Source organism: Limnovirga soli, assembly GCF_013106755.1.
Classification (GTDB): Bacteria; Bacteroidota; Bacteroidia; order Chitinophagales; family Chitinophagaceae; genus Limnovirga; species Limnovirga soli.
Map to the genome: position 1 here is coordinate 1 of NZ_WHPF01000010.1, position 57,671 is coordinate 57,671.

The window sequence follows — 57,671 nt, forward strand, 5'->3', positions numbered from 1 at the left end:
TAACAGTGCTGCTGACAGCAAATTAAATATCGCTGATACAGCTGCAATGTTAAGCGCATATGCCACCACGCAAGGCCTGATTGATTCGCTAACCATATTAAAGGATAGCCTTCAATTAAAATTAAACATTGCCGATACAGCTGCCATGCTTAGCGCTTACGCTAAATTAAACAGCGATATAACAGGAAATGCTGCTAATGTTACAGGAATAGTAGATATTGCAAATGGTGGTACCGGCTCTTCCACAAAAAGCTTCGTTGACCTTTCTACTGGTCAAAGTATTGCTGGTTTAAAAACTTTTGACACAACTATTCTGGTTAATTCCATTACCATTGGTACAGGGCCAGGCAATATTAGTACCAATACAGTTATAGGCAACGGTGCTTTAAATGCGAATACAACCGGCGGTGAAAATGTAGCAACCGGATTTGGCACACTCAGCAATAATACACAAGGTAGTTCTAACACAGCTGCTGGTGTACAAACTATGTATTTCAATTTAACAGGTGAACATAATACCGCATTTGGCCGGGATGCATTAAGATTCAATGCAGCAGGTAGCAATAATATTGCGATTGGTTCACAATCCGGTATTCATTATGATGGCGTAGGTGCTAACCAGGTTACCAGTATTAACAACGCCGTAATTATTGGATATGATGCCGGCCCCAAAAACAATAACGATAGCAATGAAATTGTAATTGGACATAATGCAGTAGGTAATGGGTCCAATACCATCCAATTGGGTAACAGTAACATAACTGATGTAAAAACCTCCGGCACCCTTACAGCTGCTGGTGTTAAAACGCCAACAGGTACTTCGGCTCAGTTTTTAAAAGCCGATGGAAGCATTGATAGCAATAGTTATCTGGTTCGTGAGGTAGCAGATGAGTTTAGTGCAACCGCTGCACAAACGAGTTTTACACTAACACAAAAACCCTCTGCAACCAGTAAGGTTAAAATGTATATTAATGGTATTAGAATAAGCAATACAGCCTATAGTGTGGTAGATGATGTGTTAACGTATAATCCGGCAAATAATGGCTCGTATGCTTTAAGTGTGGCCGATAGAATTCAGTTTGACTATTATTATTAATAAAAATTATTAACCAGGCAATAGCATAAATAAGCAGCTTTACTTGCGTCGCACACTTGTACAACAGAATATAGTGCAGCAATGGAGTACATAAAAATAAGGATACAAAATAGGCAAATCCCAATTAGTAACCAACCGATGAAAGGATTGCGACGCAAGTAAAGCTGCCATAATTGCTACTGCCGGTATTAAAAGAATAGAAATGGTAACATAAAATAATAAGTACAATTGTATAAACTTAATTACTACCTACGCTAAATGAAAACAATTATGAAACTTCTCTTTACTATAACACTGTTAATTGGTCTGCAAATATGCACCAGCGGGCAATCAGTTACACTTTCTACTCCAAGCAGCAGCAGCACTCAGGTAGACAATGCAGTAGTAAGTTATACAGTAAGCGACCCGGCAGGAACAGCACAACAAATACAGATAGTGTTTACACTAACAGGAGGCTATAATTATAATTTAAATGGTTCCAAGGTGTTTACATTAACCATAAAAACCCCTGTCAATGGATCTAACACATTTACACTAAAACCAACTGACCCAACCAATGCGGCGAATCCCTATACTGCTTCCCCGGCAACAGCTATGCCCGAAGGTATTTATAGCGCCTTTTGCCAATATGTAAGGCCAGTATCAGCAGGTGGTACCACATTAAAATCTACCACCAGAACCAATATATTAATTGACGTGCAAACTTTGCCAGCAGTAATTACATTTCCAGCTAATAATGCAGTAGTAAAAAGCCCATTTATAATAAGGGATAGTGTAAATGAAACTTATTTATCGGGCAGCAAAAGCTTAACTTTTGTTGGTACAATAACCAATACCTTAACGCTTGCCAACAGCAAACCAAAAGATACCTTGACTATCAATACCAGTAATATAACAGCTGGGGGCAATATAGTATCGGCAACTTCCTCAACACTACCAGATGGCACTTATAATATGACACTTTCTTATCAGGATAGATTTTCTCATAGTGCCACTACCTCTACCAAAACTATTACCATTGATAATACAACATCAGCGCCCAGAATTGATACTCCATTAAACGGAACAACTGTAAATCAATTCCTGAATTTGAAGTTTACCTTACCAGAAAAAGATTCTGCACAGACCATGAAACTGGTGTTTAATAAATCAGGCACAAGAGATTCGCTTATTTTAAGAAATGCAGTGGTAGGTAGTAACAATTTTACTTTAAATACTAAAAACTTTACTGCTTCTTCCTATGTACTTTCTGCAAGTAGTAATAGTATAGATACAGGCAACTATAATATTGAATTATATTATAAAGATACACTTGGTAATGCCCTTGCAGGAGATACCGCATATAATATTTACATTGATAATTTTACGGCAATACCAATTTTAACGGCACCGGTAAGCAATGTAGCTATTAAAGGTGCTGACAGTTTTAATGTTGCTTTTACCTTGCCCGAAAAGCCATTGGCAAATTCAGTAAAGCTGTTGTTTAGCAAAACAGGCACTACCTGTACCACCACTTTAAATACCAGTGTAGCCGGTGCTGATTCTTTAACCATATATGCGGGTAATATTGCTTTATCATCTAAAGTTGCCGCCACCAATTGTGCCTCCTTAGAGGATGGCACATACACCCTAACATTGCAATACCAGGACTCTGTGGGTAATACAGTTACCAGTTCCGCTGGCATAACAATACTAGTAGATAGCAGAACAGCAAAACCTGTTTTGATATTACCTGGAGACAGCTCTACCATTTCCAATACATTGGCCCTATCCTTTACATTGCCCGAAAATGCATTAAACAACAGGGTAAGTCTTAAACTAAGAGGTTGTAGTGATGTAGACATCATTTTGGAAACAGCTGGCAGTGGTTTACAAACTTTTAGTTTAAATAAAAATGACCTTAACAATAGTCCGGGGGTAATTAGCAGTACCCAAAATAGCATTGCTGCAGGCACCTATACCCTTTTACTAGGCTATCAGGATGAGCATGGGAATAGTTTTATTTATACGGCACAAACAGGAATTATATTTTAAAAGCTTCCTGATTTAGCTAAATAAAAACATCGGTAAATACAACAATGTCAATAAAATAACATGAACCTAATAACTAAATATACTTATCCATTTTTTTACCCTTTTACCCAACAGGTTAAAGCAAAAAAAATGTTGATTAGCCTGCTATTGTTAGTTGTGTTGCAATTAACCACAAGGGGTCAATCGGTTACACTTTCTAGTCCGGCCAGCAGCAGTACGAATGTAACTACAGTATCAACACTTTTTACTATTAGCGACCCTGTAGGTACACCTCAGCAAATACAGGTGGTGTATACATTAACGGGTGGTTATTATTATAACGCAAATAGCCCCCAGGTGTTTACCCTAACAATGACATCCACTAGCCCTTCACCAGGCTCATTTACAGTAAGGCCAACAGATCCTACCAATTCATCCAATACCTATACTGCTTCGCCAACAACAGCCATGCCCGAAGGTTTATATAGCGTTTACTGCCAATATGTAAGGCCGGCAGCAGCTGGTGGCACCACTTTAAGATCTACCACCAGAACCAATGTATATATTGATACCAAAACCTTGCCCCCGGCCATTTTATTTCCTGCAAACAACTTAACTGTAAAAAGCCCTTTTGTAATAAGGGATAGTGTAGCTGAAACATATTTAAGCGGCAGTAAAAGCCTAACTTTTGTAGGCCCAATAACCAATACATTAACACTTGCTGATAGTAAACCAAAAGATACATTAACTATTAACACCAGCAATATATCAGCGGCAGGGAATATAGTATCTGCTACTTCTTCTACACTTCCTGATGGAACCTATACCATGATACTTTCCTATCAGGACAGGTTTTCCAATTCTGCTGCTTCAGCTACACAAACCATCACCATTGACAATACCACATTAGCACCCAGGATTGATACGCCATTAAACGGTACAACAGTAAATCAATTCCTGGATTTCAAATTTAATTTACCAGAAAAAGACTCTGCACAAACCATGAAACTGGTGTTTAATAAATCTGGCTCAAGAGATTCGCTTATTTTAAGAAATTCAGTGGTAGGTAGTAACAATTTTACTTTAAATACTAAAAACTTTACTGCTTCTTCCTATGTACTTTCTGCCAGTAATAATAGCATAGATACAGGCAACTATAATATTGAATTATATTATAAAGATACACTTGGCAATACCCTTGCAGGAGATACCGCATATAATATTTACATTGATAATTTTACGGCAATACCAATTTTAACAGCACCTGTAAGCAATCTAGCTATTAAAGGTGCCGACAGTTTTAATGTAGCTTTTACTTTGCCTGAAAAGCCATTGGCAAATTCAGTAAAGCTGGTGTTTAGCAAAACCGGCACTTCCTGTACCACCACTTTAAATACCAGTGCAGCAGGCGCTGATTCTTTAACCATTCATGCAGATAATATTGCTTTGTCCCCCAAAGTAGCCGCCACCAATTGCGCTTCCTTAGAGGATGGCACATACACGTTAACATTACAATTCCAGGATTCTGTGGGTAATACAGTTGCCAGTTCTACGGGCATAACCTTATTAGTAGACGGGAACACAGCCGAGCCAACACTAATTCTACCAGGCGACAGCAGCGTTAATAATGGCATGATAGATCTTTCATTTACACTACCTGAAAATGCTTTAAACAATACAGCAAGCCTTACATTCGCAGGATGCACCAGCGTACAAGTAAATCTTTTAACCAGTGGCTCCGGTTTACAAACCTTTCAATTAAACGGAAATAATATATCCCAAACGCCTGGGCTTTTATCGAGTTCATTAAGCACCATCCCCAATGGTACTTATTCTTTATTTTTAACCTATTCTGATATTTTTGGCAATCCTGCTGCCAGGGTATTGCAAACCAACATTACAGTAACAGGTGTACTGCCGCCACCAAGCATCACCACAGAAAATATTATTCCGAATTGTAATGATACCACGGCCGATCTAAGTACCGGCATTACCAGCGATACAACCGGATTAACCATCGATTATTACAGCGATTCTTCCCTTACCAGCCCCGTAATCAATCCGGTAACAACAGCAGGTACCTATTTTATTAATGTAACCAATATAAATGGACTCAGTGCTTCGTCAAGTATTACCGTTGATGTATTTACCACTTGTCCGGAAGCTATTAGCATTTCAGGGCAATCCACCAATTCAAAAGCTAAATACCTGAATAAGAACGGAGCTGTAGGTACAAAACATGCAGTAAACAAATATGGGCAAATCATTACAATACCCTAATTAGCAGGTTTTACAATGGTTTTAAAAAAATGCGGCAGGCCAAAAATGGCTTGCCGCATTTTTATTTAACAGGCCGTAGATAATAAAACAGCAAAAGCAGAAAACAATTCAGTCAAAACTTTTGCTTACCTCAAACCACTTCAAATGCGCTAATAACTACAATTTCAATTAAACCTAAAACTTTGTAGCTACTAGCGCCTCAAAAAAGCCTACCTTTAGCCAAATCTGCAGAAGTAATTCAAATTTTTTCCTCAGATCCGCATCTACTTTATCATGCTGCGCATACAGCATATTCCATCATTTAATAACAAAACATGGCAGAAACCTGGAACAAAAAAGAAAGAGAAAAGAAAAAACAACAAAGCAAAAAAGAAAAAGCTGAAAGAAAGCAGGAACGTAAAGAGAATGCCAAAAACACCAGCCTTGATGATATGCTGGCCTATGTTGACGAAAATGGCAACCTCTCTTCTACCCCTCCTGATCCGCGGAAGATGAAGAAGATTAAACTGGAAGACATAGAAATTGGTGTGCCCAAGCATCAGGAACAAGATCCTTCAGAACTTATCAGAAAAGGAACAGTTACCTTCTTTAACGAATCTAAAGGCTACGGCTTTATTAAAGACCACGAATCGCAACAAAGCATTTTCGTGCACATCAATGCGCTTAAACAAGCCATTCAGGAAAATAGTAAAGTAAGCTTCGAAATTGAAATGGGGCCCAAAGGTGCTAATGCCATAAATGTAGAACTGGCATCTTAGTTCTTCATATCCTTACTGCCTTAACTTTTTGCAATACTCCCCTATTAAAACTGGTAGGAGGAGCTTATGAGCCCGGCAATTGCACTACTATAAAGCCCCGCTTGCGTCGCACTCTTGTACACCTGGTTTGCTATTCAGCAACAACGCACTTAGTCTAAAAAACATACTTAACAATATAAAGCAATTACAATAACCTTGATGGTCTTACCACCACAGGGTTCTCTGTAATAGCCGTAACCCTAACAAACTAAACATTGCTTCAAATAAAAATTTTGCTGGCATAAAACTATTGCAGCAAACTTTCTAACCTCAGAAAAGCACAAAAAACGCATATGGAATTTATTGACTACTATACCATCCTGGGCATTCCTAAAAACGCCGCCGCCGATGATATCAAAAAGGCCTATCGCAAACTGGCCCGCAAACTTCACCCCGATCTTAATCCTAACGATAAGGAAGCACACCAGAAATTTCAACAAATCAACGAAGCCAACGAAGTGCTAAGCGACCCCGAAAAAAGAAAAAAATACGACCAATATGGTAAAGACTGGGAACATGCAGATGCATTTGAACAGCAACGCCAATCTGCACAAAACAGGCAGCAATATGCCGGCAGCCAGCAATTCGCCGGCAACGAAAATGGCGATTTCTCTGATTTTTTTGAAACCATATTTGGCAGCGGCAGCCGCAGTAAACCACCCAAATACAGGGGGCAGGATTATAATGCGTCCCTAAACCTTAGCCTTGCCGAAGCCATGCAAACGCACCAGCAAACCATAACCGTAAATGGCAAAAACATACGCATTACCATACCAGCCGGCATTGAAGACGGCCAAATGATAAAACTAAAAGGCCATGGTGCACCCGGTGCAAATGGCGGCCCCGCCGGTGATTTATTTATCAGCTTTTCAATTGCCCAACACCCGGTATTTAAACGCAGCAGCAACGATTTGTTTGCCACTATCCCCATAGACCTTTATACAGCTATACTTGGCGGTGAAACAACCATTGAAACCCTTACCGGGAAAATAAAATTAAAAGTGCAGCCCGAAACACAAAACGGCACCAAAATAAGGCTAAAAGGAAAAGGCTTTCCCCTATATAAAAAAGAGGGCGAAACAGGCGACTTGTATATTACCTATGAAGTAAAATTACCTGTGAACTTAACTGAAGAACAGAAAGCACTTTTTACCACTTTATCAACACTTAAATAGCTTTTTGTATGCAAACAGAAGAAATGATACCCGCCACTGAGTTTTGTATCCACCATAACATTGAGCTATCGTTTATTTATGCTTTACAGCAATCAGGCTTAATAGAAATTACCCGGGTGGAAGAAAATGTGTATTTACCTATTAGTCAGCTGCGTGAAATAGAAAAGCTGGCCTGCTTTTATTATGAAATGGATATAAACCTGGAAGGCCTGGAAACCATCAACCACTTACTGCAAAAAATAACTTACATGCAGCAGCAGATTACTGTATTAACCCATAACCTTGGCCGTTATGAAAATGAATAAATACCTTGCCTTTTATTGCTGCATATAGCGGTATAGTACAAGAGTGCGACGCAAGTAATGCCTGCCATAATATTTATTGCAGGGCTAAATAAATAAGTATTTGCCCTATTTTCACCGTAAATCTGTTTTGCATGTCTTGTATTATTGCCATCGATTTAGGAACTACCCATAGTAAAGCGCTGGTGCTGAATGAAAAGGCAACCGTACTGCATCATTTTAAATTGCCCGTAACATCGATGCAATTACTGCAAGGGCAACACCAACAGGAAGCCGCTGATATTTTTGAACAAGTACTTGAATTACTAACCCAATGTTTACAGGCAGTGCCGGCTGATAACATTTGTTGCATTTGTTTTAGCGCCGCTATGCATAGTCTGTTGGCGGTTGATGAAAATGGCCAGGCACTTACCATGGCATATACCTGGGCCGACACGCAAAGTAAAGCCGTTGCAAACAGGTTGCGTCAAAACGATGTAGCCAAAAATGTGTATGAAATAACAGGCACGCCACTGCATGCAATGAGTCCGCTGGTAAAAATAATTTGGCTTAAAGAAACACAGCCTGAAATGTTCAATGCAGCATATAAATTCATCTCCATAAAAGAATATGTGCTATGGCAGTTGGTTGGAAAATATATTGTTGATGAAGGCATTGCCTCTGCCACCGGTTTATATGATGCCGGTAATAAACAATGGAGTTCAGCTGCCTTAGCACTTGCCGGTATTGATACAGATAGATTATCTGAGGTGGTAAGTACATTTCATATAGAAAAGTTGCAGCTGGCCTTTATGCAAAGGTTAGGTTTGCAAAATACAATTCCGGTAGTTATAGGTGGTAACGACGGATGCCTGGCCAATTTAGGTTGCGGTGCACTTAATGCTACAGCAGCAGCACTAACCATTGGTACCAGCGGGGCTATAAGGGTTACCATACCTGCCGCTACACTGCCTCCACCTTTACATGGATTATTCAGGTATGTACTTACCGATGCATTGCAGGTAACCGGCGGCCCCATTAATAATGGTGGTATTGTTTTACAATGGTTTGCCAAGAATTTCATGAATGGTGAAATACAATCTGCGGCCGACTTTGAGGCATTAATGCAATTGGCATCAACAGCACCTGCAGGTAGTGATGGTCTATTATTTTTGCCTTATTTACTAGGCGAAAGAGCACCTGTTTGGGACGAAACTGCACAGGGTATGTTTTATGGCATTACCCTACAACATACAAAAGCACATTTTGCCAGGGCGGTAATTGAAGGTATTAGTTTTGCACTGCTACAAATATTAACGGCCATCGAAAAAAACAATAGCACTGTAACAAAAATATTTACCAGCGGCATGGCCACACAAAGCAATTGGTGGATGCAATTACTGGCCGATATGTTTGGCAAAACCGTTGTACTAAGCGATTCCACTGATGCCTCTGCCTTAGGCGCAGCATTTATTGCCATGTATGCAATGCAAATGATTCCAGCCATTGAACAGGTAAATGAGTTTATTACCATTTCAAAGCAATTTGAGCCAAATTCAATTAACCATGCTACCTATCAGGAATTATTTAAACAATATTGCACCTTATATCAGCGAATGCAATAGGCAATAAATACCGTGGCAATTTACAAACTAAGTACCCGCTCTATTGTCCAATAACCGGCAATAAGTGCAATTATAACAGACAAAGGAAATACCACCTGTTTTTTATATTGCAGCCTCTTACCAAACGGAATAATAAGCAGCAAAAACACCAGTAGTATCACAGCAATTTGCCCTATCTCTACACCGGCATTAAATGCCAGTACCGAGGTAAAAAAATTATTTCGGGGCAAGCCTACCTCGTTTAGCGCACTGGCAAATCCAAGTCCGTGTACCAGCCCAAATAAAAACACAATAACTACCCGCCAGGGTTTTAATTCATTAAGAATAATATTCTCTATGGCAACAAATACAATGGATAATGCAATCACCGGTTCTATTAACTGACTGGGTGCTACAATAATACTTTTCATACTTAGTGCCAGCGTAATGGTATGCGCCACCGTAAATGCCGAAGCTTGCCATAAAATAGTAGATATTTTATTACTTAACAGGCATAAGCTGGTCACAAAAAGAATATGATCAGTACCCAATGGTATAATATGCATAATACCCATTTTAAAATAAAACCAAACCACATCCTCAGTAGCAGCACGTTCCATGGCAATATTAATGGGGTGGGCACTTATCGCTGTAACGGCCAGCAGACAACAAATACAGGCCAGCCATTTTTTGTAAACACCATTTTGTACGGGAACCATTGTATAAAATATTTATTATGAAACTTTGGTGAATTTGAAGCCAAACACAAGTGCTTAAATAGACATCCGTTGCGTCGCACTCTTGTACTTATGCAACTTAATGCAGCAGAATCAGGGCCTTTAAAACAAACAGTTATGGCAAAAATCAACATTACCCTTTTTACTTCACTTGTTTATAAAGTTTGCAACGTATTAATGCTTTCTGTTTTAAGCATATCAGTAATATTTGGATTGGCCGATAAAGCATTTTGCAAAGTTGCTTTTGCCAACATTTTCTCACCTGTTTTGGCATAGATCAATCCGGCCCTGCATAACAAAACCGGGTTTTTAGAATTTGTTTTAAGCGCATTTTTTATATAGGGCAATGCTTTGGCATACTCGCCTTTATTATAATATACCCAGGCTACACATTCGTTTACATCAATATTATCGGGGCGGCGGTTATATTCCAATAAAGCATGTTTTTCTGCACTTTCGTAATTATCTATTTTAAGGTATGCATAGGCCAGTTCCTTATCTACATAATGCCCGATATTCGCATCGCTGTTGCCACTTTCGGCCTCTTTGCTCATGGCTTGTATTACTTCGTTTCTAAGTGTATGGGCCTCTTTATTTTTACCCATTATTTCGTATACATCGGCCATCGCATCTTTTATAGAAAAATCAGTTACAGATGAATCGGCCTGCTGATAATAGGTAATGGCATTGTTATACTGCTTTTCTGCAACAGCTATTCTGGCTAACCCAGCCAGTGCATACGCATATTCAGGGCGGTTTTGAGCAGCAATGGTGTATTGCATTTTGGCATTTAATAAGTCGCCGGTATTTTCATATAAATGGCCCAGCTGCACCCTGCACCATTCAGTACTTTCATCACCGGGAAAGCCTGCTTCTACGGCCAGTTTCATGGCACTAATGGCGCCGGGATAATCTCCATAAATTTCACGTAGGTATGATGCACGTGAATAAGAGCGGATATCAGGTCGAATTGCCAGCATACTATCGGCATCTGTAACCGCGGCCGCATAATTACCCATTTCTACATTGCCATCTACCATAATACCCCATACAAATGAATTATAAGGGTTCATCGTTTTTGCCTGCTCGGCCATATCAAGCCCTTCAGAAAAATGGTGCTGTGATAAGTATAAGAGCGATTTTAAAGTTAGGGCTTCAAAATTTTTTTCGTCTTGCGCCAGTACATCATTTACATATTTCATGGCGGCTTTATCGTAATAGGCAAAATTGCCGGTAGCCCTTGCTTCCTGTATAAATAAGGTAGATAATTGTATCAGAGATTTAGTATCTGCTGAATTGGCTTTAATTTTTTGCTCCAGTGTATACGCCTGGGCCTTTACTTTTAACCATTCAGGCGAATTGGCAGTAGCACCTTTGCGCGGCAGTAATGAATACTGCTCTGCATAGGATGGTGCTTTTATAGTTGCATATCGGTAATATATTGCCCCCAATGCTATTATAAATATTGCAATGATGGTGATATAGATGGTATTTTTTTTCATGATGTTTGATGATTTAACGATAACCCATTTTTATAAAATCTATAGTAAAGGTGTAGGTATGTGTTTATTTTTTTTAGGTGAGGTAGTTTTAAGAAATGATGCCACAAAGGAGGAACCCTGAACCGAGCGTGGCAAGTGCAGCTGCATACAGTTATAGTGCTTGATACATTATTGCTGTTTAATACAATTATTTAAAGTAAGGCCGCAACATTAGTTGCGGCCTTTATACCTTTTATTGTTTTACAATACGCACACTTTGAGTAGCTGTACCATCAATGGATGTTTTGATAAAATAAATGCCTTTTGCAGTGGAACTTGCGTTCCAGCCTACATTATAAGTACCGGCCAACTGTTTTTGGTTAACCAGGTTTTTAATCAAAGTACCATTTGAGCTATACACACTTATTGAAACTGCTGCGGGCTTAGCCAACCTGTATTTTATGGTTGTAGCTGCAATAAATGGATTTGGAAATGCTGAAGCAATCAGCTGCGGTGCTGATACTTCGCTGCCAGTTATTGCTGCTTGTGCCGGAATTTGATAAGGTGCTGCCTGTGCTGCAGGTGTTGCACAACCACATTTACTATCAACGCCAGACCAAGGCAATGCTTCGTAAGGGAACTTAATTGAAATAGGCGCATCATTGGCATTAACACCTGTGTTATAACCTAATACATTCAATAGTTGTGGAGTAACCAAACTGGTGCCTGTATAATCATCGTAAGGCAAACCAATAGCTGCCAATGCAACACCGGCTACGGCCTGTAATTCTATACGGGTTACATCATCTTCCAAACGGCGGCCATTAGGGAAACCATCCATGTTTGGAATGAATTGAATATTGGTGTTTTGATTATAGTTGGTATCCAGTAAACCAGCAACAGCAGCGCTTATAATACCATCTGCACTAAAAGCAGGGTCATTACGCTGTGTAACAGGTACGGCCATATTAAGCCTTAGCATATCGCCACCATTTGGTAAGAAATTGTTGATGAAAGGCTTACCGGCTGCCAATGGATCGCCATTTTTACCTGTAGCCAACTGGTAAGGCCTTAGGTTAGGAACACCCGTATGAAAAATAGGCCAGATATCAACTGAACGCGGAGAACCCGGAGCAGGCAATAATAGCGTACCAAAAATTGCATCGTCTAAAGCGGTACCTGCAACAGCTGGTGTACCTTTTAGGCTATACAAGCCATCCTGCCCGTTACCAAAGCCGAATGAACCCAATGAATTTTTTTGTACACGTAAGGGCGCTAGTCCAGGTACGGCGCCACCAAACTGGGCATCGTCCATATATAAAGAAAGTTCAGGGTTGTAAAAGAAATTACCAAATTTGCTTAGGTTGGTAAGATCCTCATATGGAGTTAATGAATTCCAAAGATCCTTATAACCAATTGGCACAACGGCTTCGTTGGTTAAAGGCATACCCAATCTTGATACCTGTACCCAATCACCCGAATGTGTTTCGGTACCATCGCCATTTAATACACGCATGCTTTGTCTGCTGGCAGAAGCCCAAACACCAATTACATATTCGCCATCAAGTATATTGGCTGCCTGTCTTACATTTTTATGGTCTTTTTGTAATTCAGCAATATCAATTTGCAGGGCAATAGTAGAAACGTTTTTACAAGCCAATCCATCCGATGGTTTAGAACCTGTAGTACGTGGGGCGTCGCCCAAATCAAAGATACCACCAAGGTCTACAAAGAATGGGTCATCTACCGGACCGCAGAAAACTGTTTCACCGCTGCTGGCAGTAGTAATAGCTGCTTTAGCAAGGGTAGTATAGTTGGCTGCACCAAGACCGGTTGTTGATTGAATAGAGCGTGGCCCGATATTATACGGAGGCACCACCCCACCGGTTTTAACGGTTGTAAAACTTACACCGCCATTGGTGCTTTTTTCCATGGTATAGGTTGTCTTCAGATTTTCTTTACCAAGTCTTATGTTGAAAAAAGTGGTTGGGTCTTCGTTCACCTGTTTAAATGTAAAACGGTAAACAATATCATCGCCGGGTGTGGCAATATTGTTATCAATATGTATTTCGTAGCGGATATTGCTGCCAAACTGATAATAATTTGGGCCGCCAAAAGGTAATTGTGCACCATTGTAGTTGGCTATAATGGTTATTTTATTGGGCTTATCAGGGCTACGGAATGCATACAAATCGGTGTTATCTGCCAGCGGATCGTTGGCAATCATTGGTGCTTCCCGGTGGCTGGACGACATCAATAATAGGGATGCTCCCATTACCGCCGCAACAGGTAGCATACGCCATGTTTTGGTCATGTTTAGTTTCATTTTTTTTGTTTTAAGAATGATAGATAATAAAAGAGAAGCCGGGTGTTTTATTTCCGGTAGATTAACTGCAGTTGTTTAACATACGGGAACAGAAACGATTTAGTTTTCGGGTTGTAAAAAAAGTAGTTGGAATTTTTTTGGTAACCGGCAGTTGGTTATGAATGGAGCTTTACTTGCCACGCTCGGTTCAGGGTTCGGAGCAGTATTGAGCAATGATTGGCGCGAATAAAATACGCAGTACAATAGCTATAATACTACCCGAAATTTATTGTATGTTTTGTGGTGCTAAATATTTGCTGCTATATGGCAGGAACGCACAAGTGTGCGACGCAAGCAGTGATGCTATGTTGAAAATGCCGGGCTAATACAAAAATTTTTTGTACCCAGGGCAACAGACAAATTATATTAAGAATGGTTGGGATCTTTTTTATTAATGGCGTTCCAAATTTGTTTTTTAAGTACCTCTTTTCTGTGGGAAGTTTTTGAAGCGGCATAGTTTTCAAGGCCGGTTTGTAGTTGTTGTAATTGCTGTGCTATTGGTGGGTATTGGGTACACATTTGTTCTACATGTTTCATTTCCTGAGCGGATAAAACACCAAGGCAATAATCCTGTAATATTCCACTTTCTATAAATGCATCAATATTCATTCAATATATTTTTTTAATAGCAGCATTGCTTTACGTGCCCTGGTTTTTATAGTACCCGGGGGCATGTTAAGATATTTGGCTGCCTGATCGTATGTGTAACCGTAAAAGTAAATCAAGTCAATCACTTCGCTGTATTTAGGATCCAGCTTTTTTACAGCAAATCTTAATCCGTCGTCAGCATATTTTTGTTCAGCTAATTGTGCCGGGCAATTATTAGTAAAGAGTACCTCTTCGGGTAAATTTTTTCTCTGGTTATTATATTCTTTCGATCGTACATAATCTATTGCAGTATGGCGGGCAATTTTAATAAGCCAGGTGTAAAAACTGCCCTTTTGCGGGTTATACTGATGTATGTTTTTCCAAATTTTTATAAAGGTTTCCTGCAGCAAATCCTCCGTAACCGAAGTTTGCACCACAATAGTTTTAATGGCAATGAAGATGGCCTGATAAAATTTATCGTAAAGTAAGTTAAAGCCTTTTTCGCTGCCTTGTTTAACCATTGTCACCACATCTTCAACCGGGATATTGGTTTCTTCAATAAGCTCAACATAACTGTAAGCAGCAGGATTATGTGTATACTGTTCAGGTGATTGATTGGCAGATAACATAATGAAAATTTTATTGTTTTAGGTAAAGATGCGAACAGAACAAAAGTATTTTTATGATACCGGCAATGCAATAGCGAAAATCACCATTTTATGATCAATCTATTTTTAATAGCGCTTTCTAAAGGCTAAAGGTATATTTGTAGAAATAGACTATTAATAGCGAAAATCGCTATTTTATCCGCCGCCCAACTTTATGAATAATCCCCAAATTAAAAACACGATAGAGCGTTTGCAAAATGCAGATGTGTTATACAGGCGTATTGTAGCCCTATCTGAAAACTATTTTGAGAATGACGACATTGGTGAGATGGAAAGTTTTAAACGCGAGGCAGAATTATTGCTGCAAGGCGTTAGCGGTAATGATACGGTAATAGGCATTTTTAACCACCATACTTATTGCCCGGTGTTGGAAGTGGGTGCAAAAGAGTTTTGGGGCAACCTGCCCGAAGTACCTCAGCAGGAAAGGATGAGGCAGTTACTGGGATTGCTGGAAAAGCAATACAGTTCATTCACCACTGACTCTGTAAAATGGTTTACAGAAACACTTACAGCCATTCCATTTGAACAACGTATTAATTTACAAATTTTTCATTGTGGTATAAGGTACCGCTTACTAAACGACAAACCAATTTGCCTGTTTTCAAAAGGTCTGCCTTTGCATTATGATGAAAAACGTAATTTTTCTTTTACGTTTAATTATGTACAGAATGTTGCCCATTTACTTAAGAAAGATTTTCCCTATTATTGGGTTAGAGTTTCGCATGGAGCCAATAGTGAGTTTGTGCATGTGTTGCATTCTCAAAATAACGAATACACACATAAAGACCTGCTTAGCACACGTGAAAAGCAAATACTACAGTTAATTGCAGATGATTATGATACTAAGGAAATAGCGGAGCAACTATTTATAAGCGCAACTACAGTTGGTCACCACCGCAGCAATATGATTGAAAAAATTGGTGCAAGAGATTCTACCGCACTTGTACAAATAGCCAAAATGGCCGGCATGATTTAGCGCCCTTCATTTTATGATCAGCAGAGATTTTCTGTCAGCAAAATGCAGATGATATTCCCCATAAAAAATGGTAGCTTTCACCATTGCTATACTCTTTCTTTATTTTTAAGCATGGCAGGCACAAGAAATATGAAACAATTACCACTATTACTTATTTATACAAGGCTGGTACTTGGGCCTCTAATGATTTTGTGTAGTGCGTTAAAAGTTACTCACTATAATATTATTGCCATCAGCATAATTATCATTGGCGTATTGTCTGATATTTTTGACGGCATTATTGCAAGACGTTTACAAATTTCCACCCAACAACTAAGGCGGTTAGATTCAACCGCAGATCAGGTTTTTTTTATGGCAGTAGCCGTAGCTACCTATTTGCAATGCCCTGATTTTTTTAAAGCACATGCGCTGCAAATAGCCATATTACTGGGTTTTGAAGGATTAACCTATATTGTTTGTTTTATAAAATTTAAAAAAGAAATTGCCACCCATTCTATTGGTGCCAAGTTGTGGACATTGGTTTTATGCGCCACATTTATTGAAATTGTTTGGCATTGTCAATCGGCAATTTTCTTTGAAATATGTTTTTGGTTTGGGTTAGTAACCAGGCTGGAAATTATAGCCATCATTCTTACACTTAAGACCTGGACCAACGACGTGCCCACCATTTATCATGCACGGCAATTAAGGTTGGGGAAAGCTATAAAACGGCATAAATTATTTAACGGGTAATTGTAATTATTAGCTGCATTCTGCTGCTGTATTTGTACAAGTGTGCGACGCAAGTAAAGCCCAATAGCTATTCTTAAGCCGGGAACATAAAAATGTTGTTACAAAAAAAAGCGGGGCCTTTTGAGCCCCGCTGTACTTTATAGTAGTATGCTTTTTATTTTACGGTAGTAGCTTCATCTATCATATAGATTAGATTGGCCCTGTGCGCTTTGGTTTCTTCATTGGTAGCAACGGCTGTTGCAAGTTTAGCTTTTAGTTTTTTAAGTGTATTTCTGGCGGCAGCTTTAGCGATATCGTCGTACGAATTATCCGTTAATATAGAAGCCGCACCATCTACAAAAGTAGTTTGCAGGTATTGTCTGTATACATTTACGTTGCCGGTAATATCAGCATCAAAAATGGCTTTGGTAAGATCATTCATCACATCGGCCACGCTATATTGATTACCATATAAACGGGTATTGGTAATACGCTGTAAGGTTGCCGGGTGCAGCAAATGCATTAATGGCGCCACCTGAATATTTAAAATAGCAGCAGTAATTTTATAATCCTCTCCGGTAGCGGGTTGGTTATAACCACGGCGCTGCCATTGCATATAAGGTAATACCTGCGCATCTGTATCAAATGCATTGGGTGCAAAAATGTATTTGGCCAATACATCCATTGCTTTTTTCTGTTGTGCAAGTGGTACCGGCATATATGGCTTAGTTGTAGAATTTTGCTCAGGGAAACTCCTGTCTACATTTACTCCACCAATATAACGGCTAACTGCATTCACCATACTTAAACGCTGGCCATTAAGGGTGCCATAACGTGCCCTTATTTCAACATAAGAATGGCCGGTTTTGGTGTATTTACTTACCAGTTTACCCATTAAGCTGTTAACCAGTTTAAAGCGGTCTTCAGCATAGGCTACTGCATCATTGGTAAAATCGTTAACGTTTACACGAGGGTCCATTCCTTTACCTGGTGCACGCATATCATCAGCATCGTTACCAAATGCCAGTTTAGGATCGTTGCTACGGGAAAGAATGCCAGTAAGCTTAGCTTCTTCTTCATCTGCAGTAAAAGGGGTATATCCGTATTCTATGGCCCATAAATCGTAAGGACCAGCCAAAGTAGTATAGTAGTCGCCTTGTTTACTGCGGTCTAACGATACATTAATGGCCGGATAATCCATAACGGAACCCATAGTACCTATTTTGCGGGTTATTTCCAGATTATTCACTTCTGCAGGAGAAAGCATTTGGCTGGCTTTCATGTTATGGTTAAGTCCGAGGGTGTGCCCCATTTCGTGCATAATTAAATAAGTAAGAAACTCTTTATGCATTTCTTTAATTTCTGCTTCGGGGGCATTGGCAACCTGTAAAAAAGTTAATCCGGTAACATATTGTGCTCTTAACTCATTGGCTAATGTGCAATTGTCGTAAGCATCATTATTTACAATGGAGGGTAATTGCATTTTGTTATTGTCTTCTTTTTTGGCAAAGCCACTGGCGGTAGTACCGTTATATAATTCATCAAAAATAGGCGTGGCACTGCCGCTAAACCATTCTACTGTTATGTCGGCGCCTAATATCTGACCAGTACGTGGATTAACAAAGCTAGGGCCTATCGCACCATAGCTAGGTTGTGCAGATGCTACCCAGCGAATAACATTATAGCGTATATCGGCCGGATCCCATGTGGCGGTATCGGGCATAATGCGCATTTCAATAGCATTCTTAAAGCCGGCTTTTTCAAAGGCGGCATTCCATTTTAAACCCGCATCAATAATCGTTTGGCGGTATTCGTAAGGGGTGGTGTTTTCTACCCAATATACAATTGGTTCTACTGGTTCGCTTAAAGCCGCTGAAGGGTCTTTTTTAACCAGGTTCCAACGGTTAATCATGTCTTTATAAGGTACCGGACTAATACTGGTTTGATCGTTGCGTTGTTGCATAAAATAACCCACACGTGGGTCGTCTCTGCGGGCACGGAAATCGTTTTTAGGCATGGCAATAAAACTATGCTGCATGCGCACCCTTACATAACGGGGGTCTGTTATATCCAAACCACCAGATGCCAATGCATTTGGGTTATCATAGGCTAAATCTACTACCACGTCTGTATTATCCGGGAAAGAGCGTATTTCGGCATATTTTGATTTACCGGGGTTTAAACCACCCAGGTTAAATATAAAGGCCGAAAACTGACTAGGTGCCATCACCGGTTTTACGGGGTCTAATTTATCGCTGATAAACAAGCCATCGCCATTTACCAGATAGCCGGTAGAATCTTCTACCTGAATTTTATCCGCATAAAAAACTGCTTCGGGTTTATCTACATTCGCAGTTTTGCTTACCGGGTTGTTTTTATCATAATAAAAATCGGTATTTACAATAGAAAACTCCAGTTTATCAAAGGCTTTTTTAACCTGCAATACCAGGGTAACCCTATGCATGCTTTGGTTTAAGAAAAGGGAAGTAGGCCCATTGATGGAGAAACTTTGGTAAATAAATTCCTTTTGCAGCTGATCTTTTTTAATATACAGCTGTACACTACCGGTAGCTGTATCCTGATATAAAGTAAAAAAACCATCCAGCTTTTTAGAGCTTTTGGTTTTATCTTCTACCGATGGAGCTTTTTTGGGTGCTGCCTTAACCGAATCGGTAGCCGGTTTTACAACAACTGCATCTGATTTTTTTTGAGCAAAGAGCATAGTGGCTGGTAAAACCATTACCAATAGCAATGCATGCATATTTTTTCTCATAGTATGTAATTTGTTCAGTTGTGGAAGATAAGAGATTAATATATGCAACGCCATTTATATTGATAAAGGGTTTAGAAATAACAAATACGGTAAATGTTTCTGTTGTTTTTTGTGGGCCAGCCAGAAGTAATGCTATTGGGCTTTACTTGCCACGCTCGGTTCAGGGTTCCTCCTTTGTGGCGGCCTATATCAGGTATGTATATTTACCTATTTTAATTAATAAATCCATTGCCTTCTATAACCAAAACAATAAAACTGCTGATGCGCATTACCGCAGTATAAGTGTGCGACGCAAGTAAAGCCGCTGATACGTTAATTAGTCGGGCTAATAAAATGGCTTTCCTGGATTTATTTGCATCAGGCATGATCATAAAAAAAGCCCGTTGATAGTATCAACGGGCTTTTACAATAAGTATACTATTATTCGCTTACTACTTCAAATTCCAGCTCGGTATTATGACCGCTGCCAAAATCGATAGAAGCTTTATATGTACCCAATTCTTTAACATCATCTAAAATGGTGATGCGTTTACGGTCTATTTCGTAACCTTTCTGGTCGCGGATAGCACGTGAAATTTGTAAAGAAGTTACGCTACCAAAGATTTTGCCTGTAGTACCGGTTTTAGCACCAATTTTTACAGCACCTTCTTTAAGTACAGCAATAACTTTGTTAATCTCGGCCAGCATAGCTGCTTCTTTCTTAGCCTTTACTTTTAAATGCTCTTGTAATTGCTTAAGGTTTGAAGGATTAGCTTCAATAGCAAATTTTTGAGGTATTAAATAGTTACGGGCATAACCGTTTTTAACAGTAACCAGTTCGTTTTTGCCGCCCAGGTTATCTACATCCTGAATTAATATTACTTGCATAATGTTTGTTTTAGTTCCCAAGAGCCCAGTAAGTATACTGTCTCCCGAATGCCTTCGGGATTAGGGAATGGTGTACTAATAATGTTTATTTCAATAAATCTGTTACGAACGGTAACAAACTCATTTGACGTGCTTTTTTAATAGCATCAGACACTTTACGCTGATATTTTAAAGAGTTACCGCTTAAACGGCGTGGTAAAATTTTACCTTGCTCGTTAATAAACTTCTTTAAAAACTCAACATCTTTATAGTCGATGTATTTAATGCCGTACTTTTTAAAGCGGCAAAATTTCTTTTTTGGCTTCTCCTGCTTAATGGCAGTGAGGTATTTAATTTCGTTTGCTTTTGCCATGATTTAAGCCTCCACTGATTTTTGGTTACCGGTAGGTTCGCCATTTCTTTTTCTGCTGTTATACTCGACGGCGTATTTATCGAGTCTGGTAGCCATGTGACGCATAATTTGCTCGTCACGTAAAATCTGGATCTGTAACTTCTCATTGAAGCTGGATGGCGCACTGTACTCTAATACCCAGTAGATACCTGTAGTTTTCTTCTGGATAGGGTACGCCAGTGATTTTAATCCCCAAGGTTTGCTGTGCACAATAGATCCACCGTTTTCAGTTACAAAATCGGTGTACTTTTTCTGAGCGGCTTTGAAATCCTCTTCAGAAAGCACAGGGGTAAAAATCACCATCAATTCGTAATTGTTCATTTTCCCTGTTTTTTATTTAAAAATGTTGTTAATCCATCCCCCTTTTGTGGGATTTGGGCGGCGAAGGTAAGTTTATTTCTGGTATTTTATGCAACTAGCAGCTTAATTTTTAGCAACAATTGCCAAGAGGGGAAGATGTTTTCTACTGCTATACATAAATGCCTGTATTTCAATCCATAGAATTAAACTAGCCAGTTAAAAAGTATCCCGTGGCAGAGATACAATTCAATATAAATAATTGTGCTATAAGTTAGATTGTCAGTGCTTAGGGCTTAAAATCGAACAGCGTGGCAGTAAATGCACCCCGCTCCTTTTTCTTAAACAGCACGCCAAAATCTCCTTTATAACGCAATACCTGGGGTACCAGCAAATTTCCTACCCGCGTCATTTCAGCCTCCATATTTACGTGAAAATTATAAGCCCCGGCATTATAACTTAACACATAATTGCGGGCAAGTACCTCCAGGGTTTTATAATCAAACCAGGTGGTCATCTCATCTACCACAATATCATCTTTGCTAAACAAACCCAAATCGGTCTTGGGTTTTATAGAAAACACATAAGCAAAACTGCCCTTATAATCTATAAATGTTAGCCGGTAATCATATAATTTATGTGCCCTGTCATCATACAAATCCAGCTTATCACCAATAAAGGGAATACCAGGTATTTTTTTTCCGGGATTAAAAAAAAGCATTTTCAATTGCTCTTTATGTTTTTGAATACCGCTTTTGCCACTGGTGTTAAAGGCACGTCCGGTTACAATATTGTTTTCGCCACATATTTTGCCCTTGGTTAAAAATATGGATGCATACATTTCGCCGGTTAAATAATTGTAATCCCCTTTTTTATCAAAAAAATCTCCGGTAGTAGTTTCGTTTACTATTTTCATGGTGCGACAGCCGCTATCACGCAACTGGCGGGTTTTGCTACTCCAGCTGGCCTGTATGCCGCCAGCTTTATTTAAAATGCTTATATCATTATAAGCGGTATAATTTATGATGTGCAGGTTGCGAAAAGCTTTATAAAAACTGGTATCGTTTTTTATTCGTTTAAGAATTGATAAGTAATCCAGGTTATTGTGCACAATGGCTTCCGGCAAAATAATTTGTTGGTTCTCAAAAATAATGGCAGTATCCTGGGCGTTGGCAACACCAAATAAGACTAGCCACCCAACTACCAATAACCATTTTATCATTTGGGAAAAACCATTTTATAATCCACTTTAATTTTGCCCTTACTTATATCGGTAAGCTTGCCTTTCAGCATTTTCTTTTTAAGGGGTTTAAGGTAATCTATAAACAATTTACCTTCTATATGGTCGTATTCGTGCTGTATAATACGTGCAGTAATGCCTGTAAAAGTATCGGTATGAGGTACAAAATTTTCATCCAGGTACTCCAGTGTAACTTTTAGGGGGCGCATAACATCTTCCCTTATTTTAGGAATACTCAGGCAGCCTTCATTATAACTCCACTCATTACCTGTAAAGCCGGTAATATGAGCATTAATAAAAACCCCTTTAATACCCGGCTCATCAGGGTATTCGCCTTTTTCATCCTCGTCCTGGCCTTCAAAAATTTGCGCACTATCTAAAATAAACAAACGGATATCCTTGTTTATCTGAGGCGCCGCCAAACCAACCCCATTGCTCGAGTACATGGTTTCCCACATATCTGCCAGCAACTTATCCAGGTTAGGATAATCAGGAGTAATATCCGAACACACTTTTCTTAAAATTTCCGCTCCGTAAGCTACTATTGGTAAAATCATTGCTATATCTGGGTTTTCCCGCAGCCAGGAAAATGTTTTGTGATTAAAATAATGGCGAAGTTAATTTATTAGGCTTTAAATACACAGGTTTAGTAAAAGACTATTGATGCTGCACCAAATACTCCTGCAACATAATGGTTGCGGCAATCTCATCCACATTCTTTTTATTTTGCCTTTCCTTCTTTTTCATTCCCATTTGCAACATCGCCTCTTTTGCCATTTTAGAGGTATATCGCTCATCAACCGTTTCTACCGGTATACCCGGAAATTCTTTTACTAACTTCTTTATAAACTGGTGCACTAATGGAGTAGCATGTGTAGCAGAATCATCCAGGTTTCTGGGGTCGCCAATTAAAATCAGTTCTACAGTTTCCTGCAATACATACTTTTTTAAAAAAGGCATCAGGTCTTTTGTATCAACAGCGGTTAAGCCGCTGGCAATAATTTGCATAGGGTCTGTAACCGCCAAACCGGTTCTTTTTGCTCCATAATCAATACATAAAATTCTTGCCATATGCGCTTTATAATCAGAAAAAGTATTTTAATTTTTTGAGCCCTGCATTCAAACATATTTCAACACCGCTTGCGTCGCACTCTTGTACAATATAACCACATGCAGCATTTATAAAACCAGTAAATCAGCAATTACCAAAACCCCAAATACCACGCTGGCAATACCATTCGCCGTCATAAATGCAATATTTACCTTGCTAAGATCATTGGGCTTTACCAAGGAATGCTGATAAAACAACATACCTGTAAATACAGCAATACCCACCCAATATAACCAGTGAAAACCACCATATACACCGGCGGCTATTACACAAACCGCACTTAACAAATGCAAGACCTTTGACACCCGCAAACCGCCCGACTTACCCAATACTGCGGGTATAGAATAGAGTTGTTGCGATTGGTCAAACTCCACATCCTGAAGGGCATAAATAATGTCAAACCCACTTACCCAAAAAATAACCGCCAGTGAAAAAAGCACGGGCAATACATCAAACTGCCCGGTTATTGCCAGGTAGGCACCAATGGGCGCTAACGATAAACCCAACCCAAGCACCAGGTGACACAACGGTGTAAAGCGCTTGGTATAACTGTAAAACAGCACCACAAACAAAGCCACCGGCGATAAGTAAAAACAGATGCTATTGATAAAAAAAGTTGCTGTTATAAATAATACGCAGTTCAATATTACAAACCTTAAAGCACTACCGGGAGCAATAATACCTTTAGGTATTTCGCGTATGGCGGTGCGTGGGTTTTTTGCATCAAAGCTTCTGTCTAAATAACGGTTAAATGCCATGGCGGCACTACGGGCCGTTACCATACAAATAAGTACCAGTAAAAACTTAATAATAAATTGGTTGGTAGTAATAGTAATCAGCTCTGTATTAAAATGAAGTCCGGGCACCGGAGAAACAGCCTGATCCTTTACAAAAAAATTGGTTTGCATAACTCCTAAAAAAAATCCAATCATAGCAAAAGGCATGGCAAAAATGGTATGGCTAAACTTTACTAAACTCAGGTAATCTTTAATTTTACTCATAATACTTGTTCATTTTATACAGTAAACCCAAAATTAAACTCCAGCAATAATCCTGGGCTCGGCCAGTTTCCAGAATATGATTCCCGCTGCTACCGAAATATTTAGCGAATGTTTCATTCCCAATTGAGGTATTTCAATACAGCCATCGCAAATTTTCAATACTTCGCTATCTACCCCTTCTACTTCGTTTCCAAATACAACAGCAATGGGTTGATCTTGTTGCAAATGAAAGCTTTCTAATGAAATACTCCCCACGGCCTGTTCTACTGCATATACCTTATACCCTTTTTGCTGTAATTGCTGTACAGCTTCTATTGTATGGGTAAAATACAACCAGTCAACCGATTCGGTAGCGCCAAGCGCCGTTTTATGTATATCCCGGTGTGGTGGTTGAGGCGTATAGCCACATAAACAAATGGCTTCCAGCAAAAAAGCATCGGCGGTTCTAAATACGCTACCTACATTGTGCATGCTGCGTATATTATCCAGCACAGCCACCACAGGTGTTTTGGCAGCTTGCTTAAATTCCTGTACCGTTTTACGGCCCAACTCATCCATACTTAGTTTACGCATATGGCAACCCGCTTACAATTCTGTTGATTAATAATGGCGCAAAAGTAACTGATACAATTTTATTGGGGCCTATTTGATGCCCAGTATATAATTTGCAGCCTTTATTGGCGTTTATCATTTGCCCAATATGGCGATGCTGTACAAGTGTGCGACGCAAGTAAAGCCCAATAACGGCAATTTGCCGGGACAATAAAAATTAGCAGTATGATACATTGGACATGCACCCCTTTTAATGCGCTTAGCGTTACAGAATTATATGAAATTATGCATTTACGCTGCGAGGTTTTTGTGGTAGAGCAAAACTGCCCTTATCAGGATGCTGATTATAAAGACCTGAAATGCGATCATCTTTGTGGCTGGGTAGATGGCAACCTGGCAGCTTATGTTAGGCTGGTACCTCCCGGCGTTTCTTATACAGAAATGAGTATTGGCAGGGTAGTAACATCGCCCAAATACCGCAAAAATGGGCTGGGCAGGCAGTTAATGACCAAGGCAATTGAACTTTGCATATTAAATTATGGTGAAAAAAGCATTCGTATAGGAGCACAACAATATTTAACGCAATTCTATGATTCTCTGGGCTTTAGGCAATGTAGCGACATGTATTTGGAGGACAATATTCCACATATAGAAATGCTTTACCATGCGCGGGAACAGAATATTTAAGTATTTTGCACCTAACCAGAAAAATTGAATACATCCATTATTTTGATGATGACCCATAAAAAAACAATACCCATAATATTTTTTTGCAGCCTGCTTGTATTAGCGATGCCTTCTTTTGCCCAGAAATGGAATTATGATGGCTTATCGGATATTACCGGGCTTGCAGAAATTAATGTTAGCGCCGGTGCCAGCAGCTTTTTAGGCGATATTGGCGGCAACAAAGGTGTTGGTGGCTCTTTTGTAAAAGACTTTAACCCTAAAACTGTTCGCCCTTTATTTGGGGCATCTGCAACTTTACACTTAACCAAATGGGCTGCCGTTGAAGCTGGCTTTAATTTTACCCAGGTAAACGGTGCCGATAGTTTAATTAATAATACAGGAGATCAGGAACGCTGGCGCTATTATAGAAATCTCAGCTTCAGGTCGCCAATTGCCGAGGGCTATATTGGTGCTGTTTTTTATCCAACCATGTATTTTGAAAAAAAATTCGAGCTTAGAAGTCTTGTACCATTTGTTGGTGTTGGCATTGGCATTATGCATTATAAACCGCAAACACAATTAAATGGCAGCTGGATAGATTTACAACCCCTAAGTTTGGAAGGGCAGGGCTTTCCGGAATATCCAGACAGGCTGCCTTATAAATTAACCAGCATGTATATTCCGGCAAGTGTGGGGGTAAAATATTATGTAAACAATCAAACCGCTATTTCTACCGGCTTTACCTTTAGATTAACCACTACCGATTATATTGACGATGTGAGTACAACCTATATTGACCCCAGTTTATTCGACCTGCATTTAACACCCGAAAATGCTATATTGGCCAAACAATTATATTCCCGCTCCCTTACCCCATGGAAAGTAAAGCCAGATATTGAAAAAGCGAGCAGTAGTAATAATGACAGCTATTTCAATTTTTTCCTTACCCTAAGTTTCAGGCTAAAGGGCGATGATGGTTACAATGACCCCCGTTAATTTTTTTTTTGAGCCCGGCTTAAGGTTATCTATGTAGCTATACTTGCGTCGCACACTGCAGGGTTCTGCATGCTGCTCAGCCAAATACATTGGTAAATAAAATTCCCGCATTTGCGAAACCTACAAATTATTTATTTATGTAATACTAGCTGCCATGCATTATGTAGTACAAGTGTGCGACGCAAGAAAAGCAGATTTAGGTAACTACTGCCGGGCCAATTGTAATAAAAATGTATATTATGGCTAAAATATTTATATTTTAGAGCGTTATATTCTTTCAATTCTTTTATCTTTAAAAATGTTTATTCAACTCTCTGATTAAAAAAATACCGAATCCGATATCCAGCCTTTTATTTTTACCAATAAAATTAAAATATAGCTGATACATGAGAGCAAGCCCTTTGCCTTACAATGAGTCTGAACGTATTGAAGCATTATACCGCTTAAATATTATTGATACGCCTGCAGAGCAGGATTTTGACGACCTCACTGTAATGGCCTCTAGTTTATGCGATACACCTTATTCATTAATTACTTTTGTAGATAAAGAAAGGCAATGGTTTAAAGCTAAAACCGGAATAAATATTACAGAAACCCACCGCGATATATCTTTTTGCGCTCATGCTTTACACAGCAGTGAAACATTTATTGTAGCCGATACTTTAAAAGATGAAAGGTTTATTGATAACCCATTTGTAGCAAATGAACCTAATATTCGTTTCTATGCAGGCACACCAATTGTTACAGATGATGGCTTTATTTTAGGTACTTTATGCGTATTGGATTCTAAACCAAGAACATTAAGCGATAAACAGATTTTTTATTTACGCACCCTGGCTAATCAGGTTCAAAAATTATTACAATTAAGAAAGATTGTTAACACATCTGCCTATAAATTAAATGTTTACCAAAACGGCACTTCAGACGCTGTTTTTTTGTTAGATAAGCATTTGCACATTCAGGATTTTAATAAAGTAACCAATGAATTTTTATGGCATAATCCTGACAAAATCATAAAAACGGGTGATTCTATCTTAAACTATCTGGAAAAAGAATATATACCGGTTTTTGAGACAAATGTAAAAAAAGCATTGGCGGGTGAGGAAATGCGTTTTGAATGCCGCATACGTCATGAAAATAATTATTTATGGTGGGCTATCACCTTTTTACCAGTATACAACCAGTTTAAGGAAATTACCGGCGTGGTGCATACAGCCACCAAAATAAATGAAAGAAAAAAAGCAGAAATAGTTTTACAGGAAAACGAGCAATTACTGCAAAACATTTTCAAATCATCACCTGTAGCCTTACTTATTTCCAGGTATAGCGATGGGCTGGTGGTAATGGTAAATGAGGCATTAGCCAAAATTGCACTTTCAACGCCAAATCAGCTTATTGGTAAATTAACCAAAGACTTTTATACCAACCCCGAGCAAAGAGAGGATATTATAGAGACCTTAAATACAAAAGGATTTATCAAGAACAGAGAGATTGAACTAACCCGTTCAAATGGGCTTTCATCACCTTGTTTATTATCTTCAGAAATTATTACCTGGAAAGGGGAGAAAATGATTATGTCGGGCTTTGTAGACATCAGCGAAATAAAGTTTACAGAAATGGAGCTGAACAAATCCCTTAACATGGTAACAGAGCAAAATAAAAGATTATTGAATTTTTCTTATATAGTTTCTCACAACCTGCGTTCACACGCCAGCAATATCAAATCTATTGTAAGTTATCTGCAGGAGCCGGGACGGGAGGAAGAGAAAAAAGAAATGATAAAACACCTCAGCAGTGTCTCGCATGCATTAGATGACACCTTGCACAACCTGAATGAAGTGGTATCCATTCACAATAATACCAATCTCATCTTTGAAAACCTGGATATACATACTTATGTAAATAAAGCTATAGAATTAATCAGCCCGCAGATAGAACAAAAGGATGCGGTTATACATAATCTGATTCCAGAAAATACCACCATTAATTATAACCCGGCATATCTTGAAAGTATTATTTATAACTTTTTGTCTAATGCCGTAAAATATGCCAGCCCCGGGAGGCAACCACATATTACCTTAAACACTTACTTCCATAATAATAAATTTGTACTGGAAATTGCAGATAATGGAATTGGTATAGATTTAGCCCGAAATGGAGACAAGCTATTTGGTATGTATAAAACTTTTCACGGGAATGCAGATGCAAAAGGTATTGGTCTTTTTATTACAAAAAATCAGGTTGAATTTATGGGTGGTAAAATTGAAGTTGACAGCACATTAAATAAAGGCACCACTTTCAAAATATATTTTTAATGTATGGCAGAAACTATCTGGATTGTTGATGACGATTTTATTTACTCTTTGCTTATAAAAAAAGATATTGAGCGCCTGCAGCTAAGCAAAAACATACATCAATTCCAAGATGGCGAGAAAGCTATGCAAACCATAGAAAATCACCTCGCAGCATCGCAGCCTTTACCTGATATTATTTTGCTCGACATAAATATGCCGGTAATGGATGGCTGGCAGTTTCTTGACAACTATATTCACAAAAAATATCATCTGCATCTGCATAGCCATGTGTATTTGGTAAGCTCCTCCATTTCTATTCAAGACAAGCAAAAAGCCCTGGGTTATAAGAATATTAAAGGGCATTTAATAAAGCCCATCTCGCAGGATACACTGGTTACTATAACCGGTAGCTTTCGCTAATCGCTTATTTATTGTATACGGGTAATATGGCAATATTTATTTATTGCATTGAAGATGGTTTCTTCAAATTATCAGGATGTGAATTGTTCGACTACATTATGCTACCCCTACATTTTTTGTTACTAAAACCATGATTATTGATACTGCTGCATTTATACTATCTTAACAGCTAAAAATTCATCACACTTTTAAAGGGCAATTTTGGCAAAAACAAATCGCAAACTGGGTTTATATACCAGCACCTCGCTGGTGGTGGGTAATATGATTGGCGCCGGTATATTTTTAATGCCTGCCACACTTGCCACTTATGGAACTGTTGGAATTGCTGGTTGGTTGTGTGCTGCAACCGGCGCTATATTACTGGCAAAAATCTTTAGCAACCTTAGTAAAATAATGCCCTTAGCCAATGGTGGCCCCTATGCTTATAGCCGGGAAGGTTTAGGCAATTTTGCCGGTTTTATTGTAGCCTGGGGTTATTGGATATCTGTATGGTGCACCAACGCTGCCATAGCTGTTTCTCTGGTAAGTGCATTGAGTACATTTTTCCCGGTATTGGCTACCAGTTCAATTGCGGCAATAGGTACAGGACTTTCAGCTATATGGTTACTTACTTACATAAATACCCTGGGTATTATCACCTCAGGTATAGTTCAACTATTTACCACCATTTTAAAAATCATTCCTTTGCTGGCGGTTGGTATTGCGGGTATTTTTTTTATAAACACACATCATTTCCCCGCATTTAACACCAGTAATACCAGCACATTTACAGCCTTAACCAATACTACAGCACTTACGTTCTTTGCATTTCTGGGCATGGAATGTGCCACAATTCCTGCCGCCAATGTGGCAAACCCAACTGTTACTATTCCAAAAGCCACCATGCTGGGTACACTACTTACTACTTTTATCTATATTCTTTGCAGCGTAGTAATGATGGGCATTATACCTGCTGATACACTCAGCCATTCTGTTACACCTTTGGCAGATGCTGCTGTTATTATATACGGACCTTACGCTGCCTATTTTGTAAGTGCTGGTGCTGCCATTGCTGCATTTGGCGCTTTAAATGGCTGGATTTTAATTCAGGGGCAGGTACCTGCAGCTATTGCCACAGATAAATTATTTCCCGCCATTTTTAAACAACAAAATAAAAAAGGGGTTCCGGCTACCGGAATTATTATTGGCAGCATACTTGTATCTGTTGTTATGACAATGAATTATACCAAAAGTCTTGCCGATCAATTCAAATTCCTGATTCTTTTAACTACACTAACCGTACTGGTGCCCTACCTGCTATCAGCTACTGCCTATGTAATTCTTGAGTTAAAACAAAAAAAACACCCCCCAGCCAAAACATTTAAAATAATGCTGCATGGGCTGCTGGCATTTACATTTTCATTGTGGGCGGTGGCCGGCTCTGGAGAAGAAGTGGTGTATTGGGGGTTTATACTACTTATGGCAGGCATCCCCTTTTATGCATGGATTATTATACAACAAAATAAAAAACTATGAATACAACAGCGCATTCAGAATATGCCAGGTTGCAAACAGTTTATATAAAAAGTGCGGCAGCGGCTTTTATCAGTAACGAACATATAGCACAACACTGGCAAACGCTCAACTATCTTTCTCAGCCAGATATAACAAAATCCATTTCCGAGTATAAGGCTTTTGAAAATATTTTCACGTCAAATAATATTGAAGTAAGGTACTTCCCTGAGAATGCAACCGTAAACATGGATTCTATTTATTGTCGCGATGCTTCTATTGCCACCAATTACGGTATTATTTTATGCAATATGGGTAAAGCTGCCCGTAGCCAAGAGCCACTGGCACAATTAAAAACCTATGCCGCCAATTGCGAACATGTTTTGGGCAGTATCATTGCACCCGGCACCATCGAAGGCGGCGACCTGGCATGGCTTAACGAAACTACTTTAGCGGTAGGAAATACCTATCGCACCAACGAAGCAGGTATTAACCAATTAAAAGCATTGCTAACACCCAAAGGTATAAACATCAATACCGTTCCTTTGCCGCACTATAAAGGTCCATCAGATGTTTTTCACCTGATGTCTATTTTAAGTCCGGTTGATAAAGACCTGGCCGTGGTTTACTCGCCCTTAATGCCAATTGCTTTTAGAAATTATTTGTTGCAAGTAGGTTACCAGCTAATAGAAGTGCCAGATGCAGAATTTGACAGCATGGGTTGTAATGTATTGGCAATTGCACCGCGCAAATGCGTGATGGTAGAGGGTAATCCGCAAACTAAACTAGCCCTTGAAAAAGCTGGTTGCGAAGTAATTGTATACAAAGGCGATGATATAAGTGTTAAAGGCGGAGGCGGACCTACCTGCTTAACCCGTCCGCTATTAAGATTGGCAGAATAATGTAGCAGGCAGCCGATAAATAATTGGGCTTTACTTGCCACGCTCGGTTCAGGGTTCCTCTTTTATGGCATCAGCAATAAAGGCAATAAGAAATTAGATTTTGTAATAAAAAATTTGATTATAGTTTACAGCATAATCCTATAAAAGCTATTGCTGCCATGTGGATGAAAGTAAAAGAGTGCGACGCAACTAAAGCCAAACTGAATATCTAAAGCCGGGTTCATAAACATTTTATACATTCAATTCATTTGGATAGTAACTTACTCAATAAATAAAAGTGAATGTATGAACAGAAGACATTTTCTTAGAAACGGATCTTTGGCCAGCCTGGCCGTTGGATCTCTAACTGTAGCCTCTTGTAACGAAGTGGCCACTGAAAAAAAGGAACCAACAAAGCTTACAGACGATGTTTTTAAAGATGATTTTGAATTGAATGAAGTAACGATTGAGGTGCTGCAACAAAAAATGCAATCTGGTGAACTTACAGCAACATCCATTACCAAATTATACCTTGACCGTATTGCAGCAATTGATAAAAGTGGCCCTAGTTTAAATGCAGTTATTGAACTAAACCCGGATGCCATAGCTATTGCTGAAGCTATGGATAAAGAACGTAAATCTGGCAAGGTAAGAGGCCCCATGCATGGAATACCTGTTTTAATAAAAGACAATATTAATACCGCTGATAAAATGATGACTACGGCAGGTGCATCTGCCCTAACCGGCAATATTGCCGCCACCGATGCATTTATTGTACAGCAATTGAGGAGTGCTGGTGCAGTATTGTTAGGCAAAACCAATTTAAGCGAATGGGCTAATTTCAGATCGGAAAGATCTACCAGCGGGTGGAGCAGCAGGGGCGGGCAAACCAAATGCCCTTATCGCTTAGACAGAAATCCATCAGGTTCCAGTGCCGGAACGGGCAGCGCTGTTGCAGCTAATTTATGCGCAGTTGCCATTGGCACGGAAACGAATGGCTCTATTATATCGCCTTCGTCTGTAAATGGAATTGTGGGTATAAAACCAACTGTAGGTTTACTAAGCAGAACAGGTATTATTCCTATTTCTGCCACACAGGATACTGCCGGCCCCATGGCAAGAACCGTTAAAGATGCTGCCATATTTTTAGCTGCCTTAGCAGGTGTTGATGAAGCGGATGCAGTTACCAGAAACAGCATGGGGAAAGCTTCTAAAGACTATTCCGCCTCATTGGCAACAAGTACACTTTCAGGTAAAAGAATTGGCGTAGAACAATCTTTTCTTCACGGCCATGAAGGCGTGGTTCAATTATATAAGAATGCAATTGAAACATTAAAGGCCCAGGGTGCTATTATTATAGAAACAGACCTGATGAAAAGCATTAATGACATTGAAGGTGAATATGATGTTTTACTCTACGAATTTAAAGATGGAGTAAACAAGTACTTATCTACAGCTACAGCACCGGTAAAATCTATTGAAGAGGTGATGGCATTTAATAAAAAAAATGAAGCCACGGCCATGCCATTTTTTAAACAGGAAATACTGGAAAAAAGTAATGCAAAGGGCGACCTGTCCAGTAAAGAATATACCACTGCCTTACATAATATACTGCAATCCCGGGGTATCATTGACGCACTATTGAAAGAACATCAGTTGGATGCTATTGCAGCAGTAAGTAATGGTGTTGCCTGTTGCATTGACCTTATAAACGGAGACTACGATACCGGCTTTTCGTTTTCTACTCCAGCAGCTATTGCAGGCTACCCGCATATTACCTTACCTATGGGTATGGTACATGATTTACCTGTTGGTATTTCCTTTATGGCAGGCGCATACCAGGAACAGGCTATTATAGATATAGCTTATGTATTTGAGCAGGCAACCAAACACAGAACAAAGCCAGGTTTTATAGCTGCGGCCAGTATGGGATAAATTTGTTTATAGTAAGCATCATAGGCAAACAATAGTTTACAATAACATAATCTGTAAAAGAATTATTACAAAAAAAATAGCCTTATATTAAATTGTTAGATGAATATTCTTTTTTGAAATAAAGTACCAAAATTCAACAAATATTTTTTTTTATCATGTACGATTAATCATGATAAAACATGATATTCCTCATGTTTTAGGGGTGCTGCCGATTCTACTTTTGTCATGTACTACAAATGATAAGGCAATATTTAATCAACTGCTTCCCGGAATAACACTAAATCTTAAACTTCCACACTATATCCCGGGCAATAGCCTGAAATTAATTTGCAATATCATTTCATATTATTAGATTTAAATATATAATTAGTTTTTTATGACAAAAATTTCATTCCCGCTAATTAGCAACACTTCAGACAAAACAGAACTGCAACATTGGGTAGAAACTATCGCAAATCATACTGAAGCAGACAAAGTATATTGGTGCAACGGTTCAAAAGAAGAATACGATACAATTTGTAATTACCTTGTTGAAAAAGGCACATTTATAAAATTAAACCAAGAAAAAAGACCAAATAGTTATGCCTGTTTCAGCGATCCCAGTGATGTTGCCCGCGTAGAAGACAAAACTTTTATCTGCAGCCGTAGAAAAGAAGATGCCGGCCCCACTAATAATTGGATGGATCCATCTAAAATGAAACAAATTCTAAATGATCTTACCAAAGGTTCTATGCATGGCCGTACCATGTACGTAATTCCATTTTGTATGGGACCAGTTGGTTCACCTTATTCCCGTTACGGTGTACAGTTAACCGATTCAGAATATGTAGTGGTAAACATGTATATAATGACACGCATGGGAGATAGTGTTTTACCTTATATACACGATACTGAATATGTAAAATGTTTTCATGCATTAGGCGCACCGCTTGAAGAAGGCCAGCAGGATGTTAAATGGCCCTGTAACCCAACCACCAAATACATTTCACATTTTCCCGAAGAAAGGATGGTGATTTCTTATGGTAGTGGTTATGGTGGTAATGCGCTAATGGGTAAAAAATGTTTTGCTTTACGCATTGCCTCTGTAATGGGCCGCGAAGAAAACTGGCTGGCAGAGCATATGTTAATCATGGGTGTAGAATCTCCCAAAAAAGAAAAAACCTATGTAGCCGCCTCCTTCCCCAGTGCATGTGGCAAAACTAACTTTGCCATGCTTATTCCTCCAAAAGAAATGGATGGCTGGAAAATTACAACTGTTGGAGATGATATTGCCTGGATACATAAAGGTAAGGACGGTGGATTATATGCCATCAATCCTGAATCTGGTTATTTTGGCGTTGCCCCCGGCACTAACTATAAAACCAACCCAAATGCCATGGAGTCTATTAAAGCCAATACCATTTATACCAATGTGGCTTTAACTTCTGATGGTGACGTATGGTGGGAAGGTTTAACACCAACCGCACCAGAGGGATTAACCGATTGGCATGGTGAACCATGGGATCCTAACAGCGGCAAACCCGCAGCACATGCCAATTCCAGGTTTACAGCACCCGCTTACCAAAACCCAGCAGTAGATCCCAATTGGAACGACCCCAATGGTGTACACATAGAAGCTTTTATATTCGGTGGCCGCCGCAGTACAGTTATTCCATTGGTTTATCAATCATTTAACTGGAACTTTGGTGTATACCTTGCCGCCACAATGGGCAGCGAAATGACAGCAGCTGCCTTTGGCGAAATTGGTAAAGTAAGAAGAGACCCATATGCTATGCTGCCCTTTATGGGCTACAACATAGGCGATTATATCAACCACTGGCTACAGTTTGGCCGCGATATTCCAAATGCGCCACGTATATTCAGCGTTAACTGGTTTAGAAAAGACGAAGACGGCAAATTTATATGGCCCGGTTTTGGCCAAAACATGAGGGTTTTACAATGGATTGTAGAACGTGTAAAAGGCAATGCCTCTGCAGTAGAAAGCCCTGTGGGCTGGGTACCACGATACGAAGACATGTCATGGGAAGGATCTGATTTTACCAAAGACGATTTCACTAAAATCATGACAATCGACCGTGAACCATGGAAACAGGAACTTCTCTCCCACGAAGAATTGTTCTCCCGTTTTTATGATAAACTGCCAAAAGAATTTTTCTTCATGAGAGAGCTATTACTCTCCTCTCTATGGCGCTCACCCGAACATTGGGGTCAGCAGCCAGAGCAGGCTTAAATATTTGGCAACCGGCATTCCTGGCAGTGCAAACGCCAACAGGAATAAGCATTCAAAAAGGAATGCCGGTTCACTTTTAATGCTGGTGCAAGGCTACGCATCATATGTTTCAAGTACCTTACATAAATAATATATATGTTTGGCCGGGCTTTTTATTACTATTCAACATCCTTGCGTCGCACTCTTGTACACCAAACCAACAGGCAGCAAATAAATAGTACCAAGCAGCCCAATCCAATACATCCTTTTTACACCAGCAATACCAATCATTTCAACTTTATATTATGAACTGGATTATAGAGCTGTTCAGCAACCATTCCTCACCAGCTTACATAATACTGGTATATGCCATTGTAATTTTCTCAGGCGTATTACTGGGTAAGTTGGGTTACAAAGGGTTAAGCTTTGGTATAGCCTGTGTATTATTTACCGGAATAATCATGGGCAATTTTGGCTTTTCCATTGATGAGCATGTGCTTGAATATATAAAAGATTTTGGTCTAATTTTATTTGTATACACCATGGGCCTGCAAGTAGGCCCCGGCTTTTTTGCCTCACTAAAAAAACAAGGCCTTACACTCAATTTGCTGGCTATACTTTGCATATTCCTAAGTGTAGCGGTAGTAATTGTTATTTTCTTTTTAACTGATATACCTATACCATCCCTGGTAGGTTTAATGTCTGGCGCAGTTACCAATACCCCAGGCTTGGGTGCGGCCCAGCAAACCGTAAAAGATCTTGCTATTTTACATACCAATCTAAACAATATCCCATCTTTGGGCAGTTATTATGCCATTGCATACCCCGGCGGTGTAATTGGTATTATACTGGTGGTAATTATTTTAAAATGGGTGTTTAAAATAAATATCGAAAAAGAGAAAGCTGCTTACGAAGAAAAAACAAAAAGCAGTTCTCCCAAACCGGAAAAAATAACTTTAAGGGTAGAAAATCCTGCATTGGTTGGCAAAGCAGTTAAAACCATTTTCGATACCATTCAAACAAAATTTGTAGTTACAAGGATAATGCATAACAATGTAATTAGTCCCGGCACAAAAGATACCATTTTACACGAAAACGATTTTGTAAGAATTGTGGCCAATCCTGCTGATATGGAAAGGCTAAAAACCCTTATTGGCAGCGAGTGTAATGAAGACCTGTATAGTACAGATGTATCGCTGGTTACCAAAAAAATCAATGTTACCCGAAAGGAAGTGTGCACCCATCCCCTATCAGAGCTGGATGTAATTAACCACCACGGTGTTACCATTTCCAGGGTATTTCGTTCTGGTATTGAGTTTATTCCCAATGGCCACACACGCCTGCAATTTGGCGATATTGTAACCGTTATAGGTTACGAAAACCATGTGGATGAATTGGCCAAGGAATTTGGCAATTCTAAAAAACAACTCTCCGAGCCCAATATTGCCGGCTTATTTATTGGCATTGCCATTGGTGTTATTTTTGGCAGTATTCCATTGGCATTCCCTGGCATACCGGTTCCTGTAAAACTGGGTTTGGCTGGCGGGCCATTAATTGCCGCAATTCTTATTAGCAGGTATGGCAGCCTTTTCCCAATAACATCTTATGTTACACAAAGCGCCAATTATATGGTTAGAGAAATTGGTATTGTGCTATTCTTATCCAGCGTTGGGTTAAAAGCCGGACCAGCATTTGTACAAACCATCCTGTCATCGCAAGGGTTAACATTGGTTTTACTGGGCCTGTGCATTACCATCATTCCTTTGATAATTACCAGTCTGGTAGGTAAGTTTTTCTGCAAGCTAAATTTTCTGGAAATATTTGGTTTACTGGCTGGCGCTTCCACCGATCCTCCTGCATTATCGTTTACCACCAAAATGGTAGGCTCTGATGCACCGGCAATTGTATATGCCAGTGTATACCCGCTTACTATGTTTTTGCGCATTTTGGTAGCACAGATTATTATATTAATTTTTGTTTAGTTGTTTAATCTTATGTAAAAAGCGCAACAAGTTAATTGCTACTTGTTGCGCTTTTTTTATTTGTAGTTACTAGTATTTTTTGTTGCCATAAATGTGGAACCCTGAAAGGATTGCGACGCAAGCGGCGATGCCATTTGTACCTGGAGCCGGTATTAAAAACATAAAAAAAACCTGCCCGGTAAAAAGCAGGTTTAGTTGACTCATAAGCAAACATAATTAATTGGTAGCGGCATCAGCATTTAACTTGCCCCATCCATAATTTTTAGACTTGGTAGGGTAACCACTGGCAGTGGTAGTTAATTTATTTAAAACATCGTCTCTGGTAAAAGTTGGGTTCTTGCTCCAAACCAATGCAGCTATTCCTGCAGCGGTTGCCGTAGATACAGATGAACCACCTACCGTGGTAGGCACATCACCTGTCATAGCCGTACTAAGTGCATGTAAACCTGTTGATTGTTTTTCCATTACAATTACATAATCAATCTGTTTACCCTTATGACAATCGGCACAAGCATTTAATGCTGGTGCATCTTTAACACCTGTAATGGCCTGTACTTCGGTAAGGCTGGCAGGGAAAATAACACCCACAAAAAAAGCCGTCCAGCTAAAAGATGTACCCCCGGCACAAAACATTAATTTGCCTTTACCACTGGCATATTGAATGGCATCTTTAATTTGCCCGCTGCCGGTAACACGGCCAAGGCTCATGCTAATAATTTGAACAGTGCTATTGTCAGCAGCCCAGGTATAGGCATCGCTTACACCTTTTACTTCGCTGCTTTCGTCAAGATACACATCACGTGTGGCGCGGCAAATTACAAAATTGCAGTTGTAAGCAACACCACAGGCATTACCATCGGCACAACGCGGTGCAGCAACTGCCCCACTCATAGCCGTACCATGGCCACAAGGGTCATCAGAACTTATTTCTCCAGGCAACGTAAACATTTTTTCAATAGTTCTGCCCGATGATAATCCCTGATTAAACTCGCTGCCCAAATTAGCCTGATCGGGGCTTACACCACTATCAATCACCATTACTTTTACTCCGGCACCGGTTGATTTTGTCCAGGCATTTTGTATGCCATGGTATGTATAATTCCAGGAAACTTTAGCATTAGGACTTACTACTGAATAATCAGACCCAGCTAAAAGGCTGGTATTGCCATTATAACCACCGCAACCACTACCTCCGCCAATACCGCCTGAAGCCAGTGCAGCTTCGTTATCAAACTCTTTAATAGGATCGTATCCCATGGGTTCGGCATACCGTACCAATCCACTTTTACGTAACAATTTCAGGGTTTCAATACTGGTAATTTTTACATCAATAACAGGTAATACCTTTTCCTTCCAAACTTCCATATTTTCAATGCGAATTGAAGGGTTAAATTTACGTTCACTGTTATAAATCAATTGCATCACCTGCTGTTTGGCTGCAGACCATTTTGCATCGTTTATATTAATGGTGTGCAGGCGGTTTTCAATGCTTTTTTCCTGTAAAGGTTTATAGCCAACCGCAATAATATTATCAGTGCTTTGCATTGCTGTCCATACCATTTCATCGCTGGCATCCTTCCAGTTAAAATAGCCTGTTTGCTGAAACTGATCTTTAATATATTGGTTTAATTGCAACTGACTGCTTTTCAAATCCTGCGCATCTGCCGATGCAATGGCCTGCTGATCTTTTATGTTTTTTGAGCAGGATAATAATACTATACAACAGCCTGAGAGGGCTAAAATTTTTTTCATAATGCAATTTTTTGGGGATTGAACAATGAATATAATAACTAAACCCAGATACACAAAAAAAGCAGGCGCCTTAAGCCAATTTATAATCATTTCTTAAACCAGCTACAGATGAGAATAATGATTAGCCGGTCTGCATAGCAGGCATTTAGCTGCCGTTGCGTCGCACTCTTGTACTGTTTAACCCTATGCAGCCAGAATTATTACAAACCAAAGGTGTAAAAAAATTCGTCAGATTTGATCCAGCCGTTTTGCTCGTATAAGGCCTGCGCCTTGGTATTATCCGGGGCCGTTTCCAGCAGCAGCCATTTGCTTTGGGTATCGCGTCCAAATGTTTTAGCCGCATTTAGCAATGCCGTACCAGCACCTTTGCCTCTTGCAGCGGTATGCACAAATAAATCGTTCAGCAACCAGGCACGTTGCATACTTACTGAACTAAAAATGGGGTATAACTGAGTAAAACCTACTGCCGTTTCATTATCAAATGCTATAAAAATAACACTTTCATTAAGCGTAAGCCGGGCAGTTATAAACGCTAAAGCGCCTTCCATATCTGCCGGCTGGCCATAAAAAATCCTGTAGGCATTAAATAAAGGAGTTATTTTATCTATATCATCCAAACAGGCCCGGCGAATAGTAATGGGCATATGCATTATTTTAATTTGGCTAAATATTATACCATTATAGCAATAAGTTCTTTTAGCAGTTTATACGCCACCATGGCCGTCATATTATGTACATCACGGGTTGGGTTATATTCCACTATATCTGCACCCACTACAGGCACTTTAATATTTTGCAATAGTTGCAATAACTGTCTGGTAGATAAACCACCCGGTTCGTGATGCGATACACCTGGTGCAAATGCAGGGTCTAACACATCCAAATCAAGAGAAACATACAATGGGCCTTTTATTGCATCTATACATGCCGGTGTGAAATCTTTCATCGCGGTAATATGTACACCAAAACGCTTTGCCTGCTCCCTTTGATGGGTATTAAGTGTTCTTATGCCTACCTGAGTTAAAGATTGTGCTAATCCCGCTTCCATAATTCTGGCAAAAGGCGAAGCATGTGAATATGGATTATCATCAAAATTATCATACAAATCAGCATGTGCATCTATGTGTAAAATATGCAAATCAGGGTATTGCTTTGCATAAGCTGCAATTATGGGGAAACTAATAGAATGGTCGCCACCCAAACACAATAATTTATCATCTGGCATTAACTGCGTAGCTACAAAGCTGTGTATTGTTTCATAAGCCGCAGCAGGGTTGGTGTTGGCAAAATTAATATCGCCCATATCGTTGTAAGTCACTCCATTCAACACTTCCAATCCATTTTCGGCAAATGCATTTGCCGATCCATCAATATCCATCAGCCTTATTCTTCGTGGTGCATACGAAGATCCTTTTAAAAACGAAGAGTTAGCATCGAATGGAATGCCTGCAACTTTTATCATGTAATTACTTTGCCGGTTTATAACAATTCAGCTTCCAAAGTAATTTCTGCATTCAGCAATAAGCTTATAGGGCAATTGGCTTTTGCTTCTGCAGCAGCAGCATCAAATTGTTCTTTACTAATGCCTGGTATGGTAGCTTTTAACACCAAATGAGAATTGGTAATAGCACCTTTAGCAGTATCCAGATTAATAACGGCCGTCACATCCAATGTATCAGGAGTAAAACCAGCAGCACCCAAAACAAAACTAAGTTTCATGGCAAAACAGCCTGCATGTGCGGCGGCTATCAACTCTTCAGGATTTGTACCAATACCTTCTGCAAAACGTGAGTTAAAAGAATATTGTGTTTTATCCAGTACGGTACTTTGAGTGGTAAGGTGTCCGTTACCCTCTTTACCAGAGCCGTTCCAAACGGCAGTTGCATTGCGTTTCATGAGTTATTTGTTTAGGTGTGTAAATTACAAACAGAAATGCTTTAAAAAACTAATTTTCCCAAAAAAGCAAATACAAACTGTAATATATTTTGTGTGACCGGGCAGTAAAATTTTATGGCATCATCACTTGCGTCGCACACTTGTGCACTATAACAATGAGCATCTTTAAACAGCCTAAATATTAATGCAAAAGCATAACAGATCCCTGCTTAATAATTCTTCTACCCTGCGGGCTAAGTAATTCTACCCTATACACATAAGATCCCGTTGGCTGCACCATGCCTTTATATGTTCCATCCCAGGAGCTATATTTATCTTTTGAGGTATACATTAGCTGGCCCCATCTGTTATACACAATCATTTGTACAATAGCATAATTGTCTAATGGCAGCACCTGAAACCGATCATTAATGCCATCACCATTTGGGGTAAATGCTGTAGGAATAAAAATATCACTATACACTTTTACCAGCACATCATCTGTTGCAGCACCACAACCCACATTAGAAAAAACCGATAAAGTATACAATTGATTCTCTGTAGGAAAAGCCAATGGCTGTACTGCATGCACATCACTTAAAAAAAGCGATGGTGTCCACTCATAACTAACGGAAGTACCTTTTACCGCAGCACTTAAAACAGCGGTATCACCGGCAAGAATTACCTTATCAATTCCTGCATTGGCTACCGGGTTTCTATATACATCTATTTTAAGAAAAGCAGAATCTTTACAACCAAAAGAATTGGTAACAACCACTTTATATTCTGTTGAATCGGTTGGCCTTGCAATTGGGTTTGCAATTGCATCATTAGACAAACCGGTTGATGGAAACCATTTAAAGCTATCACCATCTGTTGCGGTTGCACTCAATTGCTCGCTTAACCCCTCGCAAATTGGGTAAGTTGGTTCAGTATAAATAGTAGTGCCCGGGAATATTTTCAAATAAAAACTATCCAGCGATACACAACCAAAATAAAAGGTTTCTTTTAAGGTATACAATCCTGTATCCGCATATTGTAGCTTTGGTACCACAGATGCTGCAAGGGTGGAAGAATAACCTCCAACACCTGTCCATAACACCTGCAATGCTGATGGATCTGCCACAGGCAATGCCAAATTTTTATCTAAACAACCTATTAAATCCTGCGGTGGATTATGGGGCGGCAGGGGATGAATATCGGTATGTATGCCATTAGAAGCTATACGGCAATTAAGGGAATTAATGCTACCTCTCTCTGCCATTACCATTCTATAATCAACAGATCCGGTTAATCTTCTGGGTATGGCATAGATAGTTGTAGTTTCACCCGGAATATCTACCCAGGTTTTACCAGAATCCAAACTACTTTGCCACTGTACCGCAGGATCAGCAAAACCGGTTGAATAAGCGCCTTCCAAAATAAAAGGATTGGGATAATCTGCACAAACATTACCTGGTTCGGTGCTGCCATCTAATGTAATGTTTACTGCCGGACCACAACTGCGAAAAGTTATATCATCCAGTACAAATCCACTACCGCAACCCGGTTTTGGATTGGTAGTAATACTAACAATTACCTGCTCAGTATTTGGTGGTGTGCTAATGGCTACACCATATTGTTTCCATATTCTGTCAAAAGCCGTGGGTATATCTCCTGTATTGGTAGTTCCAAGTAGGGTACCATCCAGTGTAGTAACTGTAAGGGTTAAATTGGCAAGCACTGACTGACCGCCACAGGTAATACTTTGCATGGCATTAGAAATCCAGGCCGAAAATACATAGTTTGTATTGGGGCAAAGATTTTTAGCTGTATCTGTATAAACGGTACCCGCTGTATTCTCTGCATTAACCAGCATATAATTACCGTTTAAATCACGGGTATGATCACCAATCATTTGCAGCCAGGTACGGTCGGGCCCACAACCAAAAATAAAGCTGCTTATTAAATATTGGCCTTTACCCGGGCAGCTGCCTGCAACATCATAAGTAGTGGCATGGGGTGGCATTACAAAAGCCCTGCCAGCACCAAAGGTTTGATTAATAACGGGATCTCCTAAATTGCCACTGCAAAACTGCCCCTTCGATATAAAGGAAAAGCAAAAAATAAAATATGTTAGCAGTACAAAAAACCTCATCGTTAATTAGTGTTGCGCAAATGTTTTATGTAAAAAATCTAAATTCAATAAAAGTGTATGAGGCATTAAAATACCAGCTGATATATGCATGGCAGCATCGTTGCGTCGCAAGCACTTTTACTGCATCACAATATTTGGCTGCAGGTGCAATATCGATTATTATCTTCAATATTGTATTGCTTGTTTGCCCAATGCCTATTCTACAGATGAACGGATTGCGACGCAAGAATGATACATCAGGGCTTTGCAGCTGGTATCATTTTAGCGGTTATACTGCTCAAAAATACAAGTGACATTGTGCATATCTAGTACCTGCACTATTACTACCTCATCCCCAGTTTTGTTAACAGGTTATTGCCTACCATTGCGCCACGCGCCAAACCTGTATCGAGACTTGGCCTGAAATGTATACCACCGTATAAACGGCTTACCGATGCTTCTGCTGCGGCCTGTTTGAAGGAAGTAAAATCCCTTGTCATGCCAATATAGGCAGAATCGCTGTTATCGTGAAAGGCAAAATTATCGCCAAAAAGCTTGGTTAATACGGTAGCCGCAGACGATGTAATGGTACTGTGACCACTGGTATACTCTGGGAATGGCGGCGTTTGCAGGTAAGAATTCCATGCTCTGTCGAACCAATTATTAATTACCGTTATGGGGCGAACATATTCATAACTAAATTTAGCATCCCAGCAGCTTATAAAACCATCCAGCAGGGCAATGGAGGTAAGGCAATACGCCTGTGCCGTTTTAACCGCATCTGCATTAGATGTACGGCAGGCAATGGCGGTTATACCCATCCAATGGCCACCTGGTGTAATTTTTTTGTTGGCAAACATTAAGTGGCCGGCGTGCTGCATTACAAAAGGGTTATCATCCCAGTAACTGGCTATAGTTTTTTCTGAATCTGATAAGTTAATGCTGGTATTGTATGCTTCTTTTACCATTTGGTAAAAAGGGCTGGTAGTATCTTTACTATAAGGGAATGGTGGCGCCGGGCGAAACTGTGAAGCAGTGTCTAATGCAAATGGTTTTATTAAGCGCCAGTATGCTTCGGTTCCATCAAAATAATCCGGTGGGGTAGGTTGCCATTTACCATCAATATAACTGCCCAGGTATTTTGGCATACCACGGGTTTCTTTATACATATCTTTTTTTGCACGTACCAAAATGGTTTTACCAATGGTATCTCCAAAGGCAATAGAACGTTCGTATACTTCCTGTGGTATTTGCTGCTTAAATACGTTTTCAATAGAGTCTTCGTAATGATGCAGTACGGTATCAGAAAAAATACGGATTTTAAATGCAACAGTACAAAATGCTTTGGTGGCTGCTAATGTATAGTTATACTCCTTATCCTTTTCTGGCTGTGGCATGGTGGTAAAACCATTCAGCTTTTCTGCAATAGAAGGCGTACCTGGTGCTGCATAGCGAATGGCTTCGTAAGATGCCAATGAAGTATAGGCATAAATACGGGAAGCCACCGGTGGTGAAAATACATCGTAGATAATTATTTGAGTTAGCTGGTCTTCGTTTTGGTGCAACACTTCTGCATCATTTATTACTATGCTTTTTTTCTGATCGCAACTAAACAATATGGTGCTGCAAATAAGCAGCTGCAATACGCTAAGAAACTGTTTCATGAACTACTTTTTAAAAGTGTAATATACTATGGCTGTAAAAATAATTGTATTGTTACAAATTAGGAATGAGTTTAATTACCTGCCCATATTTTTTAATACCATAAATGCAGGCCCTTTTTGAAAATCTACTTTTGATTTAATCATTATTGGGGCAGAAAAGTTGCCCAATACCAAATCTATTTTTCCATCTCCGTCTAAATCGCCGGCATTCATAGTAAGCCAACGGCCAGACTGTGTTTCCGGAACAGAAAATGGTTTAAACGAAAGACTACCATTGTTTTGTAAATACACAAAACCTTCTTCGGGCCTGTTTTTATAATCGGCAAAAAATGAAATAGTTGCAATATCCAAATCGCCGTCATTATCAAAGTCGCGGGCAATAGCTTTAAAACAGCCGTTTATATGAAAAAAATATTGCTGAGTAAATGCATTGGCCCCATCATTTAAATAGATATATACACCATGATAAGGCTTTAGTACGGCAGAATAATCGGCATTATCGCCGCAGGTATACACAATATCCGGGAAGCCATCTTTATTAAAATCTGCCAGCTCAAAATAGGAAGAACCATTATAGGGAGGAAAACGCAGCAACCTGCTTTCGTCAAACTTGCCGTTGCCTTTATTGGTGTACAAAAAAATGCTTTCATCGCCCTGCGCAAACAACACATAAATATCGGGTAAGCCATCTTTATTGTAATCTTTTATATAGGCTTTAATTGCGCCCGGCACTTCGCGAATAACATGGCGTTCATATTTTCTATCACCCTTATTTTCCATCCAGGATAGCGCCCCTTTTAAATTACCATATTCACAAACCAGATAATCCTCTTTGTCATCTATATTAAAATCGGTAGCCGTCATTTGTACAGGTCTTTGCAAACTGTCAAAAAGCCGAACTGTATCTAACCGAAGTGTATTGTTGGCAGTCATAATCAAATTACTACCCGAACCAAATTTGCCATTATTGGGAACAATTACACCAACATTACAAGCCATAGATTTGCCTTCTGCAAAATCAATATCTACTATGGCACCATCTCCGTGCAAAGAATCTGTCATTTGCAAATGATTATTAAAGCGATACAGGCTGCTGCTGGTAACATCGCCCAATAGCAATGTACGGGGCCACATAATGGTATCTATGCCTACAAAACAAATTTGGGGATTATTAAATTGTACAGCTGGTAGCATTGGCTTAAAAAGCGGCAGGTTATTTTCAATAGGTTCATCCAGCTTACCTGCCTCTAAACTATCCGGTGCCAATGCGGTGTAATAATCTATAATATGCTGCCATTGAATTGAATTTATTACAGGTTGCGATGGATAAAATGAAGCACCAATATTTCTATCAAATTTTGCAGAGGAATATTCTTTAAAGCCATTAAAAAATATACCCAGGCGTGGGCCCATGGCTGGCAATACCCCTTTTTCCCAGCTGGCGGCATTTAAAACAGATGGATCGGGCAACAGGTGGCAGGATGCACAATGTATAGCAGCAAGCGCTTTACCATCATCAATATTCTCATCAGGCACATTTGCATGTGTACTGTTCTTTTTGTATTGATTACACGAAATTGTAATTGTTACAAAAAAAACACAGGCAGTTATTGCCAACAATTTGCTTTTAATACTGGTAAACAATTTATACATGTATTGTTTGTTAATTGCCGTTTATACAGGCTTAAAATATTATGTACCGGGCTTTTGTTCTATGTGCATCATTCTTGCGTCGCACACTTGTGCTGCACAATGTAATGCAGCAGGCAGCCAATTATTTTGTTGTAACTAACGTTGTATCTTTAACAATTTCTCCATAAAATACAAGTGTATGCAAACGTTCATTTTTGGTGTTTGTACTTACAGCAATTGTTTTACGCAAGGCACCAATTTGACCGTTCCATTTATATACCGCATTTACCACGCCTTGTTTACCTGGCTGTACAGGCTCTTTTGAGTAGCTTGCAATTGTACAACCACAGGCAGGTGCCACTGTAATTATAAATAATGGTTTATTGCCAGTATTGGTAAAATGAAATTGTATGTGCGCTGTATCAGTTGTTTTTATGGTGCCTATGTTTTTTACTGAATCGGCCCATAAAACATTTGTATAATTGGCAGTATCCATTTGCGCAATTACTTCGGGTTCTATTCCCAAATTATTTTCGTACGGATTTTTATTGCTGTTGCAGCAGATAAAAATAAATGCCACCAAAACAAACCAAACAATTTTATTTATTATACTCATATTAATACAACTGCTGCTTTATGGTTTATGCCTGTTAATGCCATTTTTCGCTGTTGAAAGCTGAATACTGTTTTGCCGTACAAGTGTGCGACGCAAGTAAAGCCTGCTGTAGGTTTGCTGCCCGGTCAATAAACTTTGTACTTAACTATTTACAAAACCAATTTTCGTTTATTGCCTTTATCATCTGTAATAGTTACAGCAGCTACATTGCTGCCTGCATTTATAAAACGTGCCGATTGAGAGAGGAATGAATTTCCATAATAACATTCCTGTTTTTGCACAGTGCCGTTTTTATATTCAATAATGGCGCTCACATCAGCTGGCTGCAGCGGTATACATTGCACATTTGCTTTTAGTTTAAATACTTTGATAGGGCCGCGATTTTGGCCTGCCACTAATAAGCAGTTGCCTTTATTGTTTCTGATTTTTACGAGTGCCTTACCATCGCCGGGTATAAACAAGCCGCTTTGTAAAATAGTTTGTGGTGTAAAGTTGCCTTTGCCATTGCCTTTTAAAACCAGTCCATTTAAGGCATCGTAGCGGCCGGTGGCTACTTCGGTACCATAATCGTTACCATTAATAATAGCATCAAGGTTGCCATCGCCATCCACATCTTCTACAGCTATGCCACAAAGCATGGATAGCTGTGCCTGCAATGGTAATGGTTGCATGGTAAATTTGCCGTTACCGTCGTTACGCAAATAGGCTGATTGTAAATTATTGGCGTGGTAAATAATGGCATCTTTACGTTCATCTGGTGTAAGTACAGAATCCATTGTAGCATTGGCATAGGCGTTATAACTCTGAAAGCGGGAACGCATACCAATCATCTGGTTAATTAAATCGGACCTGCCAAAAGAAGGAAATTCTTTTTTGGTTTGATCCGTCATACTGGTTGGCAGGTAGAGTGATGTAATTGCATCAAAACTGCTATTGTTATCAAAGTCTTTTGCATATACGGAAACCGGGAATTTATCTGTTGCTTTATAAAAAGAGTTTTGGCCCAGGTTTCCCGCTATATAATCTATATCGCCATCGTTATCAAAATCTCCGGGGGCAATAGTATTCCACCATCCTACCTGATTATTGATGCCTGAAGATGCAGATACATTTTTAAAAATGCCTTTATCATTTTTTAGAAAACTTATAGGCATCCATTCGCCTGCCAATACCAAATCCTGCCAGCCATCGTTATCAAAATCGGTAAATAAGGCATCGCATACCATGCCAATATTATTCAGGTCTTTAGCAACAGTGGCTGTAACATCAGTAAATTTTATTTTACCATTTTCCGTATCGTTTCTATAAATAAAGCTGGAAACTGGTTTGGGATAATTCCATGGGTTAACCCTACCTGAAACAAACAAATCCAAATCGCCATCCTTATCAAAATCAACGGCTCTTACGCAAAATTTACTGGTAAGGTTTTCTGGTAATGCGGTTGTATCCTTTTTAAAATTACCCTTTCCATCGTTTATATAAAACCTATCCTGATATACAGTAGTATTTGGGCCGCCAATATAGCCACCGCTGGCTATGTATAAATCAAGGTCTTTATCACTATCAGCATCAAAAAGTAACAACCCTAAATCCTGTGATAATTTTGGTGCAGTGGTATCTTTCAACAAGGTCTTTTGTACAAAAAATCCATTTGATTGTTGTAAGAATATTTGAGCACTGTAATTAACAGAGCCTCCACTTATAAAGTCATCTAACCCATTATTATCAATATCGCCTGAGGCGATGGCAGGGCCAAATTGTGAGAATTTATGGGGTAATAATTTTTGAATATTAAAGTCTACAAAATCTCTTTCCTGGTGCCTGTATTGCACTTTTACAGAGTCAGTAATATCCCTGAAAAAGCTATTAGTTGCCAACACATTTTTTATTGGAGCAGCTACAGTTATTGCATTGGCATATTTAACAGTAAGCAATTGATCTGCCTTTACATTTGGTATGGTTTGCTTTTTACCATCTGGCCATACAATAACAAGTGAATCTATGTCAGTTGTTTTTCCCAAGCCAAATTGGGCCCTGCAATCAACAGAAGAAAGATAACCACGGTAGGGTGTATTTTCCCAAATTTGCATTTTTCCATTGTTGTAGTAAATAGATGCATAGGCCCCAATTCCACCTTTATTTAGAGCACTGCCCTCAAACTGAATTTTAAGATAATGACTACTATCTGTTGACTGCTGTCTTTCTTTATTGTTATATAAAGATGCTTCCCCGTTAATATTACTTACCACAACATCCATATCGCCATCATTATCTAAATCGGCGTAAACTGCCGCATTAGAAAAAGTGGGTACATCCATACCCCATTGTACCGACATATTAGAAAAAGTAAGATCTCCATTGTTTTTAAATGCATAATTATGCAGCTTCACCTCGGGTATCTGTTCAAGTATTTGCTTTCTTGAAGCCAGGTTGGTGGCCTCGTTTCTATAGGTGATAAAATCATGATCAGTAAGGTCTTTTGGGTAACCATTGGTAATTATAATATCACGATTGCCATCATTATCAAAATCGGATACCAGGGGTGTCCAGCTCCAATCAGTTTCAGCCATACCTGCATAATAGCCTATTTCACTAAAAATAGGTGCACCAATTGAATCGTTTGCATTTACTCTTGGGCCCTGGTTTAATTGCAACGTATTTCGCACATATTGGTAGTTGTACGAAAACCGGTCGCTGTTTTGGTATTTCTGGTAACTATTTCCATTTAACATCATCTTCTTACGAAAGTTGTCTTCAGGATCCATATCTAAAGCCACCACATCCGCAAGACCATCATTGTTTACATCTACAATATCATTGCCCATGGCATTGGCTGAGGTATGCTTAAAGTAGTTTGAAAGTTGCTCAGAAAAAGTACCATCCTGATTATTGATCCACAAAAGATCATTACTAATAAAATCATTGGTAACATATATGTCTTTCCATCCATCGTTATTGATATCAGTGATGTTAACGGAGTGGCCATAGCCTTCAGTTTCAATACCTGCCAAATGAGAAACATCAGCATATACTCCATGCTTTAATGCCGGGTTCCAATCGTTAGAAAACAGTTTACCCGTACTTGGGTTTAAGCGGTCTTTTAATACAGGATGAAAGTTATCAGGAAACACTTTTGTGTTTACTTCATTTACAACAATATAAACATCCAAATCACCATCATTATCATAATCAAAAAAGGCAGCCTGTGTGGAGTGTGAGCTGTCATCCAAACCATACTCGTGGGCTAACTCCTTAAAATGTGGAATATTATTTTTATCATTTCCCTCATTTACATACAACAGATTTTTGCGTTCTTCCCCGTTTTTTTTTAACGAAGCACAAACATACAAATCCTGTAAACCATCATTATTAATATCAATTACATCTGCGCCTCTGCACCATTTTCCATTACCGCCAACTGAGGCATCATCAGTAACATCTTCAAATTCAAAATTGCCTTTGTTTATATACAATTTATTGGAAACATTATTTCCACTAAAATACAAATCCTGCAACCCATCATTATTAAAGTCTCCAACGGCAATGCCGCCACCATTATAAATATTGGTTACATCAAGCGGGTTCAACGTATCGTTCTCTATAATATCGTTAGAAAAATGTATGCCTGAATGGCTTGAACTTACCTCCTCAAAGAGTGTATTGCTATTACTGCAGGCAGCAAAAAAAACAACAAAGCAACTATACAATACTATTTTGAAACCTTTCATATAAACAACCTTTACTTGAAAAATAAAATAATCAAAAATGGGTAAATATTATTTGCCAAACATTGGCTTTAAAAAGCATCTTTACTTGCGTCGCACTCTTGTACTGCAAATCTCAAAGCAGCTATAATAGTACGAATTGCTAAATGTAAATTTTAAAGGAACAGGGTAAGTATTTTCGTCGCATTTTAATTAAAATTTAGCTTCATTATTAGGCGAACGATGAAAGGATTGCGACGCAAGGATGCATCATCTTTGCAATGGAGCTGGAATTAATAAAAAATAACTTGTACATATTACAAAAAGAGGCAGAGCTATTCACTCTACCTCTTTTTTTAGAACTATTTAAAGTTATTGCTAACTATTAGTAGCCAGGATTTTGTGTAACACGTGTCGTTCCATCAGCATTCAAATTATCAACAGTACCCTGTGGAATTGGCATGTATTCATTTTTACCGGCAGTAAAATTGGCGCTGGCTTTTAATGGTCTTGCAGCTTTCTCTCTGCCAATGTACGCATTGATAGTTGTTGCAGCAATACCCCATCTTACCAGGTCAAAGAAACGCTGACCTTCCATTGCTAATTCAAGTCTTCTTTCCATTTGAATTGCTTTTAAAGCATTGGCAGAAGTGAAAGTAGCAGAAGTGTAAGGCTTAATAGCATAGTTATCAGCATCTTCACCTGCGCTACCATAAGTAGCAGTGGCTGCATTGTAATCAGAACCAGATTTAACCCATGTTTCAGGATGATCAGCAACACGGTTACGTACCCTGTTAACATCATTCATAGCAGCTGTTAGGTCAGAAGAATATTCACACTCTGCTCTCCAAAGAATAACATCAGAGAAACGGATAATATTTACATTGTTGGCAACAAGTTCTGTTGGCCCCCAATAAGCACTACCCACATCTGTATATTGCCCTTTTTGAGAAGCAGCGTATACATTTTTCTTTGGGCTAAACAGACCATCGTTAACAGGATTTCTAATCCAGGCAGCACCAGGATGATTACCCCAATCTAAGTAAGGAATGCCTTCTCTGCCCATAACCCAATCAATTCTAGGATCTAAAGTTCCTGTATATGGAGAACCAGCTGGATTGCTAACCCATAACCCTGTGTAAAAATTATCTAATAATGGTAAGCCATTAGCATCAGTTTTATAAGCATTTGCCAAATCCTGTGAAGGATTGTAGAAACCGCAGCATGCACCCGGACCACCTGTGTAAGGGAAGTTAAGGATATCACCATAGTTACCATTAGGATCTCCACCCCAGTCAACTGAAGAACCATCCTGAACAGATGTTTGAGCTGCGAAAACTGATTCAGCACTGTTCTTTTGAGCAGGGTTAAAGTTTGAATAATAGTTATCATTCAACGCATATTTAACACCACCTGCAGTTTTCCCATTATTAATGGCATCATTCAACAAAGGAAGCGCTGAAGAAGGTTGGCCTTGAAACATGTATGCTTTTGCCAATAAACAAACAGCCGCCCACTTATTAGCTCTGCCCACTTCGCTACCAAAGGATTCTGGTAAGTTATCCTTTGCAAAAGTCAAATCACCAATTATTAGGTTCCAAACAGCTGTTTGATCAGCATTGGAAGTAACAGTATTCTGCGGATTTACAGTTTCATCTACCGGAAGAATATTACCAAAAATTTTCTTTGCTTCAAAATGATAGAAAGCCCTTAAAAAGCGTGCCTGAGCCTGTATTTCTGTAGCTTTTTCAGGTGTAATTCCTTCAGCTATTGCCAAAGTATTTAACACATCATTACTACGTTGGATACCAGCATAACAAAGAATCCATTTTTGAGGTATAGCTCCGTTTGTAGGAGTTAAAGTAGTCCACTGTTCCATTGGAGCAGCATCTGCAACATCCGAAGGATCCGAACCCTTATAGGCGTCGTCACTTGTAACACCACCAAAAATCCAGTTTGATGCACCTGAGGCAAAACCATCGCCTGCTGCACCTGCACCGTCAACTAGTGAATAGGCACCGATTAACAATCCCTGAACACCATCTTCAGTTGCTAAAATTTGTGGGTTTAATGTTCCCAATGGTGGCTTGTCCAAAAAGCTTTTGCTACAAGCAAAAATGGTTACAGCTACAACAATACCCAGTGGAATAAGCCCTATATTTTTTATTTTTTTCATATACTCAGAATTAATTAATAATTTAAAAATTGAGGTTAACACCAATTAAGAATGCGGCTGTATGGGGATAGTTACCCTGATCGATGCCAAATCCAACAGTGTTGTTAATGTCGCTACTTTGCAATTCAGGATCCAAACCATCGTATTTGGTAATGGTAAACAAGTTAGCACCTTGTATGTATACCCTTAAGCGGTCGATACCAAATTTCGCTGTAGACTTGGCAGGCATAGTGTAGCCAATTTGCATTTGCTTACAACGCAGGTAAGAACCTTTACTGATAAAGTAACTATTTGTTACACCATCGGTACTAAAACCACCTGTTGTACGCAATTTTGGAATAGAAGTATTTGTATTATCCGGAGTCCATGAATTAACTGCAACCTCTCTTCTGATACCACCTTTAAAGAAGTCAGGGAAATCAGTGAAGTATTTGGTTTGATTGAAGATGTCATTACCATGTGAGCCAAAGAAGAAGCCGGAGAAGTCAAAGCTCTTATAGCTAAATGAAAGATTTAAGCCATAAGTGAAATCAGGATTAGGATTACCTATATAAGTTCTGTCTTTGTCATCAATCACACCATCAGCATTTTGATCTTTGTATTTAAATACACCTGGAGACTCATCACCTTGTTGGGTAGGAGATTTAGCTACATCCTCTGCATTTTGGAAAATACCAATTACCTCATAACCATAGAAAGCACCTACAGGATGACCTTCTTCATTACGTGTAACAATAACGTTTCTGATTTGAGGACCATTAAAGTAAGGCAAACCAGGAATATTAACAATCTTATTATTATAAGAAGTAAATAAACCAGTAACATCAAATTTAACATCTTTACCAATAGTACCGTGATAAGTAACACTAGCGTCAATACCTGTATTTTGCATGTCACCGATATTTACTTTAGGTAAACTTGCATCACCAGTAAAGATTAGATCGTATTGAGTTCCAGAAGCGGTGAACAACAATCCACTAACTTTCTTTTTATAGTAATCAATAGTAACATCCAATTTATTTTTTAACAAAGTCGCATCAAAACCGATGTTAGAAATGATATCACCTTCCCATGTTGTTGTTGGGTTACCAATATTACTTCTAAAGAAACCAGATGAAGGATTGTTGCTGCTACCAGTTAAATCATAAAATGAGCGGCCTGCTCTCTGACCATATAAGTTAAATGGATTGGTTGGATTCACGTTACTGGTAGAACCTAATTTACCCCAGCTATAACGTAATTTCAAATCATTAATAAAAGATACATCCTTCATAAAGTTTTCCTGAGAAATTCTCCATGCACCAGAAACAGCAGGGAAATAACCAGTTCTAACATCTTCAGCAAATACTGAAGCAGCATCTCTACGTAATGAAGCATTGATCAGATATTTTCCTGAAAATCCATACTCCAAACGTGCAAACTGAGACCATAATGAACTTTGGCCAGCACTTCCAGAATTTGATTGGCCTGTTGGAGAACCAGTATTAAGTTGCCAGAAATTGGGGTTTTCAGAAAAATAATTACTTCTTGTGCCACCCAAAAATCTATAGTAACTATAAACTGCTTCTGTACCTACAAGGGCTTTAACATTATGCTTACCAAATGAATTGGTATATGCAACAGTATTAGTATAGGTCCAGTTAGTACTATAACCAGCGCCTTCACTAAAGGAATTAGCACCTGAATTTCCTTCCGCATTTTCATAACCTACATAGTTAAAATTATAACTGTAGTTGTTATCAATTGTTCCACCAAAAGTGGTACGGGCAGTGAAATGCTTTAAGAAATCTACTTCACCAAAAACATTACCGGTAATGTCCCAGTTGTTTTGCTTGTTATCTTTTGTACGATAAATATCAGCATAAGGGTTACGTGCATTACCTAAATCTTGTGATTTAGTACCTGCAAAATTACCTGCGATATCATAAACAGGGATAATAGCATCTTCACGGAAAGCAGTAGTGAAAGGACTACCCTCACTTTGGTTACCGAATATCGGGTTTGTTTTATAGAAAATGTAAGCATTCTCACCTACACGAATTTTGTCATTGATATTAAACTGTGTGTTAGCACGCACAGAATATCTTTTTAAACCCTGGAATTGAGCAATACCTTGTTGATCAAGATAACCCATAGAGAAGAAATAAGAACTCTTGTCTGAACCAGAGCTAATAGAGATATTGTGATTTTGCTGCTGGGCATTACGGGTAATAACATCATACCAGTTGGTACCAATTTTATTCGCTTTGGTAATCTGGTTGGAAGTTCTGTTATAAGTAGAAATATCCGTGTTAGGATCTCCTTCAAAACCCGCTGTTGGGGTAATGTAATCAGGAATTACTGGAGATGCACCGTTGCCATATTGCTTACTGCTAGGATTAGCAATACCTGAATTACGCTGCTGTTGCCAAATTGCATCAGCTTGTTGTTGGGTACTGGCCATATCATAACCAGGACCTCTTGTAGTTACACCATAATAGCCATCATAACTAACTTTAGCTTTACCGGTTTTACCTTTTTTAGTGGTAATGATAATTACACCATTAGAACCAGCAACACCATAAATAGCTGCGGCGGCATCTTTCAGTACCTGTACTGATTCAATGTCTGCCACATTAATATCGTGCAAGCTACCCCTTACTCCATCAATAACAACAAGGGGTGAGTTATTACCAAAACCTGTTATACCACGAATACGAATATCACTGGCTGCACCAGGCTGGCCAGAACTAATAACGGTTACACCAGAAGCACGACCTTGTAAAGCCTCTTCACCTGTACCAACAGGGGTTTGCCTTAGGTCTTTAACATTCACCACAGATACGGAACCTGTAATTTCTTTTTTCTTCTGTGCAGTATAACCTGTTACAACTATCTCATCCAAAGAAGAAGATTTCTCCTTTAAAGAAACAGCTACATCGGTTTGAGAAGCCACATCAACTTCTACATCATCAAAACCAACTGAAGAAATAACCAATTTGGTTTTAGAAGCAGGAACGGTAATAGCAAAACTACCAGTAGTGGTTGTAACAGTTGCTACATTGGTACCTTTTACTGTTACTGTTGCAAAAGCCACAGGTTGTTTGTCTTTAGCATTTGTTACAGTTCCTGTCACTTTTTTTTGTGCATGCAGAGAACTGGACAAGAAAAGAAAGAGAAGTGCTGTACATACGTGCACAGTCAATCGAGCGATTTTTTGTCTCATAAGCAAGGCAATTATGGTTGTGTTAATAATTAAGAACGGTTAAAAATAAGGGAATTAATTATTTGTTAAATGAAAAAAAATAAGTTTTTTTTCATTGTGTATTTCGTACACATTTAATTTGCGTTGAATTGACACAATGAATTACTGATTATTGATAAAATGGTATCGATTTTGATTAATATAGTGCGTTTATACCATTAAATGATAAAATATTACCAATTAAAAAAAATTACTACTGCTGTACAATTTTTTACAAATGAGGGCAATTTTACATCCTTTTTTGAAGCAATTTAAGAGATGATTCGAAGGCAAATTTACTGTCAAACCAGTTTATGGATGTATCCTTTTTAAACCATGTTATTTGCCGCTTGGCATAATGCCTTGTGTTAATTTTTATAGCTTCGATAGCTAGATTAAGAGTAGTAATTCCATCAAAATAGGCGAAGAATTCTTTGTACCCTACGGTTTGTAAAGCATTCAAATAAGCGTAACTGCGTAAGTTGGCGGCTTCTTTCAATAATCCGGCACTCATCATGCTATCTACCCGTTGGTTAATATTACTATGCAATAATGTTTTCTCTACTGATAATCCTAGCTTAATAATATTAAATGGCCTTTCAGCAATCTGCCGGTTTCGATAATGTATTATTGAGTTTCCGGTACTTAGTTTTATTTCCAGTGCCCGCATTAAGCGCTGCGGGTTTTGCTGTTCGCACTGTTGCCAGAATAATGGGTCTTTTGTACTAACTTCATTTTGTAGCCAAGCTAATCCATTGGTCTGATATTGCAACGCTATAAATGCCCTGATATCTTTATCGGCATTAGGTATTGGGTCAAGACCTTCACAAAAAGCTTTTATATACAAGCCGGTTCCGCCTGCCATTATAACAATTGGATTGTGTTGAAAAACCTGATTACATTTTTCTAAGGCATACTGCACAAATATTTGTGCAGTTACATCATCTGTAATCGAGTGAGAACTGATAAAATGATGTGGCACCAATTGCAACTCCTCAGGGCTGGGTTTGGCAACACCAATATTTAGTTCTTTAA

General features: G+C 39.1%; 45 protein-coding genes (1 of these 45 running past the window's edge). 19 read left to right on the top strand and 26 right to left on the bottom strand.

The features are described from left to right. The 7 genes from GD597_RS14300 to GD597_RS14330 all read left to right on the top strand — a co-directional run. On the top strand, positions 1-1,096 hold a 1,096-nt coding region (locus tag GD597_RS14300; RefSeq protein WP_216368589.1), incomplete at its 5' end, for a hypothetical protein. Positions 1,097-1,366: 270 nt separating this feature from the next. Continuing rightward, positions 1,367-3,130, top strand: coding sequence for an Ig-like domain-containing protein (locus tag GD597_RS14305; protein ID WP_171608568.1), 1,764 nt, complete (start codon positions 1,367-1,369; stop codon positions 3,128-3,130). 60 nt (positions 3,131-3,190) lie between these two features. Beyond that, a complete protein-coding gene (locus tag GD597_RS14310) occupies positions 3,191-5,389 on the top strand; it encodes an Ig-like domain-containing protein (protein WP_171608569.1) in 2,199 nt (732 codons plus the stop codon). Between the two features lie 314 nt (positions 5,390-5,703). After that, positions 5,704-6,147 carry a cold-shock protein gene (locus GD597_RS14315; RefSeq protein WP_171608570.1) on the top strand — a complete coding sequence of 148 codons (444 nt, stop codon included), beginning with the start codon at positions 5,704-5,706 and terminating at the stop codon, positions 6,145-6,147. A gap of 332 nt (positions 6,148-6,479) precedes the next feature. Further along, positions 6,480-7,361 carry a DnaJ C-terminal domain-containing protein gene (locus GD597_RS14320; protein ID WP_171608571.1) on the top strand — a complete coding sequence of 294 codons (882 nt, stop codon included), beginning with the start codon at positions 6,480-6,482 and terminating at the stop codon, positions 7,359-7,361. An 8-nt stretch (positions 7,362-7,369) separates the two neighbouring features. Beyond that, the gene (locus tag GD597_RS14325) at positions 7,370-7,666 is read left to right on the top strand and encodes a chaperone modulator CbpM (protein WP_171608572.1); all 297 of its coding nucleotides are present in this window, start codon (positions 7,370-7,372) and stop codon (positions 7,664-7,666) included. A 131-nt stretch (positions 7,667-7,797) separates the two neighbouring features. Then, positions 7,798-9,267 (top strand): gluconokinase, encoded by a 1,470-nt coding sequence (locus tag GD597_RS14330; RefSeq protein WP_171608573.1) that lies wholly within the window; start codon positions 7,798-7,800, stop codon positions 9,265-9,267. A gap of 20 nt (positions 9,268-9,287) precedes the next feature. Here the strand turns inward: GD597_RS14330 and GD597_RS14335 are convergent, their stop codons facing one another. From GD597_RS14335 to GD597_RS14355, 5 genes are all read right to left on the bottom strand, one after another. After that, entirely contained in the window at positions 9,288-9,965 is a 678-nt protein-coding gene (locus tag GD597_RS14335; protein WP_171608574.1) for a HupE/UreJ family protein, read from the bottom strand. Positions 9,966-10,138: 173 nt separating this feature from the next. Beyond that, positions 10,139-11,485: a tetratricopeptide repeat protein gene (locus GD597_RS14340; RefSeq protein WP_171608575.1), complete on the bottom strand. Its 1,347-nt coding sequence runs from the start codon at positions 11,483-11,485 to the stop codon at positions 10,139-10,141. 232 nt (positions 11,486-11,717) lie between these two features. Continuing rightward, positions 11,718-13,790 carry a DUF4331 family protein gene (locus GD597_RS14345; protein ID WP_171608576.1) on the bottom strand — a complete coding sequence of 691 codons (2,073 nt, stop codon included), beginning with the start codon at positions 13,788-13,790 and terminating at the stop codon, positions 11,718-11,720. A gap of 405 nt (positions 13,791-14,195) precedes the next feature. Then, entirely contained in the window at positions 14,196-14,438 is a 243-nt protein-coding gene (locus tag GD597_RS14350) for a hypothetical protein (RefSeq protein WP_171608577.1), read from the bottom strand. After that, positions 14,435-15,046 carry an RNA polymerase sigma factor gene (locus GD597_RS14355; protein ID WP_171608578.1) on the bottom strand — a complete coding sequence of 204 codons (612 nt, stop codon included), beginning with the start codon at positions 15,044-15,046 and terminating at the stop codon, positions 14,435-14,437. The genes GD597_RS14350 and GD597_RS14355 overlap by 4 nt, the downstream gene beginning before the upstream one ends. 193 nt (positions 15,047-15,239) lie before the next feature. Between GD597_RS14355 and GD597_RS14360 the strand changes: the two genes are divergently transcribed. Further along, positions 15,240-16,061 (top strand): response regulator transcription factor, encoded by an 822-nt coding sequence (locus tag GD597_RS14360; protein ID WP_171608579.1) that lies wholly within the window; start codon positions 15,240-15,242, stop codon positions 16,059-16,061. A gap of 111 nt (positions 16,062-16,172) precedes the next feature. After that, positions 16,173-16,793 (top strand): CDP-alcohol phosphatidyltransferase family protein, encoded by a 621-nt coding sequence (locus tag GD597_RS14365; RefSeq protein WP_235954308.1) that lies wholly within the window; start codon positions 16,173-16,175, stop codon positions 16,791-16,793. Positions 16,794-16,947: 154 nt separating this feature from the next. Here the strand turns inward: GD597_RS14365 and GD597_RS14370 are convergent, their stop codons facing one another. Further along, positions 16,948-19,545 carry a zinc-dependent metalloprotease gene (locus GD597_RS14370; protein ID WP_235954309.1) on the bottom strand — a complete coding sequence of 866 codons (2,598 nt, stop codon included), beginning with the start codon at positions 19,543-19,545 and terminating at the stop codon, positions 16,948-16,950. Between the two features lie 20 nt (positions 19,546-19,565). On the opposite strand from GD597_RS14370, the gene GD597_RS14375 reads away from it, so the two are divergent. Continuing rightward, complete coding sequence (locus GD597_RS14375; RefSeq protein WP_171608580.1) at positions 19,566-19,844, top strand: hypothetical protein; 279 nt, start codon at positions 19,566-19,568, stop codon at positions 19,842-19,844. Positions 19,845-19,965: 121 nt separating this feature from the next. On the opposite strand, the gene rplI is transcribed toward GD597_RS14375, so the two are convergent. The 8 genes from rplI to GD597_RS14410 form a co-directional block, all read right to left on the bottom strand. Beyond that, the gene (gene rplI / locus GD597_RS14380) at positions 19,966-20,412 is read right to left on the bottom strand and encodes a 50S ribosomal protein L9 (RefSeq protein ID WP_171608581.1); all 447 of its coding nucleotides are present in this window, start codon (positions 20,410-20,412) and stop codon (positions 19,966-19,968) included. Between the two features lie 85 nt (positions 20,413-20,497). After that, positions 20,498-20,764 carry a 30S ribosomal protein S18 gene (gene rpsR, locus GD597_RS21885; RefSeq protein WP_216368590.1) on the bottom strand — a complete coding sequence of 89 codons (267 nt, stop codon included), beginning with the start codon at positions 20,762-20,764 and terminating at the stop codon, positions 20,498-20,500. Positions 20,765-20,767: 3 nt separating this feature from the next. Beyond that, positions 20,768-21,124, bottom strand: a complete 357-nt coding sequence (rpsF, locus tag GD597_RS21890) for a 30S ribosomal protein S6 (RefSeq protein ID WP_216368591.1) — start codon at positions 21,122-21,124, stop codon at positions 20,768-20,770. 265 nt (positions 21,125-21,389) lie between these two features. After that, entirely contained in the window at positions 21,390-22,322 is a 933-nt protein-coding gene (locus tag GD597_RS14390) for a hypothetical protein (protein WP_171608582.1), read from the bottom strand. Beyond that, the gene (gene def / locus GD597_RS14395; RefSeq protein WP_171608583.1) at positions 22,319-22,897 is read right to left on the bottom strand and encodes a peptide deformylase; all 579 of its coding nucleotides are present in this window, start codon (positions 22,895-22,897) and stop codon (positions 22,319-22,321) included. Before def ends, GD597_RS14390 begins: the two co-directional genes overlap by 4 nt. 100 nt (positions 22,898-22,997) lie before the next feature. Next, positions 22,998-23,411 (bottom strand): Holliday junction resolvase RuvX, encoded by a 414-nt coding sequence (ruvX, locus tag GD597_RS14400; protein ID WP_171608585.1) that lies wholly within the window; start codon positions 23,409-23,411, stop codon positions 22,998-23,000. Positions 23,412-23,519: 108 nt separating this feature from the next. After that, on the bottom strand, positions 23,520-24,452 hold the full coding sequence (locus GD597_RS14405) for a UbiA-like polyprenyltransferase (protein ID WP_171608586.1): 933 nt from the start codon (positions 24,450-24,452) through the stop codon (positions 23,520-23,522). 33 nt (positions 24,453-24,485) lie between these two features. After that, positions 24,486-25,025 carry an RNA methyltransferase gene (locus tag GD597_RS14410; RefSeq protein WP_235954310.1) on the bottom strand — a complete coding sequence of 180 codons (540 nt, stop codon included), beginning with the start codon at positions 25,023-25,025 and terminating at the stop codon, positions 24,486-24,488. 204 nt (positions 25,026-25,229) lie between these two features. Between GD597_RS14410 and GD597_RS14415 the strand changes: the two genes are divergently transcribed. From GD597_RS14415 to GD597_RS14455, 9 genes are all read left to right on the top strand, one after another. After that, on the top strand, positions 25,230-25,691 hold the full coding sequence (locus tag GD597_RS14415) for a GNAT family N-acetyltransferase (RefSeq protein ID WP_171608587.1): 462 nt from the start codon (positions 25,230-25,232) through the stop codon (positions 25,689-25,691). A 24-nt stretch (positions 25,692-25,715) separates the two neighbouring features. Next, a complete protein-coding gene (locus GD597_RS14420; protein ID WP_171608588.1) occupies positions 25,716-26,666 on the top strand; it encodes a hypothetical protein in 951 nt (316 codons plus the stop codon). Positions 26,667-27,052: 386 nt separating this feature from the next. Continuing rightward, positions 27,053-28,981 (top strand): ATP-binding protein, encoded by a 1,929-nt coding sequence (locus GD597_RS14425; protein ID WP_171608589.1) that lies wholly within the window; start codon positions 27,053-27,055, stop codon positions 28,979-28,981. A gap of 3 nt (positions 28,982-28,984) precedes the next feature. Further along, complete coding sequence (locus tag GD597_RS14430) at positions 28,985-29,380, top strand: response regulator (protein ID WP_171608590.1); 396 nt, start codon at positions 28,985-28,987, stop codon at positions 29,378-29,380. Between the two features lie 201 nt (positions 29,381-29,581). Continuing rightward, positions 29,582-30,895 carry an amino acid permease gene (locus GD597_RS14435; protein ID WP_171608591.1) on the top strand — a complete coding sequence of 438 codons (1,314 nt, stop codon included), beginning with the start codon at positions 29,582-29,584 and terminating at the stop codon, positions 30,893-30,895. Continuing rightward, positions 30,892-31,773, top strand: a complete 882-nt coding sequence (locus GD597_RS14440; protein ID WP_171608592.1) for a dimethylarginine dimethylaminohydrolase family protein — start codon at positions 30,892-30,894, stop codon at positions 31,771-31,773. Before GD597_RS14435 ends, GD597_RS14440 begins: the two co-directional genes overlap by 4 nt. Positions 31,774-32,058: 285 nt before the next feature. Continuing rightward, positions 32,059-33,687, top strand: a complete 1,629-nt coding sequence (locus GD597_RS14445; RefSeq protein WP_171608593.1) for an amidase — start codon at positions 32,059-32,061, stop codon at positions 33,685-33,687. Between the two features lie 376 nt (positions 33,688-34,063). After that, the gene (locus GD597_RS14450; protein ID WP_171608594.1) at positions 34,064-35,917 is read left to right on the top strand and encodes a phosphoenolpyruvate carboxykinase (GTP); all 1,854 of its coding nucleotides are present in this window, start codon (positions 34,064-34,066) and stop codon (positions 35,915-35,917) included. A gap of 284 nt (positions 35,918-36,201) precedes the next feature. Further along, positions 36,202-37,878, top strand: coding sequence for a putative transporter (locus tag GD597_RS14455; protein WP_171608595.1), 1,677 nt, complete (start codon positions 36,202-36,204; stop codon positions 37,876-37,878). A 216-nt stretch (positions 37,879-38,094) separates the two neighbouring features. Here GD597_RS14455 and GD597_RS14460 read toward each other — a convergent pair whose 3' ends face one another. The 12 genes from GD597_RS14460 to miaA all read right to left on the bottom strand — a co-directional run. Beyond that, complete coding sequence (locus tag GD597_RS14460) at positions 38,095-39,630, bottom strand: S8 family peptidase (protein ID WP_171608596.1); 1,536 nt, start codon at positions 39,628-39,630, stop codon at positions 38,095-38,097. Positions 39,631-39,830: 200 nt separating this feature from the next. Further along, positions 39,831-40,274 (bottom strand): GNAT family N-acetyltransferase, encoded by a 444-nt coding sequence (locus GD597_RS14465; RefSeq protein ID WP_171608597.1) that lies wholly within the window; start codon positions 40,272-40,274, stop codon positions 39,831-39,833. A gap of 26 nt (positions 40,275-40,300) precedes the next feature. Beyond that, positions 40,301-41,092 carry an agmatinase gene (speB, locus tag GD597_RS14470; RefSeq protein WP_171608598.1) on the bottom strand — a complete coding sequence of 264 codons (792 nt, stop codon included), beginning with the start codon at positions 41,090-41,092 and terminating at the stop codon, positions 40,301-40,303. 17 nt (positions 41,093-41,109) lie between these two features. Beyond that, complete coding sequence (locus GD597_RS14475) at positions 41,110-41,526, bottom strand: OsmC family protein (RefSeq protein ID WP_171608599.1); 417 nt, start codon at positions 41,524-41,526, stop codon at positions 41,110-41,112. Positions 41,527-41,707: 181 nt separating this feature from the next. Then, positions 41,708-43,642, bottom strand: a complete 1,935-nt coding sequence (locus GD597_RS14480) for a gliding motility-associated C-terminal domain-containing protein (RefSeq protein WP_171608600.1) — start codon at positions 43,640-43,642, stop codon at positions 41,708-41,710. 323 nt (positions 43,643-43,965) lie between these two features. Continuing rightward, positions 43,966-45,285 (bottom strand): vanadium-dependent haloperoxidase, encoded by a 1,320-nt coding sequence (locus GD597_RS14485; RefSeq protein WP_171608601.1) that lies wholly within the window; start codon positions 45,283-45,285, stop codon positions 43,966-43,968. A 75-nt stretch (positions 45,286-45,360) separates the two neighbouring features. Next, positions 45,361-46,938, bottom strand: coding sequence for an FG-GAP repeat domain-containing protein (locus GD597_RS14490; protein ID WP_171608602.1), 1,578 nt, complete (start codon positions 46,936-46,938; stop codon positions 45,361-45,363). 121 nt (positions 46,939-47,059) lie between these two features. After that, entirely contained in the window at positions 47,060-47,533 is a 474-nt protein-coding gene (locus GD597_RS14495; RefSeq protein ID WP_216368592.1) for a DUF1573 domain-containing protein, read from the bottom strand. 149 nt (positions 47,534-47,682) lie between these two features. Beyond that, entirely contained in the window at positions 47,683-51,261 is a 3,579-nt protein-coding gene (locus tag GD597_RS14500; RefSeq protein ID WP_171608603.1) for a VCBS repeat-containing protein, read from the bottom strand. Between the two features lie 361 nt (positions 51,262-51,622). Next, positions 51,623-53,413 carry a RagB/SusD family nutrient uptake outer membrane protein gene (locus GD597_RS14505; RefSeq protein ID WP_171608604.1) on the bottom strand — a complete coding sequence of 597 codons (1,791 nt, stop codon included), beginning with the start codon at positions 53,411-53,413 and terminating at the stop codon, positions 51,623-51,625. A 22-nt stretch (positions 53,414-53,435) separates the two neighbouring features. After that, entirely contained in the window at positions 53,436-56,618 is a 3,183-nt protein-coding gene (locus GD597_RS14510) for a SusC/RagA family TonB-linked outer membrane protein (RefSeq protein ID WP_171608605.1), read from the bottom strand. A gap of 268 nt (positions 56,619-56,886) precedes the next feature. Next, positions 56,887-57,671 carry the 3' portion of a tRNA (adenosine(37)-N6)-dimethylallyltransferase MiaA gene (miaA, locus tag GD597_RS14515; RefSeq protein WP_171608606.1) on the bottom strand. 127 nt of this gene lie beyond the right edge of the window, so only the last 785 of its 912 coding nucleotides appear in the window; its start codon lies beyond the right edge, outside the window; it ends in the stop codon at positions 56,887-56,889.

What these genes read in the sequence shown, in the direction of transcription:
- GD597_RS14480 (WP_171608600.1), bottom strand. Translation starts at nt 43,642, where the DNA reads ATGAGGTTTTTTGTACTGCTAACATATTTTATTTTTTGCTTTTCCTTT.
- GD597_RS14325 (WP_171608572.1), top strand. Translation starts at nt 7,370, where the DNA reads ATGCAAACAGAAGAAATGATACCCGCCACTGAGTTTTGTATCCACCAT.
- rpsF (WP_216368591.1), bottom strand. Translation starts at nt 21,124, where the DNA reads ATGAACAATTACGAATTGATGGTGATTTTTACCCCTGTGCTTTCTGAA.
- GD597_RS14445 (WP_171608593.1), top strand. Translation starts at nt 32,059, where the DNA reads ATGAACAGAAGACATTTTCTTAGAAACGGATCTTTGGCCAGCCTGGCC.
- GD597_RS14485 (WP_171608601.1), bottom strand. Translation starts at nt 45,285, where the DNA reads ATGAAACAGTTTCTTAGCGTATTGCAGCTGCTTATTTGCAGCACCATA.
- GD597_RS14345 (WP_171608576.1), bottom strand. Translation starts at nt 13,790, where the DNA reads ATGAAACTAAACATGACCAAAACATGGCGTATGCTACCTGTTGCGGCG.
- GD597_RS14315 (WP_171608570.1), top strand. Translation starts at nt 5,704, where the DNA reads ATGGCAGAAACCTGGAACAAAAAAGAAAGAGAAAAGAAAAAACAACAA.
- GD597_RS14305 (WP_171608568.1), top strand. Translation starts at nt 1,367, where the DNA reads ATGAAACTTCTCTTTACTATAACACTGTTAATTGGTCTGCAAATATGC.
- GD597_RS14440 (WP_171608592.1), top strand. Translation starts at nt 30,892, where the DNA reads ATGAATACAACAGCGCATTCAGAATATGCCAGGTTGCAAACAGTTTAT.
- GD597_RS14320 (WP_171608571.1), top strand. Translation starts at nt 6,480, where the DNA reads ATGGAATTTATTGACTACTATACCATCCTGGGCATTCCTAAAAACGCC.
- def (WP_171608583.1), bottom strand. Translation starts at nt 22,897, where the DNA reads ATGATTTTACCAATAGTAGCTTACGGAGCGGAAATTTTAAGAAAAGTG.
- GD597_RS14495 (WP_216368592.1), bottom strand. Translation starts at nt 47,533, where the DNA reads ATGAGTATAATAAATAAAATTGTTTGGTTTGTTTTGGTGGCATTTATT.
- GD597_RS14475 (WP_171608599.1), bottom strand. Translation starts at nt 41,526, where the DNA reads ATGAAACGCAATGCAACTGCCGTTTGGAACGGCTCTGGTAAAGAGGGT.
- GD597_RS14405 (WP_171608586.1), bottom strand. Translation starts at nt 24,452, where the DNA reads ATGAGTAAAATTAAAGATTACCTGAGTTTAGTAAAGTTTAGCCATACC.
- GD597_RS14460 (WP_171608596.1), bottom strand. Translation starts at nt 39,630, where the DNA reads ATGAAAAAAATTTTAGCCCTCTCAGGCTGTTGTATAGTATTATTATCC.
- GD597_RS14365 (WP_235954308.1), top strand. Translation starts at nt 16,173, where the DNA reads ATGGCAGGCACAAGAAATATGAAACAATTACCACTATTACTTATTTAT.
- GD597_RS14465 (WP_171608597.1), bottom strand. Translation starts at nt 40,274, where the DNA reads ATGCCCATTACTATTCGCCGGGCCTGTTTGGATGATATAGATAAAATA.
- GD597_RS14360 (WP_171608579.1), top strand. Translation starts at nt 15,240, where the DNA reads ATGAATAATCCCCAAATTAAAAACACGATAGAGCGTTTGCAAAATGCA.
- GD597_RS14500 (WP_171608603.1), bottom strand. Translation starts at nt 51,261, where the DNA reads ATGAAAGGTTTCAAAATAGTATTGTATAGTTGCTTTGTTGTTTTTTTT.
- GD597_RS14310 (WP_171608569.1), top strand. Translation starts at nt 3,191, where the DNA reads ATGAACCTAATAACTAAATATACTTATCCATTTTTTTACCCTTTTACC.
- GD597_RS14425 (WP_171608589.1), top strand. Translation starts at nt 27,053, where the DNA reads ATGAGAGCAAGCCCTTTGCCTTACAATGAGTCTGAACGTATTGAAGCA.
- GD597_RS14370 (WP_235954309.1), bottom strand. Translation starts at nt 19,545, where the DNA reads ATGAGAAAAAATATGCATGCATTGCTATTGGTAATGGTTTTACCAGCC.
- speB (WP_171608598.1), bottom strand. Translation starts at nt 41,092, where the DNA reads ATGATAAAAGTTGCAGGCATTCCATTCGATGCTAACTCTTCGTTTTTA.
- GD597_RS14450 (WP_171608594.1), top strand. Translation starts at nt 34,064, where the DNA reads ATGACAAAAATTTCATTCCCGCTAATTAGCAACACTTCAGACAAAACA.
- GD597_RS14390 (WP_171608582.1), bottom strand. Translation starts at nt 22,322, where the DNA reads ATGATAAAATGGTTATTGGTAGTTGGGTGGCTAGTCTTATTTGGTGTT.
- GD597_RS14355 (WP_171608578.1), bottom strand. Translation starts at nt 15,046, where the DNA reads ATGTTATCTGCCAATCAATCACCTGAACAGTATACACATAATCCTGCT.
- rpsR (WP_216368590.1), bottom strand. Translation starts at nt 20,764, where the DNA reads ATGGCAAAAGCAAACGAAATTAAATACCTCACTGCCATTAAGCAGGAG.
- ruvX (WP_171608585.1), bottom strand. Translation starts at nt 23,411, where the DNA reads ATGGCAAGAATTTTATGTATTGATTATGGAGCAAAAAGAACCGGTTTG.
- GD597_RS14340 (WP_171608575.1), bottom strand. Translation starts at nt 11,485, where the DNA reads ATGAAAAAAAATACCATCTATATCACCATCATTGCAATATTTATAATA.
- GD597_RS14430 (WP_171608590.1), top strand. Translation starts at nt 28,985, where the DNA reads ATGGCAGAAACTATCTGGATTGTTGATGACGATTTTATTTACTCTTTG.
- GD597_RS14510 (WP_171608605.1), bottom strand. Translation starts at nt 56,618, where the DNA reads ATGAGACAAAAAATCGCTCGATTGACTGTGCACGTATGTACAGCACTT.
- GD597_RS14505 (WP_171608604.1), bottom strand. Translation starts at nt 53,413, where the DNA reads ATGAAAAAAATAAAAAATATAGGGCTTATTCCACTGGGTATTGTTGTA.
- GD597_RS14490 (WP_171608602.1), bottom strand. Translation starts at nt 46,938, where the DNA reads ATGTATAAATTGTTTACCAGTATTAAAAGCAAATTGTTGGCAATAACT.
- GD597_RS14335 (WP_171608574.1), bottom strand. Translation starts at nt 9,965, where the DNA reads ATGGTTCCCGTACAAAATGGTGTTTACAAAAAATGGCTGGCCTGTATT.
- GD597_RS14455 (WP_171608595.1), top strand. Translation starts at nt 36,202, where the DNA reads ATGAACTGGATTATAGAGCTGTTCAGCAACCATTCCTCACCAGCTTAC.
- GD597_RS14410 (WP_235954310.1), bottom strand. Translation starts at nt 25,025, where the DNA reads ATGCGTAAACTAAGTATGGATGAGTTGGGCCGTAAAACGGTACAGGAA.
- GD597_RS14330 (WP_171608573.1), top strand. Translation starts at nt 7,798, where the DNA reads ATGTCTTGTATTATTGCCATCGATTTAGGAACTACCCATAGTAAAGCG.
- rplI (WP_171608581.1), bottom strand. Translation starts at nt 20,412, where the DNA reads ATGCAAGTAATATTAATTCAGGATGTAGATAACCTGGGCGGCAAAAAC.
- GD597_RS14415 (WP_171608587.1), top strand. Translation starts at nt 25,230, where the DNA reads ATGATACATTGGACATGCACCCCTTTTAATGCGCTTAGCGTTACAGAA.
- GD597_RS14350 (WP_171608577.1), bottom strand. Translation starts at nt 14,438, where the DNA reads ATGAATATTGATGCATTTATAGAAAGTGGAATATTACAGGATTATTGC.